General features: G+C 70.2%; 72 protein-coding genes and 2 pseudogenes. 17 read left to right on the top strand and 57 right to left on the bottom strand.

Annotated features, from left to right (window positions below; translation table 11 throughout):
* Positions 1 to 217: 217 nt before the first annotated feature.
* The 33 genes from HY68_RS01475 to HY68_RS39460 form a co-directional block, all read right to left on the bottom strand.
* On the bottom strand, positions 218 to 418 hold the full coding sequence (locus HY68_RS01475) for a hypothetical protein (RefSeq protein WP_041983607.1): 201 nt from the start codon (positions 416 to 418) through the stop codon (positions 218 to 220).
* A 119-nt stretch (positions 419 to 537) separates the two neighbouring features.
* Positions 538 to 897 carry a hypothetical protein gene (locus HY68_RS01470; RefSeq protein ID WP_041983604.1) on the bottom strand — a complete coding sequence of 120 codons (360 nt, stop codon included), beginning with the start codon at positions 895 to 897 and terminating at the stop codon, positions 538 to 540.
* A 4-nt stretch (positions 898 to 901) separates the two neighbouring features.
* Positions 902 to 1,891, bottom strand: a complete 990-nt coding sequence (locus HY68_RS01465) for a hypothetical protein (RefSeq protein WP_041983602.1) — start codon at positions 1,889 to 1,891, stop codon at positions 902 to 904.
* Positions 1,888 to 2,256: a hypothetical protein gene (locus tag HY68_RS01460; protein WP_157874263.1), complete on the bottom strand. Its 369-nt coding sequence runs from the start codon at positions 2,254 to 2,256 to the stop codon at positions 1,888 to 1,890. Before HY68_RS01460 ends, HY68_RS01465 begins: the two co-directional genes overlap by 4 nt.
* Positions 2,256 to 2,684 carry an SLOG family protein gene (locus HY68_RS01455; RefSeq protein WP_052456986.1) on the bottom strand — a complete coding sequence of 143 codons (429 nt, stop codon included), beginning with the start codon at positions 2,682 to 2,684 and terminating at the stop codon, positions 2,256 to 2,258. Before HY68_RS01455 ends, HY68_RS01460 begins: the two co-directional genes overlap by 1 nt.
* A 5-nt stretch (positions 2,685 to 2,689) precedes the next feature.
* Entirely contained in the window at positions 2,690 to 3,733 is a 1,044-nt protein-coding gene (locus HY68_RS01450) for a helix-turn-helix transcriptional regulator (RefSeq protein ID WP_041983596.1), read from the bottom strand.
* A 1-nt stretch (position 3,734) separates the two neighbouring features.
* Positions 3,735 to 4,163 (bottom strand): DUF4031 domain-containing protein, encoded by a 429-nt coding sequence (locus tag HY68_RS39985; protein WP_063779601.1) that lies wholly within the window; start codon positions 4,161 to 4,163, stop codon positions 3,735 to 3,737.
* Positions 4,160 to 6,607 carry a hypothetical protein gene (locus HY68_RS43380; protein ID WP_198533186.1) on the bottom strand — a complete coding sequence of 816 codons (2,448 nt, stop codon included), beginning with the start codon at positions 6,605 to 6,607 and terminating at the stop codon, positions 4,160 to 4,162. The genes HY68_RS39985 and HY68_RS43380 overlap by 4 nt, the downstream gene beginning before the upstream one ends.
* Positions 6,608 to 6,681: 74 nt before the next feature.
* A complete protein-coding gene (locus HY68_RS43375) occupies positions 6,682 to 6,909 on the bottom strand; it encodes a hypothetical protein (RefSeq protein WP_198533185.1) in 228 nt (75 codons plus the stop codon).
* Positions 6,910 to 6,986: 77 nt separating this feature from the next.
* Positions 6,987 to 7,319, bottom strand: a complete 333-nt coding sequence (locus tag HY68_RS01435) for a hypothetical protein (RefSeq protein WP_041983594.1) — start codon at positions 7,317 to 7,319, stop codon at positions 6,987 to 6,989.
* 38 nt (positions 7,320 to 7,357) lie between these two features.
* A complete protein-coding gene (locus HY68_RS40295; protein WP_041994959.1) occupies positions 7,358 to 7,738 on the bottom strand; it encodes a DUF4326 domain-containing protein in 381 nt (126 codons plus the stop codon).
* 2 nt (positions 7,739 to 7,740) lie between these two features.
* Positions 7,741 to 8,214 (bottom strand): hypothetical protein, encoded by a 474-nt coding sequence (locus HY68_RS01425; RefSeq protein WP_157874262.1) that lies wholly within the window; start codon positions 8,212 to 8,214, stop codon positions 7,741 to 7,743.
* The gene (locus tag HY68_RS01420) at positions 8,214 to 8,753 is read right to left on the bottom strand and encodes an HAD domain-containing protein (protein WP_041983591.1); all 540 of its coding nucleotides are present in this window, start codon (positions 8,751 to 8,753) and stop codon (positions 8,214 to 8,216) included. Before HY68_RS01420 ends, HY68_RS01425 begins: the two co-directional genes overlap by 1 nt.
* Positions 8,750 to 9,652, bottom strand: a complete 903-nt coding sequence (locus HY68_RS01415) for a hypothetical protein (protein ID WP_041983589.1) — start codon at positions 9,650 to 9,652, stop codon at positions 8,750 to 8,752. Before HY68_RS01415 ends, HY68_RS01420 begins: the two co-directional genes overlap by 4 nt.
* A 1-nt stretch (position 9,653) precedes the next feature.
* A complete protein-coding gene (locus HY68_RS01410) occupies positions 9,654 to 10,169 on the bottom strand; it encodes a hypothetical protein (protein ID WP_041983586.1) in 516 nt (171 codons plus the stop codon).
* Complete coding sequence (locus HY68_RS42525; protein ID WP_157874261.1) at positions 10,166 to 10,663, bottom strand: DUF6011 domain-containing protein; 498 nt, start codon at positions 10,661 to 10,663, stop codon at positions 10,166 to 10,168. The genes HY68_RS01410 and HY68_RS42525 overlap by 4 nt, the downstream gene beginning before the upstream one ends.
* A complete protein-coding gene (locus tag HY68_RS01400) occupies positions 10,660 to 11,469 on the bottom strand; it encodes a phosphoadenosine phosphosulfate reductase (protein WP_107070047.1) in 810 nt (269 codons plus the stop codon). The genes HY68_RS42525 and HY68_RS01400 overlap by 4 nt, the downstream gene beginning before the upstream one ends.
* Positions 11,466 to 11,639, bottom strand: coding sequence for a hypothetical protein (locus tag HY68_RS42520; protein WP_157874260.1), 174 nt, complete (start codon positions 11,637 to 11,639; stop codon positions 11,466 to 11,468). The genes HY68_RS01400 and HY68_RS42520 overlap by 4 nt, the downstream gene beginning before the upstream one ends.
* Positions 11,632 to 12,474, bottom strand: coding sequence for an N-6 DNA methylase (locus tag HY68_RS01395; protein WP_041983582.1), 843 nt, complete (start codon positions 12,472 to 12,474; stop codon positions 11,632 to 11,634). The genes HY68_RS42520 and HY68_RS01395 overlap by 8 nt, the downstream gene beginning before the upstream one ends.
* Positions 12,471 to 13,040 carry a hypothetical protein gene (locus HY68_RS01390; protein WP_041983580.1) on the bottom strand — a complete coding sequence of 190 codons (570 nt, stop codon included), beginning with the start codon at positions 13,038 to 13,040 and terminating at the stop codon, positions 12,471 to 12,473. The genes HY68_RS01395 and HY68_RS01390 overlap by 4 nt, the downstream gene beginning before the upstream one ends.
* Positions 13,037 to 13,687 carry a hypothetical protein gene (locus tag HY68_RS01385; RefSeq protein WP_041983578.1) on the bottom strand — a complete coding sequence of 217 codons (651 nt, stop codon included), beginning with the start codon at positions 13,685 to 13,687 and terminating at the stop codon, positions 13,037 to 13,039. Before HY68_RS01385 ends, HY68_RS01390 begins: the two co-directional genes overlap by 4 nt.
* 190 nt (positions 13,688 to 13,877) lie before the next feature.
* Entirely contained in the window at positions 13,878 to 14,555 is a 678-nt protein-coding gene (locus tag HY68_RS01380) for a VWA domain-containing protein (RefSeq protein WP_041983575.1), read from the bottom strand.
* A complete protein-coding gene (locus HY68_RS01375; RefSeq protein ID WP_041983573.1) occupies positions 14,552 to 14,743 on the bottom strand; it encodes a hypothetical protein in 192 nt (63 codons plus the stop codon). Before HY68_RS01375 ends, HY68_RS01380 begins: the two co-directional genes overlap by 4 nt.
* Complete coding sequence (locus HY68_RS01370; RefSeq protein ID WP_041983571.1) at positions 14,743 to 15,042, bottom strand: hypothetical protein; 300 nt, start codon at positions 15,040 to 15,042, stop codon at positions 14,743 to 14,745. Before HY68_RS01370 ends, HY68_RS01375 begins: the two co-directional genes overlap by 1 nt.
* Before the next feature lie 29 nt (positions 15,043 to 15,071).
* A complete protein-coding gene (locus HY68_RS01365) occupies positions 15,072 to 15,362 on the bottom strand; it encodes a hypothetical protein (RefSeq protein ID WP_041983568.1) in 291 nt (96 codons plus the stop codon).
* A gap of 19 nt (positions 15,363 to 15,381) precedes the next feature.
* On the bottom strand, positions 15,382 to 15,873 hold the full coding sequence (gene ssb, locus HY68_RS01360; RefSeq protein WP_041983566.1) for a single-stranded DNA-binding protein: 492 nt from the start codon (positions 15,871 to 15,873) through the stop codon (positions 15,382 to 15,384).
* Between the two features lie 191 nt (positions 15,874 to 16,064).
* Positions 16,065 to 16,232, bottom strand: coding sequence for a helix-turn-helix domain-containing protein (locus tag HY68_RS43370; RefSeq protein WP_198533375.1), 168 nt, complete (start codon positions 16,230 to 16,232; stop codon positions 16,065 to 16,067).
* A gap of 173 nt (positions 16,233 to 16,405) precedes the next feature.
* Positions 16,406 to 17,500 carry a hypothetical protein gene (locus HY68_RS01350; protein WP_041983562.1) on the bottom strand — a complete coding sequence of 365 codons (1,095 nt, stop codon included), beginning with the start codon at positions 17,498 to 17,500 and terminating at the stop codon, positions 16,406 to 16,408.
* Positions 17,497 to 17,799: a hypothetical protein gene (locus HY68_RS01345; RefSeq protein WP_041983561.1), complete on the bottom strand. Its 303-nt coding sequence runs from the start codon at positions 17,797 to 17,799 to the stop codon at positions 17,497 to 17,499. Before HY68_RS01345 ends, HY68_RS01350 begins: the two co-directional genes overlap by 4 nt.
* Positions 17,796 to 18,074, bottom strand: coding sequence for a hypothetical protein (locus HY68_RS01340; RefSeq protein WP_157874259.1), 279 nt, complete (start codon positions 18,072 to 18,074; stop codon positions 17,796 to 17,798). Before HY68_RS01340 ends, HY68_RS01345 begins: the two co-directional genes overlap by 4 nt.
* Positions 18,071 to 18,550, bottom strand: coding sequence for a hypothetical protein (locus HY68_RS01335; protein WP_041983556.1), 480 nt, complete (start codon positions 18,548 to 18,550; stop codon positions 18,071 to 18,073). The genes HY68_RS01340 and HY68_RS01335 overlap by 4 nt, the downstream gene beginning before the upstream one ends.
* Positions 18,550 to 19,242 carry a hypothetical protein gene (locus tag HY68_RS01330; RefSeq protein WP_157874258.1) on the bottom strand — a complete coding sequence of 231 codons (693 nt, stop codon included), beginning with the start codon at positions 19,240 to 19,242 and terminating at the stop codon, positions 18,550 to 18,552. Before HY68_RS01330 ends, HY68_RS01335 begins: the two co-directional genes overlap by 1 nt.
* Positions 19,239 to 20,228, bottom strand: coding sequence for a hypothetical protein (locus tag HY68_RS39460; protein ID WP_157874257.1), 990 nt, complete (start codon positions 20,226 to 20,228; stop codon positions 19,239 to 19,241). Before HY68_RS39460 ends, HY68_RS01330 begins: the two co-directional genes overlap by 4 nt.
* A 156-nt stretch (positions 20,229 to 20,384) precedes the next feature.
* On the opposite strand from HY68_RS39460, the gene HY68_RS40290 reads away from it, so the two are divergent.
* Positions 20,385 to 20,609: a type II toxin-antitoxin system prevent-host-death family antitoxin gene (locus HY68_RS40290; RefSeq protein ID WP_157874256.1), complete on the top strand. Its 225-nt coding sequence runs from the start codon at positions 20,385 to 20,387 to the stop codon at positions 20,607 to 20,609.
* Between the two features lie 8 nt (positions 20,610 to 20,617).
* On the opposite strand, the gene HY68_RS41765 is transcribed toward HY68_RS40290, so the two are convergent.
* The 15 genes from HY68_RS41765 to HY68_RS01240 form a co-directional block, all read right to left on the bottom strand.
* On the bottom strand, positions 20,618 to 21,271 hold the full coding sequence (locus tag HY68_RS41765; RefSeq protein ID WP_041983550.1) for a hypothetical protein: 654 nt from the start codon (positions 21,269 to 21,271) through the stop codon (positions 20,618 to 20,620).
* Positions 21,262 to 21,705 (bottom strand): VVA0879 family protein, encoded by a 444-nt coding sequence (locus HY68_RS01310; protein ID WP_041983548.1) that lies wholly within the window; start codon positions 21,703 to 21,705, stop codon positions 21,262 to 21,264. The genes HY68_RS41765 and HY68_RS01310 overlap by 10 nt, the downstream gene beginning before the upstream one ends.
* 37 nt (positions 21,706 to 21,742) lie before the next feature.
* Positions 21,743 to 22,033, bottom strand: coding sequence for a hypothetical protein (locus HY68_RS01305; protein WP_157874255.1), 291 nt, complete (start codon positions 22,031 to 22,033; stop codon positions 21,743 to 21,745).
* 374 nt (positions 22,034 to 22,407) lie between these two features.
* Complete coding sequence (locus tag HY68_RS01295) at positions 22,408 to 22,698, bottom strand: WhiB family transcriptional regulator (protein ID WP_052456984.1); 291 nt, start codon at positions 22,696 to 22,698, stop codon at positions 22,408 to 22,410.
* Positions 22,695 to 22,988, bottom strand: a complete 294-nt coding sequence (locus tag HY68_RS01290; protein ID WP_041983542.1) for a hypothetical protein — start codon at positions 22,986 to 22,988, stop codon at positions 22,695 to 22,697. Before HY68_RS01290 ends, HY68_RS01295 begins: the two co-directional genes overlap by 4 nt.
* A complete protein-coding gene (locus HY68_RS01285; RefSeq protein WP_041994951.1) occupies positions 22,985 to 24,457 on the bottom strand; it encodes a UvrD-helicase domain-containing protein in 1,473 nt (490 codons plus the stop codon). Before HY68_RS01285 ends, HY68_RS01290 begins: the two co-directional genes overlap by 4 nt.
* A 74-nt stretch (positions 24,458 to 24,531) precedes the next feature.
* Entirely contained in the window at positions 24,532 to 26,010 is a 1,479-nt protein-coding gene (locus tag HY68_RS39455; RefSeq protein WP_052456982.1) for an AAA family ATPase, read from the bottom strand.
* Positions 26,007 to 26,318, bottom strand: a complete 312-nt coding sequence (locus tag HY68_RS01275) for a hypothetical protein (protein ID WP_041983541.1) — start codon at positions 26,316 to 26,318, stop codon at positions 26,007 to 26,009. The genes HY68_RS39455 and HY68_RS01275 overlap by 4 nt, the downstream gene beginning before the upstream one ends.
* A complete protein-coding gene (locus tag HY68_RS01270; RefSeq protein WP_041983540.1) occupies positions 26,315 to 26,695 on the bottom strand; it encodes a DUF3846 domain-containing protein in 381 nt (126 codons plus the stop codon). The genes HY68_RS01275 and HY68_RS01270 overlap by 4 nt, the downstream gene beginning before the upstream one ends.
* Positions 26,688 to 27,920 carry a hypothetical protein gene (locus tag HY68_RS42515; protein WP_198533184.1) on the bottom strand — a complete coding sequence of 411 codons (1,233 nt, stop codon included), beginning with the start codon at positions 27,918 to 27,920 and terminating at the stop codon, positions 26,688 to 26,690. Before HY68_RS42515 ends, HY68_RS01270 begins: the two co-directional genes overlap by 8 nt.
* Positions 27,921 to 28,078: 158 nt before the next feature.
* Positions 28,079 to 28,927 carry a BN159_2729 family protein gene (locus HY68_RS01260; RefSeq protein WP_052456980.1) on the bottom strand — a complete coding sequence of 283 codons (849 nt, stop codon included), beginning with the start codon at positions 28,925 to 28,927 and terminating at the stop codon, positions 28,079 to 28,081.
* Positions 28,924 to 29,247, bottom strand: a complete 324-nt coding sequence (locus HY68_RS01255) for a hypothetical protein (RefSeq protein ID WP_041983539.1) — start codon at positions 29,245 to 29,247, stop codon at positions 28,924 to 28,926. Before HY68_RS01255 ends, HY68_RS01260 begins: the two co-directional genes overlap by 4 nt.
* Positions 29,244 to 29,846, bottom strand: a complete 603-nt coding sequence (locus tag HY68_RS01250) for a sigma-70 family RNA polymerase sigma factor (protein WP_041983538.1) — start codon at positions 29,844 to 29,846, stop codon at positions 29,244 to 29,246. Before HY68_RS01250 ends, HY68_RS01255 begins: the two co-directional genes overlap by 4 nt.
* A gap of 77 nt (positions 29,847 to 29,923) precedes the next feature.
* The gene (locus HY68_RS01245; protein WP_041983537.1) at positions 29,924 to 30,142 is read right to left on the bottom strand and encodes a hypothetical protein; all 219 of its coding nucleotides are present in this window, start codon (positions 30,140 to 30,142) and stop codon (positions 29,924 to 29,926) included.
* A gap of 16 nt (positions 30,143 to 30,158) precedes the next feature.
* Positions 30,159 to 30,419 carry a helix-turn-helix domain-containing protein gene (locus tag HY68_RS01240; protein WP_041983536.1) on the bottom strand — a complete coding sequence of 87 codons (261 nt, stop codon included), beginning with the start codon at positions 30,417 to 30,419 and terminating at the stop codon, positions 30,159 to 30,161.
* A gap of 221 nt (positions 30,420 to 30,640) precedes the next feature.
* Here HY68_RS01240 and HY68_RS01235 point away from each other — a divergent pair, with 221 nt between their 5' ends.
* The 3 genes from HY68_RS01235 to HY68_RS01225 all read left to right on the top strand — a co-directional run bounded on the left by HY68_RS01235 (position 30,641) and on the right by HY68_RS01225 (position 32,661).
* Positions 30,641 to 31,075, top strand: coding sequence for a hypothetical protein (locus HY68_RS01235; RefSeq protein WP_157874254.1), 435 nt, complete (start codon positions 30,641 to 30,643; stop codon positions 31,073 to 31,075).
* A 155-nt stretch (positions 31,076 to 31,230) separates the two neighbouring features.
* Positions 31,231 to 31,464 (top strand): hypothetical protein, encoded by a 234-nt coding sequence (locus tag HY68_RS01230; RefSeq protein WP_041983534.1) that lies wholly within the window; start codon positions 31,231 to 31,233, stop codon positions 31,462 to 31,464.
* A 3-nt stretch (positions 31,465 to 31,467) separates the two neighbouring features.
* Positions 31,468 to 32,661, top strand: coding sequence for a site-specific integrase (locus HY68_RS01225; RefSeq protein ID WP_157874253.1), 1,194 nt, complete (start codon positions 31,468 to 31,470; stop codon positions 32,659 to 32,661).
* Between the two features lie 138 nt (positions 32,662 to 32,799).
* Here HY68_RS01225 and HY68_RS39445 read toward each other — a convergent pair whose 3' ends face one another.
* On the bottom strand, positions 32,800 to 33,321 hold the full coding sequence (locus HY68_RS39445; RefSeq protein ID WP_157874252.1) for a hypothetical protein: 522 nt from the start codon (positions 33,319 to 33,321) through the stop codon (positions 32,800 to 32,802).
* Between the two features lie 215 nt (positions 33,322 to 33,536).
* On the opposite strand from HY68_RS39445, the gene HY68_RS01215 reads away from it, so the two are divergent.
* Positions 33,537 to 33,767: a hypothetical protein gene (locus HY68_RS01215; protein WP_041983532.1), complete on the top strand. Its 231-nt coding sequence runs from the start codon at positions 33,537 to 33,539 to the stop codon at positions 33,765 to 33,767.
* Positions 33,768 to 33,770: 3 nt separating this feature from the next.
* On the opposite strand, the gene HY68_RS01210 is transcribed toward HY68_RS01215, so the two are convergent.
* From HY68_RS01210 to HY68_RS01200, 3 genes are all read right to left on the bottom strand, one after another.
* Complete coding sequence (locus HY68_RS01210; protein WP_198533183.1) at positions 33,771 to 34,730, bottom strand: LLM class flavin-dependent oxidoreductase; 960 nt, start codon at positions 34,728 to 34,730, stop codon at positions 33,771 to 33,773.
* Between the two features lie 79 nt (positions 34,731 to 34,809).
* Positions 34,810 to 35,568 (bottom strand): DNA-formamidopyrimidine glycosylase family protein, encoded by a 759-nt coding sequence (locus HY68_RS01205; protein WP_041983530.1) that lies wholly within the window; start codon positions 35,566 to 35,568, stop codon positions 34,810 to 34,812.
* Positions 35,569 to 35,640: 72 nt separating this feature from the next.
* The gene (locus tag HY68_RS01200; protein ID WP_041983529.1) at positions 35,641 to 40,272 is read right to left on the bottom strand and encodes an ATP-dependent helicase; all 4,632 of its coding nucleotides are present in this window, start codon (positions 40,270 to 40,272) and stop codon (positions 35,641 to 35,643) included.
* Positions 40,273 to 40,410: 138 nt separating this feature from the next.
* On the opposite strand from HY68_RS01200, the gene HY68_RS01195 reads away from it, so the two are divergent.
* Positions 40,411 to 41,154, top strand: a complete 744-nt coding sequence (locus HY68_RS01195) for an AzlC family ABC transporter permease (RefSeq protein ID WP_041983528.1) — start codon at positions 40,411 to 40,413, stop codon at positions 41,152 to 41,154.
* A complete protein-coding gene (locus tag HY68_RS01190; protein WP_041983527.1) occupies positions 41,151 to 41,459 on the top strand; it encodes an AzlD domain-containing protein in 309 nt (102 codons plus the stop codon). The genes HY68_RS01195 and HY68_RS01190 overlap by 4 nt, the downstream gene beginning before the upstream one ends.
* Positions 41,460 to 41,527: 68 nt before the next feature.
* Here the strand turns inward: HY68_RS01190 and HY68_RS01185 are convergent, their stop codons facing one another.
* Positions 41,528 to 42,496 (bottom strand): hypothetical protein, encoded by a 969-nt coding sequence (locus HY68_RS01185; protein WP_041983526.1) that lies wholly within the window; start codon positions 42,494 to 42,496, stop codon positions 41,528 to 41,530.
* A 79-nt stretch (positions 42,497 to 42,575) separates the two neighbouring features.
* Here HY68_RS01185 and HY68_RS01180 point away from each other — a divergent pair, with 79 nt between their 5' ends.
* From HY68_RS01180 to HY68_RS40270, 10 genes and pseudogenes are all read left to right on the top strand, one after another.
* Positions 42,576 to 42,770, top strand: a complete 195-nt coding sequence (locus HY68_RS01180; protein WP_041983525.1) for a DUF3046 domain-containing protein — start codon at positions 42,576 to 42,578, stop codon at positions 42,768 to 42,770.
* A gap of 72 nt (positions 42,771 to 42,842) precedes the next feature.
* A complete protein-coding gene (locus HY68_RS01175; protein WP_052456978.1) occupies positions 42,843 to 44,087 on the top strand; it encodes an AI-2E family transporter in 1,245 nt (414 codons plus the stop codon).
* A gap of 101 nt (positions 44,088 to 44,188) precedes the next feature.
* Positions 44,189 to 45,049, top strand: a complete 861-nt coding sequence (locus tag HY68_RS01170; protein WP_052456977.1) for a class II fructose-bisphosphate aldolase — start codon at positions 44,189 to 44,191, stop codon at positions 45,047 to 45,049.
* 5 nt (positions 45,050 to 45,054) lie between these two features.
* Positions 45,055 to 45,885: an HAD-IA family hydrolase gene (locus HY68_RS01165; RefSeq protein WP_041983523.1), complete on the top strand. Its 831-nt coding sequence runs from the start codon at positions 45,055 to 45,057 to the stop codon at positions 45,883 to 45,885.
* A complete protein-coding gene (dhaL, locus tag HY68_RS01160) occupies positions 45,863 to 46,513 on the top strand; it encodes a dihydroxyacetone kinase subunit DhaL (RefSeq protein WP_041983522.1) in 651 nt (216 codons plus the stop codon). Before HY68_RS01165 ends, dhaL begins: the two co-directional genes overlap by 23 nt.
* A 10-nt stretch (positions 46,514 to 46,523) precedes the next feature.
* Positions 46,524 to 47,519 (top strand): dihydroxyacetone kinase subunit DhaK, encoded by a 996-nt coding sequence (gene dhaK, locus HY68_RS01155; RefSeq protein ID WP_041983521.1) that lies wholly within the window; start codon positions 46,524 to 46,526, stop codon positions 47,517 to 47,519.
* Positions 47,520 to 47,565: 46 nt separating this feature from the next.
* Positions 47,566 to 47,778 carry an EF-hand domain-containing protein gene (locus tag HY68_RS01150; protein WP_041983520.1) on the top strand — a complete coding sequence of 71 codons (213 nt, stop codon included), beginning with the start codon at positions 47,566 to 47,568 and terminating at the stop codon, positions 47,776 to 47,778.
* A gap of 193 nt (positions 47,779 to 47,971) precedes the next feature.
* Entirely contained in the window at positions 47,972 to 49,108 is a 1,137-nt protein-coding gene (recA, locus tag HY68_RS01145; RefSeq protein WP_041983519.1) for a recombinase RecA, read from the top strand.
* A pseudogene (gene recX / locus HY68_RS01140) lies at positions 48,991 to 49,704 on the top strand (recombination regulator RecX); the annotation flags it as partial. The gene recA and the pseudogene recX, both read left to right, overlap by 118 nt.
* Positions 49,705 to 49,846: 142 nt before the next feature.
* Positions 49,847 to 50,284: pseudogene (locus HY68_RS40270) on the top strand (FtsX-like permease family protein); the annotation flags it as partial.
* 28 nt (positions 50,285 to 50,312) lie between these two features.
* On the opposite strand, the gene HY68_RS01135 reads toward HY68_RS40270, so the two are convergent.
* The 4 genes from HY68_RS01135 to HY68_RS01125 form a co-directional block, all read right to left on the bottom strand.
* Positions 50,313 to 50,699, bottom strand: a complete 387-nt coding sequence (locus tag HY68_RS01135; RefSeq protein WP_078863373.1) for a rhodanese-like domain-containing protein — start codon at positions 50,697 to 50,699, stop codon at positions 50,313 to 50,315.
* A complete protein-coding gene (locus tag HY68_RS01130; RefSeq protein ID WP_078863870.1) occupies positions 50,696 to 51,271 on the bottom strand; it encodes a cysteine dioxygenase in 576 nt (191 codons plus the stop codon). The genes HY68_RS01135 and HY68_RS01130 overlap by 4 nt, the downstream gene beginning before the upstream one ends.
* A 75-nt stretch (positions 51,272 to 51,346) precedes the next feature.
* Positions 51,347 to 51,418: a putative leader peptide gene (locus HY68_RS46165; RefSeq protein ID WP_347560645.1), complete on the bottom strand. Its 72-nt coding sequence runs from the start codon at positions 51,416 to 51,418 to the stop codon at positions 51,347 to 51,349.
* 48 nt (positions 51,419 to 51,466) lie between these two features.
* The coding region (locus HY68_RS01125) for an FAD-dependent monooxygenase (RefSeq protein WP_041983513.1) at positions 51,467 to 52,465 on the bottom strand (999 nt) is incomplete at its 5' end.

Here is a 52,465-nt window from a genome sequence, read left to right as displayed (position 1 = left end):
TTCCCCTTCTTGTCGACGGTCTTCAGCTGGCGCAGTGACGTCGTGTGGCGCTTCGCTAGGTCGGCCAGTGCCCGGAACATGGCCTTCATCCTGGCAAGCGTGGACGCGACCAGTGCGCGGACGGCCGCCATGGTTTCCGCCAGGAGCGCCCCGGGGTTCCGGGTCGGCGAGCTGCATTCGGATTCGTGCATCGTTCGTTTTCTCCTGTCTGGGCTGGTCAGTTGAAGCCGACGGGGTTCTTGGCGTCAGCGGCGTTTTGGGCGTCGAGGAGCATCAGGGCGTGGGTGAGGAGGGCGCGGCAGACGGCGCGTTCGCGGACGTCGGTGACGGCTTCGGCGTCGATGACGGTGTAGTGGCCGGTGGTGGACCGGTAGGCGACGATCGGGCCGGTGCCGGGTGGGGGAGTTGGGCGGGGCATGTGGCGGGGTGCTCCGTGGGTTCAGGCGCGGCGGATGATGGAGAAGCCGGGGATGCCGAGGCCGAAGTCGGGGTCGGCGGAGGCGGGGCGGAGGGGTGCGCGGAGCTCGGTCTCGCCTGTCAGCTGTCCTTCGGGAGCGTGGCGCCGGCGGTGATCCCGTCGAGGGCAGTGTTCAGTTCGGCGATGCGCTTGTCGGCCCAGCGGTTGATGCTGATGCCGAGAGGGGGCGGCCCGGCAGCGGACCACTGTGCGGCGAGCGTCCGTACGCGGTCGAGCGTGGCGCGCAGGTCGCGCATCTCCATCCCGACCTGCATCACGTACACGGTCAGGTCGAGCGCGATCCGCATCTCGTCCGCGTCGGGGTCTGCGACTCCGGTGAGGTCGTCAAGGCGGGCGCGGGCTGTTTCGGCGCGGGTCAGGACTGAGCGGAGTTCGCTGAGTTCGGGGCTCGTGTCGCGGCCCCGGGTGTGCTGGACCATCTGGTCAGTGCTCCTTCGTCTGGTCGGGGACGGGTGGGGTGTCGAGGGCGGTGCGTAGGGTGTCGGCGCGGACGACCATCACGGCGTCCGGGCCGGCCATGAACGGGTGGGCGAGGGCGTCCCGCACCCGGTCAAGCGCGGCCTCCGCGGTCTCGGCCCGGAGGACGTTGCAGCGGTCGCACGTCGCGTGGCCGGGGCACGTCGCGGTCGGGCTCGGCTGGTCCTCGGCTTCGGTCGGCATCGGTCTGCAGGCTGGACAACCCCCGCCGCCGAAGCCGTTACCGGCGTACGTGCAGCAGGACTTCGCCGCCCCGTCGGCCGGCGGAAGAGCAGCTGCGGTTGGGCACGGCCACGGGTGCCGGCAGACCATGCATTCGAGGGCGCCGTACTCGTTGCTGACCTCGGACTGGTGAATGGTCCGCACACAGTTGATCACCGCTTCGCTGGCTTCAGCGCGAGCCCGTTGGGCATGGAGCGCAGCGCAGGCGCGCTCATACGCCCAGGTCGTCGGGCGGACCCGGTCGAGCGCTGTCATCTCCTCCGCGTGAGCTGTCCGCGCGGATCGGAGAAGGTCGCCGAGGCGGCCGGCACCGCGCACGGTGTCCACGAGTTCCGCGCCGAGGCGTTCGACCTCGGCGCGCAGCTGGTCGATGCGGTCGTCGCGCGCGCTGGCCACCGCGGCGGCCGCGTGCTGCTCGCGCAGCGTCTGCTGATCGCCTGCGGGGGCGTCGACGGTCGGTCGCCGCGGCGGTGTTGATAGAGCTCCGACGAGGTCAGCGACATCGTCGTCGGCGCTGGCCGCAGGGTTGTCCGGAGTTGTCCGGGGGTTGTCCGTGACGAGGGAGACGAACTGCGGGCGGACGTTGCCCATGCGGCCAGCGAAGCCGCCAGCGTCGACCAGGGCCTGCTCGTCGCTGCGATCGTCCAGGACCGTGTAGGTGACCTCGGTACCGGCGTCGGAGCGGATGCGGACGGTTCGTTGGGGCTGGCTCACGTGGGGGGCCCTTTCGCGGTGTTGGCGGTGCAGGTTCGTGGGTCGTGGCTTTTTCCGTGGTTGGCCCAGGCGGTGATGCAGCAGGCCGCCCAGGGGTCGTCCCAGTGCTCGGGGACCGGCTCGGGCGGTGGTGTCTCCGGTGGGTCGTCGGGCGGCTGCGCCCGGAGTCGCGCGGCGCGGGCCTGCGCCCGCCGGTCTCGGGCCATGTCGTTGGCGTGGTACGCCGCTTCGGCGCAGGAGCCGGCGCACGCCGCGAACAAGATCGTCCAAGGCAGGCTCTGGGCCTGGGCGGTAAAGAGCGAGACGCCCGCGAGTGCGACGGTGGCGGCACCGAGCCGGATGCTGCGCGCCCGCGGCGTCGTCATCACGTGGCCCACCGCCGCGTCGGGATCCCCGCCGCCTCGGCCAGGTCGGCACACCCGGTCGCACCGTGCGAGCCGTGCGGGCCAGCCACCTTGCATCGCGGCCTCGTGCAGGGGCCGATGAAGGCTGCGCAAGCATTCGCGCCGAGGCTGACCATGTACTTGTTGCGACGTGGCCCGGCGCCGGGCCACCGGCCGAACTCGGACGCGTGGCCCCCTGCCGGATGCTGCTCGACGTCGACGGGCAGGCCCTGGCCGCGCATCCACAGGGCGACGTGGTTCGCGTGCCAGTCGGCGCCGGACGCGCAGGCGCCGTGGACCACGACGAGCGGCCGCTCCCCGGCAGAATGCAGGGCCTGGTCGAGGGCCGCGCGGATCGTGCCCACGTCGTCCCAGTCACGCGAACCGGTGACGAGGAGCCGGAACGCCATGCCACTCACGCCGACACCTCGGCGGTCAGGGCCTTGACCCGGTGGGCGTTGTAGAGCGCGGCCGCGCACGCCGCGTGGAGGCTGACGACCAGGTCGCCGCCCTCCACGTTGCGCCGGCACGGACCGCAGGGCACTGCGATCAGGTCTCGGATGGCGAGCATCACGTCGGCGCGAACACTGCTGACGGCGGCGGCGTCCTGGAGATTGAGCGTGATCGCTTCGGTGATCGGCTCCAAGAACTCACCGAGAGTCGGCGCGGTCAGCCGGTCCATCGTGAGGATGCCTTCGACGGCTCGGGCTCGTGTCGCCCAGCGCCGTGCCTGGACCACGGCCGACGCCAAGGCGCGGCGCAGGCGCTGCGCCTCCAGCTGCGTCGGGCTCAGCGGTGCGACGGGGCGCTCGTAGCCGTAGATGCCGTCGACGGCGTCGAGGAGGCCGAGGGCGTCGTCCAGGCGCAGGTGCCGGGAGTACTGGTACGCGCGGCCGACGGCGGCCCGTTCGGTCTGGAGCGTGGTTTCAAGGCTGCGGATCGTCTCGTCACGGGCGTCCAGGTCGGCTTCGAGGGCCCGCGCTTGCGCGCCCAACGCTCTGGCCTGGTCGCGGGAGCGGTCGGTCGTGACGTGGACGTACAGGGCTCCGTCAGTGACGCCGCAGGTCAGGATGACCAGAATGATCGGCAGCAGCAGTTGGCCGGCGGCCGCGAGGTGGATGCACACGGTTGTGAGCGCGACGGCCACGGTCGTGAGGATGCCGACGCGGAGGCGTGCCCACTTCGTAGGCCGCTCCGCTGCCGCCTTGTCCAAGGCCTCGCGGGCCGCTCGCCGGCCGTCCGGGGTGAGCAGGTAGCAGCGGTGCGGCGGCGTGCCGATCCGGTCGCTGGTGGCCCACCCAGCTTGGATCAGGCGCTCGAGGTTCGGGTAGATCGAGCCGACGCCGAGGCCGGTCGCGCGGTGGATGTGCCCACCCCACGTGTCCTCAGGTGCGGCGGAGTAGAGGTACTCGACGAGGCGGCGGCCGCGGCGGGTGAGACGGATCGGCGGGCGCGTCATGTCAGTTCTCCAGGGTCTCGGGGTGGTGTTCGGCGATGTGGGTGGCCATCAGTGCGCGCGGGACGAGGGGGAAGGTGGGACAGCGAAAGCACATGTCGCGGACTTCGACAGCGGCGGCCGGGTTGGGGACGGCGCCGAAAGTCGGTCGGCCGATTGCTGCGCGGCGCTGGTCCATGAGCTGCGCGACGAAGTGCCGGTCGGCTTCCTGTGCGCCGAGCTGCAGCGCCAGGGCGCGCTTGTTCGGGGTGACGTCGTAGTGCCAGCGGATGTCGTGCGCCTGGAACCAGGAGCGGCGCAGTCCAAGGCGTGCTGCGAAGGCGTGCAGTTCGTTCTCGGTGTCGGCGAGGAGGTGGCACCAGTGCGTGTGGCGCAGGCCGCGCATCCGAGCGACGCGCGTGTAGTCCCTGATCTCGTCCACGTAGACGCTCATGACGTCGGCTCCTCGGCGGGTGCGGCAGGGGTCCAGGGGATGAGCAGGTCTCGTCCGCAGCGGGGGTGCACGCAGATCCCGCCGTCGTCCAGGTCGTCCGCTGTGACGTCGTGGAAGTCGGCGTATCGGCTGACAGGTGCGGGCTTGTGGGCCAGGCAGTGCAGTAGTCGGCCCTGGCTCTGCTGGTAGCCGACGATCCCCGTAGCGACCAGGGCGGCGATCGCCCGGTCGGACGCGAGTTCCGTCGCACCCGTCCACGCTGTCGCCTCGTCCGGTACGCCGGGACACTGGGAGTGGACTTCCATGCGTAGGTACTTGTGTGCCGGGTGGGGATTCCCGTAGCCGCAACTCCGCTCCTCGCCAACGGTTGCTGCGGTTTCGTTGGTGCGTGTGGCGTCAGGTGCAAGGCCCGTAGTGGTGGGCTGCTTCTCGTCGGCCAGGCGGCGCAGCTCGGTCTCGATGAGGCGCGCGCCTCGGAGCGCACCGTGGTAGTCGTCTGAGGTCTGGGGAGTTCGGCGCAGGAACCGGGCGGCTCCCAGCCAGCCAGCATCCTTCCGGGTGGTGGCCAGCTCCGCACGCAGACTTTTCGCCTCGGCTTCAGCGCTGGCCGCCCGCCCGTGCATCCGGTTGTAGACCGACCACAGCACGGGGCGCTTGTCCCCGGCCGCGTACTGTTCCAGCTCTGCGTTCATCTCGCGCAGCTGCTCGTCGGCCTGGCGCAGACCGGCCTTGAACTCCTCTTGGGCCTGGTCCAGCTTCTGCTGGGCCAGTTGCTGAACGCGCGTGATCTCCGCAGCGCCTACGGCTACGACGGCGTTGAGCATGTGCTGGCCGTCGTCGAGGACCCACCCGTCGGTTTGGCGGATCGCCTCGGCATACCGTTCGCGCCACTCGTGCGGGTCGTATCCGAGGATGGCCGGGTCCCCGTGGATCGGGCAGTTCTGCACGGGGCCGTCGTAGTCCTCTGGCGCCCGGTTGATGCACAGGCACCCCTCTGTGCTGGGCTCGGGGTGCACCACCCCGGCAGCGGCGCGTAGGCGGGCGATCTCCGCGTTATGGGTTTCCACCCGCTGGCGTCGGTCTTCGAGGACGCGACCAAGCCGGTGCTGGAGGTCCAGCTGCTCCCCGTTGGCCACAGCCAGCAGATCCGAGACGACGTACCACTCTGTGTCGTCAGGCGAGTTGACCTCGTCGAGGAGACCCCACTTGCGGATGACACCCCCGTACCGGGCGCGCCGCTCGGCGTCGGTGCCGGGCGCCTTGATCCGCAGAACCGTTTGAAGGTCGGGATCTTCGCGCAGGTCCGTCAGTGCTTCTTGGACGTTCTTCGTGCTCAGATCTCGCGGTGCGAGGACTCGGAGAAGGCTGATGAGACCATCGACCAGCCCGACCGTGATTCCTTCTTCCGATCGGCAGCTCTGTACGTCGTTGGTGACCACGCCAGGGGTGCCGTAGGTGACGGGGCGGTGCTCGGGCTGGTCCTGCCCAGCCACCAGCACCCGTCCACAGCGCGCGCCCTTCAGCCACTCCCGCACGTCACCGGTAGTCGGTCGGCGGCCATCCCGGTCGGCGATGTCGCAGCACTCGCCGACGAACGCAACCGCGTCCTGGGCGCGGTAGAGGTCGATACCAAGGTCGCTGACCGCGTCCCGGGCCTCGTCGGCGGTCAGTTCGGTGTCGGGCTCGGGCTGCTCCTCGGCGGCCACGGCGGGGTGGCGCAGTACGTCGCGGACCCACCCGGCGGTTTCGCTGATCGGCGCCGCGTACCGGACACGCCGTTCGGTGCCGGGGCATCCGGGGTGGTGCTTGAAGGCGCCCGTCGTGGGATCGCACTCCCCGGTGCAAGCGCGCCGCTCGGTACCGGGCTCGCGCCGCTCCTCGGACTCGCCACCGAGCAGTTGGGTGGGCGTGTATCCGCTGCCCTGGATAGCCGAGCCGTCGCCTTGAGGGCGGGGCCGGTTCGGGCAGGCGGCCGAGTGCTGCGGGGCGGTCAGTGTGCACTTCCCGCAGCGCGCGTCGGGCTCGGGCTGCACCGCCCCGGTGGCGGGCTTGGTCCTCAGCACGTTGGGGGTGATCACACCTTCCGCGCTGGACAGGCTGTGCCCGCGCTGGAGGTACCAGATGTCCGCGTACCCGAGCGTCCCGCCCTGGCAGGTCATCTGCGCCGGGCAGGCGCGATCCGCGTCAACAAGGTTGAGACAGAGGCACGAGTGGAAGTGCGCCGGTCCGTGGTCGACGCGGGTCTCGCATTCGGTGCCGGGTCGGTGCTGCTTGTGGCCGCAGCCGGCGCACAGGGCGGTGGTCTCGGTCGCGGGCTGCTTCACGTCGGTGCGGATCGAGGCGCAGAAAGCAGCGGGGAGGCTACCTGGTTCCAGGTCGTGGGGAAGCCCGCAACGCGGGCAGCGGGGGCGTTCTTCGGCGGCGGGGTGGGCGGGCTGGTCCATGGCCGGGGCTCCTTGCGTGTGTGGTGGGATGGCGGGTGGCCGCCCCTGGTATGGCAGGGGCGGCCCGTCAGATGTCACGGGGTGGGGATGGTCGCCAAGGACGACAACCAGGTCTCGCGGGTCTCTGGGTTGCTCGGGCCGGGCCGGCGGGAGAAGTCGACGGTCGTCAGCACGCGGTACTCGTAGGTGTCGTCCGAGTACGGGCCTTTCACCTCTTGCACGGTGGCGGTGCCCTGATGCGCCGCGGGCCACTGTTGGCCGTAGTGGCGAACGCGGGTGCCGACGGGAAGCGGCTGGGTCACAGTGAGTGTCCTTGTGTGGGCGTGGTGGTATTCGGGGGTGGCCGCGCCTCGTAGCAGGAGGCGCGGCCCGCCGGGCGTCACCGGCCGGGCGATGTGTCCTCGATGGGCAGCCAGCGGGTGACGGTGACCTCGCGCTGCTCCACCTCGACGGCTTCGACGCTGTCGCCGTACCAGCCGTGGTCATCGGGCACGTACTCGCCGGCCTCGAAGTCGCCGGTGTCGAGGCGGCCCTCGTACTCGACGGCGTACGTACGGCCGTCGGCGAGGAAGACGCAGCGCCGCTGGGCCCTGTACTTCAGCGTGGTCAGGGGCTCGTCGGCGAGGACGGTGTCGCTGTACTCGATGTCCTCGGGGCTGTCGGGCGGTACGCCGATGGCGGCGAGCTGCTGACGGGTGAACTGGCGGGCCACTGAGGGCTCCTCGCGTGGGTTGGGGTGAAACAGGTCGGTCAAGTGGTGGCGGCTGGCTTGTTGGCCAGGTCCAGGAGGACTGCTGCATGGCAGTGGTCCGGCTGGCCGGGCTCAGGCAGGGGGCAGTAACAGGCAAGGTCCTTGCCACGCAGCTCGGGAAGAGCGTCAAGGAGACGCTTGCGGGTGGCTGCCGCGTCCGGTCCCATCCACCACTGGTCGGAGCCGCGGACCCAAGAACGGAAGGCCATGTGGCAGGCCGCGCGCGCCTGTTCCGGTGTCTCGGCTCCGAGCCATTCGATGGCCCCGGCAAGGGTGAACGGGTTCCCGAAGCGGGACGGCCGGCTAACGATCACGCAGCCGACCGGTTTGGTCCAGCCCTTGGTGCGGCGGCGCTGGATACGCGTGGGCGTGCTCGACACGGTCACGCCCCCTTCGAGGTGGCGCGGACGGTGTAGTCGCCGAAGCCGTCGCGGATGATCGTGTCGCCGAACCGGGCCGGCGCAGGACCACCCGCGACCCACACGGTCAGGCCCTCCAACTCCAGAAGCCGACCGTCGACCGTCCGGCCGCCGGGGCGGCACCGGTAGCGGAGCCTGCTCGCCTCGCACCACGCGAACAGTTCGCGCACGTTGTCCGGGGTGACGAGGCGTTCCTCCGGGGCGTAGTCCAGGTGCGGCATGCCGGCGACGCACATGGCGTTGCAGTAGCCGCACCGGTACTGGCCCAGCGGGGCGTCGACGAGCTGCTGGGGCTCCCAGGGCCACCGGCACCGCTCGCCGAGCTCGTTGAGCGGGGCGGTGATCGTCAGGTCGGTGGTCAGGTTGAGCTGGACGGCGTCGATCGGGGCGATGTCGTGCCACGCCCGGGGCTGCGTGACGAGCGTGGTCTCGGTCATCAGACGGCCGCCGATCCGAGCGCCACGGCCCACGCGGTCAGCGCGGTGAAGTCGTCCTCGAGGAGGCCGAGCCGGGGGTCGATCGTGCGGATGAGCGCCGGGCCCTGGTGGTGCGCGGCCACGTACTCCTCGTCGGCAGGGGTCGTCTCGTCGTCGATCCAGGCGAAGGGGCGGCCGGCGGCGTACTCGACGACGTGATGCGTCTTCCAGTACGTCCCGTCGGTGGTGCCAAGGCGGTTGGCGATCGTCGGCGGCGGCCACTCGATGACGGGCAGGTCGGTGGGCAGCCCGATGATCGGGGCGATCATGGTGTTGGCGTCGTGCTCCCAGGTGGTGCACCAAACCAGCTCGAACGGCAACGCGCTCAACGCGGCGCCGTGGGACGGGTTGAGCCACACCCGCAGCGCCTTGCGCCGGTCGCTCTCCCAGCCGGCCGGGCGCATCCGGTGCGTCGTGTACCCCTCCGGTCGGCGGTGGGGCTTGGCCGCATACGGGTTCAGCGGGCCGTCGACATCGATGAGCAGCAGTGGCGTGGTCACGAGAGTTCCTCGGGGGTGTTGGCGGGGGTGTGGTGGGCGGCGATGTGCTGCAGGAGCAGCAGCATTCGGTCGGCGCGGCCCGGGGCGATGACTGGGCGGGGGCTGTAGGTGCGGGGGTTGATGTCGCAGCGCCAGCCGAGCACCAGGCGCTCCAACGACGTCCGTACGCCGTACCCGACCGGGATGGCAGGCGTCATGCCCTGCTGATGCAGCGCACCGGCCAGAACGCCGATGGCCTCGGTTCCCCAGACGACCAGGGCGCGGCCGGTGAGCGCGGCCCGGATCTGGTCGACGGCGTCCTCGGGGGCGATGGCGCCGGCCGGGATGCCGGCCGACCGTGGACCGACCAGCCGCACCGTGACGTCGACGAGGGTGCCGCCCTTGTTGTCCAGGGCGACCAGGTGTGCCGCCGACGGCGACCGCTTGACCCCGCTTGGGGTCGTCCCGCGCTCGGTCAGGGTGACGTGGACAACGGCCAGGCGCTCATTGCCGAGGAGTTCCCACGCCTGGACGGCGACTGCTCGCCGATCCTCCCGGGCCGCCTTCTGTGCGGCGCGAAGCCGGTGGATGTGGGCGCAGGTCGCGCACAGGAACCGGTCGCCGTCGTACGGGGTGGTGCAGGGGAGCTCGGGGCGGCCGTAGCAGTCCGCGCAGTACCGCTGCGCCTCGCCGCCGCGGGCCCGGGCGGCCTGGAGCTGCTTGGCGCTGGCCTTAGTCGGGACGGATTCGGAGACTGCGTACAGGTCGTGGACGGTGTTGCGACCGACGCCGTCGTAGCCGTCGACGTACGCCGTGACCTTGCCGGGGGTCCGGGGGAGGTCGAGGCTGCGCAGCTGCGTCTTGGTCATGAGGTTCGGCGGCACGTCGCGCCAGGAGTTGTAGTGCGGGAGTTCGGGCATGTCATGCCTCCGGGGAGCGGTGGGCGAGTTCGAGGACGATCGCGGACGTGCACGGCCACCGGACCGGAGTCCGGCTGGTCCAGCGCTGGGGGTTGCCCCACTGGTCGATCCAGGTGTGCACCGTGCGGGTCTCGCAGCGGCGGCAGGTCCGCCCGAGACCACGTCCGTCCGTCAGGCCGATGACCGGCCGGTGGTCGAAGTCGTCTGGGACGACCATTACTTGGGCGGGTCGGCAGGAGCGGCAGGGCGTCTTCCCGTCCCCATGGGCCTGCTGCGCCGTGGTCTGCTCGAGGGGGTGGCCGCTGGTGAGCAAGACCTGGGGCATGCCGGGCACCCAGCTGTTCGGATCGAAGGTCCACTTGGCCTGTCCGAATCGCTGGGCGTCGCAGTCGCGGGTGGCGTGGTAGCGGTCGCCGCCCTTCGAGGCGAAGACCGGAACCGCGGCCACCTCGTCGAGGATCACGAGCAGGTTGTTCTGATGCACGCCCTGGAACCCCCGCGGGCTGCTGGCGCTCATCGCTCTGCCCCCGGGGCTGCGACACGGTCATAGCCAGCAGCCATCGTCTCGGCGCTGAAAAGGTGGAACCCTCCGTCGACCTTCCCCACCCAGTCGCCCACGAGGAGGCCAACCCAGCTGCTGTGGGTGCTCTCCAGCAGCTGCGCGGTCTCGTCTGGGTCATCGCCCCGGTCCTCGGCGGGCACTTCGGCGAAGCAGGTGCCGGCGAACGCGGTCATCTCGGCGGTGTTATCGCCGGTCCACTGGACGGCTTCCATCTCGATGGGGCGTCTGCGGTAGAGGGCGGGGCCAGGCATGCGGGTCTCCGTGGTGGTGATGGCCAGTTGGCCGGGGCCGGCTGGGCGGCGGCGTCCGCCGCGGGGTGGGTGGTTCTTGGCTCCGCAGACGGGGCCGCGCCCGGCTGCTCGGGACTCGCGGTCCGTGAGCAGCCGGCCGCAGTCCTCGCATGTGACGGGGATGGTCGGGTCGATGACCGCGGCGATGGTTCCGCTCACGTCATGCACCAGCCCGAGTCGCAGGCGCCGTCCGCCTCATCGAACATCGGCAGCAGGTCCACCCCGTCGGGGATCGCTTCACGCAGGGGCTTGCCGAACCGGGTCAGGTAGACGTGGTCCTTGTCGAGCGCGTCTCGCCGCTCGTTGAGGAGGTCTTCGAGCTGGCACGACTTCTCGAACAGCTCCGGCTCGCTACGGCGCATGTCGTGCCACGTTTCCGGCCTGTGGAACGGGCAGAAGTAGCAACTGCTCTTGGGCGGCACGGGCAGGCCCGCCTCGCGGATGATGCGTGCGCAGTCCGTGCGCCGGAGACCGAGGTCGAGGAGCGGGTAGACGATCTCCTCGTGCGGCTCGCAGTGCCGGCTGTTCGCGCGGTGGATCTCGTCGACGCTGATGCCGATACCGATGGTCGCCGGGTTGTTCTTCGTGGCGCCCCTGCGCTTCAGCTCCCGACCGATGACCTTGATCTTGAAATCAGCGGTGCAGGAGCGGGTGCCGGGCGCCCCGTTGGACATGCGCACGGGGATCGCCAGCGACCTGCTCCCCTCCTTGGTGAGCTGGCCGTGCAGCGTGCGGACCTCACCCGTGCGGACCATGACCCGGTCCAGCAGCACGAGTTCAATCTCATGCTCAGCCGCATACGGCCGGGCGTGCTCTTCCAGGTACCGCAGGGTGCCTGGGTTCTCCGAGTCGCCCCCGACGTTGGCCATCAGGAACGTGCGGAAGTCGATACGGCCCTGAGCGGCGAGAACGAGGAGGGCAGTGGACTGCACCCCGCCGCCGTAGCTGATGGTTCGGATGCTCATCGCAGCGTCCCTGTCCAGTCGGCGAGTTCGGTGGCGGCCTCTGTGTTGGCCTCCACCAGGTGTTCGCGGTCGCGTAGGAGGTCGCGGAGCGCGAACCAGAGGTCCTCGGGCGGCGAGCTGGACCTCAGTGCCTTGACCTCGGCCAGACGCTCGCGGCTCATCTCAGGCATCGGCCGGCTCCCTTCGTTCGAAAGCAGCGCGGCGTTCTGCGGCAGTGGGCGGCTCGCCGTGGCGTTCGGCATAGGCCGGCGGGAGATCGAGGTCCAGCGCGTTGCCCACGACGACGTTGCGGTCCATGAAGGTGAACGGCGCCTGGCCGTCGATCTCCAGCCACAGCGCGGCCTTGGCGAGGTCGACGGCAACCGGGTCGATGTCGACGCCGTAGATGCACGTCTCCATCACCTCGGGCATCACTTTGGCGACGAGGGTGTCGGGCGCGTGACTCCGGCCGACGTGCTGGATCGCGAGACGGTCGGCGAAGCGGCGGGCGATGAGTCGTGCGGCCTCGATCAGGAACACGCCGGCCCCCGCGGCCGGATCGATCGCGCTGATCTCCAGTACGTTCCACGGATCCGGGTGCTGGTCCAGGCGGTCAAGCTGCGGGCCGATGGACAGGCGGCACATGGCTTCAGCGATCTCTGGTGGTGTGTACCAGGCGCCTTGATCGCCGCGTGCCGCCATGCCGCGCTTGCCGGCCGCATGCCGTTTGGCGACGGCCCGGCCGTCCTTGCCGACCACGACGGTCAGGGCCAGGAGCTGCTGGTGGACTTCCCCGACGTCGAGGATGTGCCAGCCGTCGAGTGGCCCGAGCTCGTCGAGGATCGCCTCTGCCACTGGCACGTGTGGGCGGGTGAGGCCGGGTGCAGGTAGGCCCTTGGCAACTGCCACGCGGTCGATGAGGGACCGGACCATGTGATGCACGGCGTTGGACCAGTCTGTTCCAGCCGTGGCGTGCTCTTCGGCGGCTCGGGTGGTGACGGCGACGGCGTCCATCGGGCTGATCATGAGCCCACCTCGGCGTCTGCCTGCCGCCCGGCCGTCTTCCGCTCCCGTTTGCACTGCTGGCAGTACGCGCGGCCGTCCGCCTCGAACCGGCCGTGCTCCGCCTGGTCGTGGTCACGGATGCACAGGGCTGGTCGGGGCGGTAGACCGTTAACGTGGCGCACTGCCTCGCGGAGTTGCCCGCGAGTGATGGTGTCGTCGACGTGGTTGGGCGCGACGCACTGGTGGTGACCGCAGTCGGCGTACGCCTGGCCGACCGGGGGCCGACCGTGGTGGATCCGGAATGCGACGGCGGCCGCGCCGTAAATCGCCTGCTTGTAGCGGAGGAGCGGTGTGCCGCTTCCCTTCTGCCGGCTGCCGGTCCATTCGACGTGGCCGCCGGGCAGCGGCTTGGTGAAGGTGGCCCACTTCTCCTTGAGGGTGAGGGGCTGGAGGGGGGCGTGGGGGATGTTGTGGAGGCGGCGGAGCTCGCGGACGCGCTTCTTGTCGCAGTGGAGTTCCCGCGAGATGGCGGTGTTGGAGCGGCCTTGGCGGAGGAGTGCGGTGATTTCCGCGCGGGTGGCGTTCATCGGCGGTCGTCCTGGCCGGTGGTGAGGGCGGCCGGGGCGGTGGTCACGGTGGCTGCGGGGGTCTCGGTGGTGTCGGCGAGGTGCCAGCGCCCGGTCGCGGAGTCGCGGTGGATGCGCGTGTTGCCGTCCGGTCCGAGGACACCGTCGAGGTCCAGGGAGAAGTGCACCCCGGCCTCGGTGAGGGCGTTGAGGCCGTCGACGGCGCGCTCCCACGGGGTGCCTGGCGTGAGGCCGAGCGCCTGGCGCGCGGCGGGGTTCCGGCCGCTGGTCGCGTCGAGGAGCTGCTCGGCGAGGAGGCGGATGGTTCCGTTCAGGTGCCGGGCTTGGGTGCGCCGGTGCGCGCAGACCGCGAGGAGGTGTGTGATGCGCAGGCGGTAGTGCAGTTGGGTCCGTCTGGCTTGCCGGCGTTCCAGCAGGATCTCGGTGCAGACCTCTTCGAGCGCGTGGTTCGCGGCGGTCAGGTCGACGTCGGCCTGCCAGCGGGCGATCGCTTCGAGTTCGAGGGTCTGCTGGGTGGCGATCAGCTTCCGGCGGGTGGCTGTCAGGCTGCCGTTCGCGATGCCCTGGGTGAAGCCGAGGGCGGCCATGTTCCCGGCCGCGCGGAACTGGGTGGCGCGGAGCTTGCGGGTGGTGGTGAGTCCGAACATGTGCGGTGCTCCCTGCGAGGGTGGCACCGGGGTGGGCCCACAGGTATTGGGCCCCAAGACCGGTCGTACGTGATTGAACGGGTTGGTCAGCTGCCCGTTTACCGGCGAATCCCGAGGAACCTATCGAAGGCTCGACGTACTCGTCGCGGTAGACGGAAGTAGAAGCGGACGATTCGCGGTTCGTCGTCCATCAGCTGCGGATGATGCCAGCGGCGCGGGCGGCGGAGAGCCACGCCCCGTACTGCGCAGTGATGCCGTCGAAGAGGTCGGCGTCCGCCGTGGTCAACGGGTCGGACGCGTGGAAGAACGCCGCGTTGTCGACCGCGCGGCCGGGGAGATTGTCGAGGCGCTGAAGAAACGTGATGTCGTTGCCGAAGCCGACGAATGCGAAGAAAACCGGGGACTGGCTCGCCCAACGGAGCGCGGCCTCGGCTGCGAGGACGTCATCCGGGTCGCCGTCGGTCTGGAAGATGACGAGGCCCACAGCGGCACCAGATTCGAGGTGCTCGTTCACGGCGTACGTGATGGCCCTCGCGTAGTCGGTCCTGCCCCAGTGAACGCTGGCGTGGGTGCGGTCGACGATCCCGGCATAGTTGCTGAGCAGCACGTCCTCGGCCACCTCGACGCGGGAGCCGAAGTAGATCAACGGGACGGTGGCGTCGTCGTCGAGGTTGGCGGAGAGGCCGAGGGCCTGCTCGGCGAGGTGCTGGACGGCGCCGGAGTTGTAGTGGCGGCGCATGCTGCCGGAGTGGTCGAGGACGAGGTAGACGGCTGCGCGCTCGTGGACCAGGCCGTGCTTGTCGAGCGACACGGCCGCGGCCTTGGTGAGGTTGACGAGGCCGGACGAGGCCTTCGTGGTGTCGATCATGTGCGCTCCTGAGAGACGACTTTGGGCGTGGGCAGTTGATCGAGCGCGTCGCCGATGTCGTGGGCGATGCGGCGCCAGCGTTCGGCGAGGTGGGGGGCCAGGCTTTCGCGGGTGGCGGCGGCCAAGAGGAGCGCCTCGACGATCTCGGATGCCTCGTGGGTGCTGGCGAGCTTGAGGATGGCGGCCATCAGTCGTCGCAGAGGTCGAAGTCGTGCCCGTGCCCGTGCGTGTGCGTGTGCGTGTGCTTCGACTTGGACTTCTTGGTCTTGGTCTTCTTGCTGGTGGTCTTGGTGGGCTTCGGGGCGGAGGCCGGCGGGTTGGGTGCTGCGTGCGGGGCGCGGGGTCGGACGTGGGCGCCTCCGGTCCTGGGCGGCCTCGGCTTCGCGATGGCGGCGATGGGGGTGAGCGAGTCGCAGTCGCTGCTGCTGTGGTTGGTGCAGGCGGTGAGCAGTGCGGCGGTCATCAGACTGGCGGCCAGGAGTGCCATGGATCGGTGCGGGCGGTGAGGTGTGTGGTTCACGTGGTGCCTTCGTTGAGGTGGCCGATGTAGCGGGCGTAGATGCGGAATTCGCCGTCGATCGCGCGGGACACGGCTTCGAACGAGCCGGGCGGGGCGTAGGACAGGAGGGCGCCCCGCTTGATGAGTCGCGCCGTCGAACCAGCGGAACCCTGGGTGCCGGCCCGTCTGATGAGGGCCCACTCGCCGGGGCGTTCGCGCAGGGTGGCGGCGACGGCTCGGTGGTCGGTGGCGGGCTGGTGACCGCCGTTGCGTCCGGGTGGCGGGGCTTCGAAGTGGATCTCGCTCATGGGGGTGTGATCTCTGTTTCTAGAACGGGGGTTCGGTGGTGCCGGTGGCCCAGGGGTCGTCCTGGGGCGGCTGCTGCGGACGGGACGTCTGAGGTGCACGCTGCTGCGCCCGTCCCGCCCCCTGGCCGCCCCCCTGACCGCCGCTCTGCGACTGCGCGTCCTTGGTCACCTTCGCCACGCTGAAAGCCAGCGACGGGGCGATGGAGCGGATCAAGAGCGCCGGACGCGAGCTCTTGACCCCGTCCTTCTCCCAGGACTCCGTCCGCAGCTCACCCGTGACCAAGACCTCCATGCCCTTGGCGAGGGTCTCGACGACGTTCTCCGCGTGGCGCTCCCAGAGGCTGCCGCGGACGTAGAAGACGTCAGCGTCCTCCCACTGCTGGGTCTGCTGGTTCAGCCGGCGCGAGTTGAAGGCCAGCGAGATGTCCGCGACCGCCTTCCCGTTCGCGGTGAACCTCAGCTCGGGGTCGGCGGTCAGCCGGCCGACCCCCGTCATCGTGGGCAGTGGCATACGAATCTCCTATCGATGTGTGTTGCGTGGCCCGTAGATGCCGAGGAGCTCGGCCTCACGGAGGAGCGTGTACACGAAGGTGATGCTGCGCCCGGAGCAGTACGCGAGACGGGCGAGCGTGGCGCCAGCCTGGCGTCGCTCAACAACAGCCGCACGAAGGCGTGGCCGGACCTCCGGGTCAGTCGGCAGCGTCACGACCACCGCCTCCGCGACCGGAACTTGACCCCGGCCTCCTTCAGCAGCTGATGCACCGACCCGTACGACCGGCCCACCCGCTCGGCCAGCTCGCGCACACTCTCGCCAGCCCGATACCGCTCAGCCAGCAGATCCCGAAGATCCACGCGTGCCTCGCCAGTCACCGTCTCAGCACGCGTCGACGGCTCCTGATGCCGCTCACCACGACGCGTGGCCTGAGCCGCCGGGCCCACGTCCTCCACGGGGCGGATTGTGAGGTCCTTCATCTGATCCTCCGGTTCGTGCGGTCCTGGTCGGGCGGGTGTGTGGGGTGGGGGTTCGGTTCGAACGGGGGTTCTTATCGGGGCCTGTTGTTGATGAGGCGGGCGATGTCCTGCGCGAGCTCTGTGGTGCTGGTCTCGACGCGGCCATTGGTGGCGTCGACGTTCTCGGCTGCGTCGCGGAGGAGCTGGACGATGAGACCTCCGAGGTTCGGGCCCACGGCGGCGATGTAATTGGCGTCCTCTTCGGAGATGTCGTCGTCTTGGAAGATCACTTCCAGGTCGTCGTCGCTCGTGCCGTCTTGATCGACGGGGTGGATTCCGACCGCGTACTCGGCCCCGTCGCCTTCGGGGTGGTCGTCCCGTGTGCGGGCGACGGCCCAGCTCGTGCCATGGGCGGCGGTTACGAGGGCTTCGAGGTCGTCGGCGGCTTGGCGGAGTTCGGCGGCGGGGGTGGGCTTGCATGTGGGGCAGAAGTCGCCGGCGGGGGTGCAGGACCAGCGGGCGGTGTTGCGGAGGTGGTTGCGGGCGAGCTCGAGGCGCTCGGGCTTGGTGATGCGGTCGCTGACGACGAAGTCGTTCGTGACGGTGGTGCCGCAGGTGTCGCAGAAGACGCTGATCGCCGCCGGGTACGGCGCGTCAGGGCCGGTGTCGGTCGAGCGGAGCATCGCTGAAACGAACTCCGGGGTGACCTTGGTGTCGTCGTCGGCCCGGCGGAGTTCTTCGGTGGGGTCGATTGCGGCGGGCTTCACGTGCTCGATGGGTTTGCACGTCTGGCATCCCCACATGTCGTGCAGGGCCTTCGCCTGGCCGGGGGCTCCGGGGCACGGGGCGGTCTCAGCCTCGACGGGCTGCCAGGCGGTGACGGTGGTCTCGCGCTGTCCCATGAGCGTCGCGGTGATCTGCTTCTCGTCGTTCCAAGGGTCGGTGTCGGCCTGTGTCTCGGTGAGACCGCGTTGGTACTGGACGGACCAGGTCTGGCCGTCGTCGGGGGCGCGGAAGATGAGCTGGTGCTGGGAGGCCCAGCGGGTGCTGCCGAGTTGTGTGCGGTCCAGTTCGATGGCGACGGTCGGCGTGGCCTCGGGCTGTTCCTGTGCGTAGGCCTCGTCCACGGTGTTGTAGGGCAGGCCGAGCGCGGTGAGCTGGTCGCGGGTGAAGGTGCGGGTGGTCATCGGGTGCCTCGGTTCCTTCGGGTTTTGCGGTGGTCGGAGAGTCGGGTGACTCCGGCGGGGAGCGGGATGACGGTCTGGCGGCTGGGGCAGGTGGCGATGTGGGGTTTGTGGAGGCGTTCGTAGCCGCAGAGGGGGAGTTCGTCGTTGGGGCGGCGGGAGAGCCAGGCGCCGGTGCCGTCGCGGCGGACCGCGGCGTTGCCCTCGGGGTGGGGTACGGGGTCGACGGCGAGCGCTTTGCCGGCTTCGGTACGGGTCCAGAGGATCGGCTGTCGGCAGTCGGCGCAGACGGCTTGTCTCATGGCGGGTCCTGGGTGTCGTGGGCGAGGGTGGTGCGGGCGGTGTGCGGGGCTTTGGCGGGGAGTCGGTCGGCGCCGATGCAGGGCTTCCCGGGGGTGGCTGTGCAGGTGGGGCACGTGGATTTGCTGATGACCCAGGTGTGGATTCGGGCTTCGTGGACGCCGTCGCGGCGTTGTTTGTCGCCGCGCTGGTTGGTGCAGAGTTCGCCGGCGGCGGCTCGGCACCAGGTGCAGCGGACGGTCATCTGCCGGTAGCGCAGAACGCGGGTGCGCGTCATGCGGGGGTGCTGGTGAGGAGGGTGGGGCCGACGCCGAGCCAGCGGGCGGCGGGGTGCATGGGGCGCTGGCCGTTGCGGTCGGCGGCGAGTTGGACCAGGCGGAGGACGCGTGTGCGGAATTCGTCGCTGGCTCGGTCGCCGGCGCTGATGTCGGCCAGGATCGGGCGCAACGGGTGGGCCTGGATTTCGATGCGGCCGCGGGCGGAGTCCTGGCGGTGTCGTCCGGTGATCGCGGTCCAGTCGGCGCCGTCGAGGGGGACGGCGAGGGCGAGGGTGTCGATTTGGTCGCCGAGGGGGCGGCCGCCGGCGGTCCAGGCGTAGCGGAGTGTCGTGCCGCCGTCGGGGCGGCGGAACAGGATCCAGAGGAACGTCTCGGGCTGCTCGTTGGCGACGATGCCGTCGATGATGGCTTGCTCGATCGGGGCGATGTCGGTGGTCGGGGCCAGGGTGGGCTGCTCGGTGGCGGTGATGGTCATCAGGTGGCGTCCTTGCAGTCGGGTGTGTGGGTGGTGTCGGCGGCGGCGCGGGCGGCGGAGGCGGCGATGCGGCGTGCGATCTCGCGCTCCTCGACCGCCGGGTCGACTGGGGGGAGGCCGGCTGCGGCGCGCTTGGCGTCTTCGAGGCGGATGGGGTGGGCGTCGGCCATGCGGCGATCGCCGCTGGTGCAACTCGCGCCGGGCCGCGCTCCGCAGCGCTGGCAGCTGGTGCCGCGGACGTTGACCACGCCCTCGCGCGTCCTGGGCGGTTCCTTGGCGGCGGCGCTCAGGATGGCCTTGACGCGGCCGGAGGGAAGCGCGGGCGGCGCGTCGGGCCCCTTGCCGAGTCCGGCGGTGATCGAGCGCTGCTCAATACGGCCATCAGCAGCCGCACGGAACAGTGCGCGTACTGCCTGGGCGGACTCGACGCCCGTTTCGTCGGGGTTCCCGTCGTACACGGCGTGAGCGAGCGCGATGCGTTCCTCGCGCCGTGCCTTGATCTCCGTGATGATCTCGGCGGGGCTGATGAAGGGCTGGCGGGCAGCCACGGTGACGACGGCGGTACGGGCCTCGTTCACGTCGTACGGGCTGAGGACGTCGCCCCAGACGTCCGGGGTGTGCTCGTTGAACCGCTGCTGGGGGCAGAGGCTCGCGACGTATTTCGCGATCATTACTGCTTCCGTGGGCGTCACTGCTCCTGCTCCTTTTCCTGCGCGCGGGCCAGGGCCCGGTCGAAGAGGTCCTCGCTGGGTTGGCCGGGCGTCGTGCTGGCCGCGCGTTGTTCCTGCTCGCGCAGGGCGGCGAGGCGCAGCTGGTCGTACTTCTCGCGCAGCTTCGGCATCGAGAGGACGTTGCCGCGCCAGAACGTGTCGGCCTGCGACCAGGCGATGGCGGCGAGCACCTGCTCCTGCGTACGGCGGTCTTTGTCGATGAGCAGGCGAGCCTCGCGGCGCCACGTGGTGGTGATCTTGGGGCGTTTGCTGCCGTTGGCCTGGATGGCGTCGGCGAGTGCGAGGCAGACCTCCTCGACGTCGTCCCGGTCGGAGGGCTCGTCGGGGATCTCGGATCCCGGACTATCTCCCTCCTTCTCTTTAGAGAAGGAGGTATTGGGGTTGGGGTTGGGAGCGTCCGTTACCGGGCTGTGAGTGTCGTCGTCAGTAACGGCGTTACCTGGGGGGTTACTTGGTGGGTCGGTAACGCCGTTACTGGGTCCGTTACTTGATCCGTTGCCGGGGGACGCCGCCTGCTTCTTGCGGTCCTTAAAGGCCCTCTGACGTGCAGCGTTCTTGTCTCGTTCGGCGTGGATCTGGTCTGCTGATTTCTGGTATTCGAGGTAGTGGTGGATGAGGTAGCCGCCGGGGGTGGCGACCCACAGTTCGGCGGTGATCAGTCCGACAATCGTGTTCTGCCTGAGGGTTGAGGCAGCGACCGCGTAATTCTCAGGATCAGCACCGGAATTAGTGACGTCGTGAGTAACGGCGTTACTGGCCGCGTCGCCGAAGGAGCCGAGGACGGTCTCGATGACCTCTTCGAAGTCGATCAGCCGGCGGGCGACGTTCCGGGGGATGCGCCCGTCCGTGAGGTTGCGGTTGGACCAGGCCAGCCCCTCAGCCCACAAAGCGACCCCTAGCGCACCAACCCGCTCGAACTTCGGGTGGTCGTAGAAGTCGTCGGACAAGCGGACCCAGGCCATCAGTCTTCTCTCGGTTCGTGCGTTCTGGCAGCTCAAGCCATGCGGAGTGGACCGTCGCGGGTTGTCACGCGCATCACTCTAATAGCTAAGACGGCTAACTTAGTCATGACGTGCAAGATGTGCAGCCGATATCGTGTGCCCATGAGCAGTGGCCCCCCCATGACCGAGCACCCGATGCAGATCGCCCAAGCGCGCAATGTCTTCGGCGAGGTGATCGCACGCGCCCGCCTCGCCGGGGAGCCCACCGTGCTGATCAACCGCAAGCGGGAAGTCGCCGTCGTCGTGTCCGTCGACTTCTACGAGCGCGCCCTCGAGGCCTTGGGCATCGAGCGCCTGCGAGCCGAGCCACCCGCTCCGCAGGACTGACCAGCCCCTCATGCAGGCCCTCCCGCGGGTTCCGCCGGCAGGAGCGGCATGGCGGCCGCCAGGTGCCGCTCGATGTCGAGGAGCGACGCGGCCGGATCTTCGTCGTCGGCCGCCGATTCCCGGAGGAGCGTCAGGCCGGATTCGATGGACGCCCAGACCTCCGCACGGGTCGCCCGGCGGCCCTCCGCGTACCACTGGTGCTCGATCGGCTGGCCGATGTCGAAGAGCCCCTCGCCGTACCGGAACTGCGGGCGGCGAGTGACCCAGACCAGAGTCACGCCCGGGTTGCGGCGGATCATGACGCCGCCCGGCTGGACCAGGTCCTCGGGAAGCCCGCTGGTGCGCCGCGTCATGTCCGGGCGGGTGAGGAACGGGCAGGCGCACGCAGCGTAGGTGGCGCAGTCGCGGTGCGACGGCGGCTCCGGTGCGACCCGGTTGACCGCGCACATCGGGCCGAGGACGAACGCCCGGAAGCTGCCGAGGGGGCGGCCGCACATCCAGCACAGACCGAACTGAAGCGCCTCCTCGTATCGGTCGGTGTCCGCGACACGGAAGTCGGGTACGCCGTCGACCACGGCGACGAACCAGGGGATCGGGTACCCAGCTGGGTTCAGCGGGAGCCGAGCGATCCGCGGCGGTGCGGGCGGCAGGTTCACGGGCACGGGCTGACCGCCTCGGTGTCGCCAGCAGGGGCGGCAGCCTCGGTAGCATCCTCAGGCGCGGCCTCCGAAGCAGTCTCCGAGACCGGCGCGGGAGCAAGCTCGAAGGTCCAGGAGGACTGGCCGTCGGGCATCACCACCTCGCAGGGACCCGGAAGCAGCCCGTACGCCGCCCAGTTGCAGCCGCGCTCGCTGTCCACGCCCAAGGTCCGGCCGATGCACTCCTGGCCCATGACATCCGATGCGACGACAGCCTGGCCCTTGCGCTCGCGGGGATGCGCAGAGAGGGCCTTGCGGAAGTCGCGCCCCGTGGCGACGTCCCCGCAGTTGGGGCACTTGAAGGCCCAGTCGGCCGGGTTGTCCCCGAACCTGTCGCGTGCGTCGGCCAGGAACTCCGCGTGGGTCAACTTCGGATGGACCCTGATGGTGGTGGTCATGTGTTCCGTTCTCCGGTGGGTTGGGTGGCTGAGGTGTTCAGGCGTCTTCGGGTTCGGCCGGGGGACGGTGCGGCGTGTCGATGCCTTCGCCGAAGGCCGGCCTCGCATAGCTGGCCAGGACGCCCTGCCACTTCTTCTGGAATCGGGCGGCTTGCACGAGGGCCCAGAGGGTGGTGACCATCTGGCCAGTTATGAGTGCGGTCTGGAGCGACGGCAGTCCGCCGGTCACGAGCAGCCATGCGGCATTGACGACCAGAGCTGACAGGGCTCCGGCGGTGAGGCTTTGGATTGCTGTCTTCAGGTACCTCATGTAGATCTCCATCTCCATCTCCATCTCCATCTGCGTCAGCGGTGGTTGGCGACGGCGGCCTGGGCCGCTCGGTAGGTGCGCGTTGGGGCGCGGCGCTTGCCGGACGCGATCGCGCGGTTGTCGAATACGGCCGACGCTGACTGAGGCGACGGTGTGGACCAGGCGGCCGCCGGCCATCCCGGACCGGTCGGCGGCTCGGGACGGCCCAGCAGGGCCGATGGCGTGTGGAGCGGACACCGGAGCCCGATCAGGTACGGACGGACGGCGGCGGACGACAGGCAGTACCGGCGTTCGACGCCGATCCAGTGCTGGCAGGCCATGCGGTCCTCCGGTTGTCGGGGTGGGTGGGGGAGTGGTGCGCGGCCGCGGGGACACCGGGGCCGCGCACCAGGTCAGGGGGCCGCTTCGGTGCTGGCCTTCTCGCGGCGTGGGCGGACGAGACTGTGCCGCTGGGTGCCGGTCAGGCCGCCCCGGATGCCGTGGCGCCTGTCCGGGCTCGTCACGCCCTCGACGCGCTGCGCCTCTGCGAGACAGTCGTCGCGGACCAGGCACGCCCCGCAGATCGCCTTCGCGATCCGGGTGGTGGCCTTCGCGACGGCGCTCTTCTTGCGCTCCTGGAACCACATCTCGGGGTCGTGGCCGGTGCATCCGGAGAGTCGTTGCCAGCTGGTGGTGTCGCTCACGACGTGCCGTCCTCTCCGGCCTCGGGCCAGATCCAGAAGCAGTCGATGAGGTCAGCGGAGGCCAGGCCGGGGGCGGTCTGCCGGTCGGCTGTTTCGATGGCCGCCCGCATCCGCTCGAAGGTCGCCAGGTGCTCCTCGGTGAACAGGGCCGGACGGTCGGTGTCCTCGTCGTCTGCCGGCTCGTCACAGCGAGCGGCAGCGGCGAAGCAGGCGACGATGACCACGACCGTGCCGACCCAGACCACGACGCCGCCGTACAGGAAGCACTCCAGCTGTGTGAGGAGGTTCATGAGGCAACCGCCGTCACGGTGTGCACCCACGCCAGCGCCTCGCAGTCGAGGGACTGCCGGGCGCGGGTGACCGCGACGTACGCCAGGCGGCCCTCCTCGCGGGAGAGGACGACGTTGCCGGTCTTGGGGTCGGGCGTCGGCGGTCGGAAGTCGCTGTGGATCCGTACGCGATTCCACTCGCGACCCTTCGCGCGGTGAGCCGTCGATACCACCAGGTCGGCGCGGGCCTCCGTCGCGAGCGCGTCGGCAGCTGCCAGGATCGCGTCCGTGCCGTGCTCGTCGATCAGCTTGACCAGCACTTCGAGGGAGCCGTCTTCTTCGGCCGCGTACTCGCGCACGGCTTCCCAGCTTGGGAATCCGAGGAGTTCGGGGTGGTCGGTGGGCTGCCCGGCCTGGAGGGCTTCGGCCGCCCACGCGATGCGCCTGACGTCTCCACCGCCGCCGACCAGCGCCACCTCTCGGCCGGCGGCCAGACCTTCCATGACGATGCCCATCGCGCCTGAGTTGGTTCGGCAGAGGATCGCGTCCGGCTCGTAGACGGCACCGACAGTCGACTCGCAGCGGTCGTAGCCGGTCAGCCGGAGCGGTGCGCCAATCTTGCCCAGCCAGAGGTTGGCGACGTCGGCGATGGCCGGCCCGAATCTGAACGACTGGGACAGCGTGAGCTCAGGAGCGCCGAGCTCGCGGACGAACCGGTCGAGCGCGTCTTTCGCACCACGCCAGCCGTAGATGGCCTGTGCCGAGTCTCCGACTGCAATCCGCTGTGCGTTGACCTGGTCAAGGAGAACAGCGCTGAGAACGTCGTTGGTGTCCTGGGCCTCATCGAGGAGCACGACGTCCGTAGCGAGCTTCGGCCCCGCGAGCGCCCAGAGCTTCAGGTAGTGGTCGTGCGACATCTTGAGGACGCCGTCCTCGTCGGACAGGTCCGCCCACGCGGCCAGGGCGACGGGCAGGGCTAGGCCGAGGAGCGCGTTGCGCGGTTCCTCGCTGGTGAGGCCGTCGTATTGCGGGACGTGCCAGGCGCGGATCTCGGGGTCGCTGCTGTGGCACCAGCGCTCGATGGTGTCGAGCGCGACGCGCATGATCAGCTTGCCGGTCATCGCCTTCGGCTGACCGAGGTCGGTCGGGATGGCCGGGGTCTGCCCGATGATGCTGAGGATCTTCCGGACATCGATCGCTTCCGCGGCTTGGTGTGCGGTCTGCCTCGGCCGGTGGAGCCGCGGCAAGTACTCGGGGGCGAAGGCGAGCCCGTGGCCGGTGGAGGCACGGACGTTGCGCGGGAAGGACTTCTTCGCGTCGGACGCGATCGACTTGTTGTAGGCGACGTACGTCATCCGTCGGCGCCGGTCGCTCGCCGCGATCATTTTCAGCGTCGACGACTTGCCGCATCCGGCGCCGGCCTGGATAACGCAGTCGATGCCGTCGCCGTACGTCGCGATCGCGTCGCGTTGCTCAGGTGTTGGGTCCACCACTGGGGTGCTCCTCCTCTCTGGGTGGTGGGGGGACCAGCCGGCGTGCGGCCGGTCCCCGCGGTGGTGGACGGTCAGACGGTGGCGGGCTCTCGTGCCTGGGTCTTCGCCAACAGGTCGTTGAGGAACGCCTTGAAGCACTCGGGGCCGTCGTCCTGGCCCTCGAACTCGAGGACGGCCTCGACGACCAAGGACGCCTCGCCGAAGGTGAGCTCGTTCTGGCTGCCGATCTGGCGGCCGATGATCAGGCCGATCGCCTTGAGGCGCCGCTCGCGGTCGTCGGCGATCCCGAGCTCCTTGAAGGAGGCGAAGATCTTCCGCATCTGCGGCGCGCTCGCATGGTCGCCAGCGGCCGGGGTCGGATCCTGGCCCGAGCCCGCTTCCTGGGGGGTGGCGTCCAGGGCCCCAGCGGCGGCGGCGGCGTCGGACATCGAGTACGGAGCGGGGCCAGCCTGCTCGGGCGTCGAGGGCTTGGGAGCCGTGGCAGCGGGCTTGAGCGCGACACCCCGGGCCTTGATGAGCTCGCCGAGGGTCGTGGGAGCTGACTCCGGCATATCCGGACCGGTCTCGGGGACATAGGGAACGGCCAGCCACCGGCCCCACTCGGCCCGCTTGTACAGGTCCAGCGCACCTTCGTACGTCAGGAAGTCGTCGGACAGGAGCCGGGAGACGATCTCGCCCAGCCGCTCCTGGAGGAGAGCCGCGATCGTCGTCGGTGTGCCAGTGCCCGGGTGAAGCAGCCCGTTCTGCATGAGCTGCCGGCGGGCCGCGTCGCTCTGAAGCTGAAGGATGCCGTCGAGATCCAGGTCCGCGTCGGCGATACCGTCGATGATGAGCGCCGCCGGGTCAACACCCTGGCCAAGCTGCTCCAGGATCGTCTCTGCGAAGACCGGGCCCGGGTGATGGACTGAGAGGTCATCGAGAGCGTCGTATCGGGTCTTGGTGACGGTGCCGGTGCCCTTGACCATGTCGACGATGACGTCGAACTCGTACTCGGCGCCCTCTCGCTGGATCGTCTTCACACCGACCTTGGTGACGGTCTTGCCCGCCATCTCGTAGTCGTTCTTGGTGCGCATCGTCACGATGACGTGACCGGGGAACTCGAGGAGCGCGTCGAGCATGTCCTGTTCGAGGTCGTTGACCGGCGCCCAGGCCGTGTAGGAACCGCCATAGTGACCGGGCTTCTTGGACTCCTGGTCCACACGGGCGAGCAGGCCGCCCTTGCCAGCCCAGTAGTGCGACCAGCTGTCGACGACAAGTACGACGATCTGTGCTTTCACAGCGGCCGCGACCGCGGCGAGGAAGTTCTCCGGGCTGCACACGCTCATCGGCATGTGCTGGAAGACATGACCTCCGAGGTCGGGTCGGCCAGGGACCGGTGCGTACTTGAGGGCGCTCCTGCGCTCGGTGTCGATGACCCCGATGAGGCCGCCGTCGGCGAGCCTTTCGGCCACGCGCAGGGCGCTCTTCGTCTTGCCCGATCCGCCAGGGCCCTGGAATCCGACACGCGCCTTGGCCGTTTCCCGGGTTGCTGGGGTGAAGGTGAACGTCATGCGGTGCTCCCGTTGTCGCGCTGGCCGGGGATGTTGTGGCGGCCGGTGGGGATGGCGGTGAGGTTCGTGATCTTGGTGGCGGCCAGGCGCCAGGCGCCGAGCCTGGTCTTCTGCCGGCGGTCGTTGCCGGTGAAGCCCCTGACCCGCTCGTCCTCGACGACGCCGTACTCCCTCTCGGCGTGCTCGCAGAGGCTGGTGCTGAGCTCCGCGCCGGTCTCCTGCCGCAGCTCGGCGAGCTCCAGCGCGGCGACAACAGGAGCCATGCCGCCCTGGACCAGAGCCGCGTAGATCCGCTCGTAGGCGTTCACAAGGCCTCACCGACCTTCGCGAGGGCGGCGGGCAGGTTGAGCAGGAAGGTGCGCTGGGATTCCGTCAGATCGGTCAGATCCAGGGTGCGTTGGGCAGCGCCGAGCACGACGATGGGACCGTGCAGCGGGTACCGCAGGGGACCCCCGCGGAGCATGGCCGCAGCCACGGTGACCAGGCGGTTGATGGGCAGGCCGTCGGTAAGACCGGTCTCGTGGACGATGACAGTGATCGCTGACTCGGCGGTGCCGTAGTGCGCGAACTCGATGGGGCCGCCGACCATGGCGGGCAGCTCGTCGAGGTACCGGGCCCGGCTGATCTGGACGCCGGTGCAGACGCCAGCGGTGTCGACCCGAAGGCCGGCGAAGGTGTCAGCCACGGTCCTCACCCGGCTTCGGGAGGGAGGGCACGCCGTCGGCGCGGACTGCGATGTCCACGCCGTTCCAGGTGCCATGGGAGGTGACGAGCCCGTGGCCGTGATAGGTCGCCAGGCCTTGGTCGCAGCCGAGTCGCTCCATCCACGTCGTCAGCTCTGCGCGTGTGGCGACGAGGAGGTGGAGACGGACGTCGTTGCCGGTCAGCTCGGTGTCGACGGTCTCCGGCGTTCCGAGGGCGCGCAGCTCGGCGGCAGCGCGCTCGGCGGCGGCAACCAGGAGTTCGTCAACGGCGGCGGCACTGGCAGCGTTCTGCGGGCACAGCCAACCCATAGACGTCTGCACCCAGCCGCGCTCGATGGCCTTCTCCGACCACTCGCCCTGCGAGCAGCGTTGGCAGGTGATGAACTCGCCCAGGTTCGGCCGGGTGGACTCGCCCTTGGGGGTGTCCTTCCCTTCAGCCGCGTCGAGTTCGTCGAGCTCCAGTTGTGCTTCCAGCAAGTCGACGGACATCGGTAGTTTTTCCTGCCGCATGACCGCGATGGCTGCCAGGAAGCCGGCATGTCGCTGTGACTCGGCAGTTGTCTCAAGGTCGGCGACCCGTGTCAGCAGCCACTCGACGGCCGGAGCCACCTGCTCATGGATCTCGACATGCGCGGGGATCCGACGGTCCTCACCGTTCGGGGACAGCAGACCGCGGACCTCCTGGAGGTCGGCCTCAGCCTCGACCAGCCGGACCCGGCGCCGCTCGCGCTGCGCCTCCAGCTCCCCGATTTTCGCCTCGCCATCGAGGAGACGCCGCAGCACAGGCGCCATCCGCTCACCCATGTACGAGGACAAGTTCATGCAGAACAGGTCCTCCCACTTGGGGTGGTCGTGCTCGCGGCGGTTGCGGACGGCTTCGCCGAACGAGACGATCAGCCCGTCCTCGGCCGGCTGGACGTCGCCGATCATGTCGCCAACTGCGACATGCAGCTCGCGCGAAAGACCGACCGGAGTGCTGTCGGTCAAGGCGCGAAGCCGATCGACCTGGGCCTGAAGGTTGCGGGCAACCGGGTGGCGTCGGATCCAGTCGTGCTTCCACGCCTCAGCCAGCTGGTCACGGTGCTCGTCGCCCCCCAACCACTCACGCACCTTGGCGTGCGCAGATGCATCCGGGTCGCCGAAGACCGTGGCGTAGTAGTCGTGGGCGTTGTCGAGCACGTCGCCCCACTCGGCCTCGCGCATCACCGCGGCGAAGCGTGAGGGCAGCAGGTAGGACGTGCGGACGACGTTGGGAATCTCGACGACGACCTGCGTCTGCTTCTTCGACGGCGCCAGGAGGTCGTACGAGTCGAAGAGGACCCGGACACGGATCTCGGATTGTGTGTCGTGTGAGAGCTCGTTGCTCATGCCGACACCTCGCTGTGTGCGGTGATGTCGGTGCCGGCACGGGCTGCGACGCGGTCGCGCTCCAGCTGCTTGGGATCCTGCGCAGCCATGTGCGTGACAAACTCGCTGACGGTCGCCTCGCGGATGCCGGGCACGGCCTGCGGTTCACGCACGGTCTCCACCGGGCCCAGCTGCCACACCAGGTTCGCCAGCGAGCAGCGCTCACCGGTCCCGCCGCGCCTAGTCAGGAGCGGCATCCCCGTCACGCTCGTTTGCGCGTAGTCCCAGACGTCGCCCTCGCGGTCCCGCAGCGGCAGGGCCAGGTCATACACGGCGCCGTCGTGGCGGTACGGCATCGTGGCGGCCGCGACTTCGCGGACCTCGGTCTGCGGCGCGTCGTACGCGATCAGGGAGACCGCAACGCCGTTCCGGTGACCGTCCCCGGCGAACGCGTGCGGCAGCGGCAGCGGATTCGGCTGTTCCCGGGTGATCCCCAAGTACCTTCGCCACGCCGCCCACTGCTCCGTGTGCGTGATCTGCACGGTGACCAGCAGTCGGTCCCCGTCGACCTGGACTCGCATCAGGCCGCGGCCTTCGCCGGCCTCGAACTGGATCAGGTCGGCGAGGGCCTGGGCGCGCTTGCACGACGCGTCCCACGCGATGGCCTGCTGCTCCAGCTCGCTGAGCGGCTGACGCGACCAGGTGCCGGCGGCCGCGTTCCTGCGCAGGACGATGCCCTGCGTACGGAACGGATCCGCGATCAGCCCCTGCTTGTTGAGCGCGTGCGCGGCGGCGTTCGCAGCCTCCGGCGTACACCCAGTGATCTCCGCGATCAGCTTGATCGTCTGGGGGAGGTTCGTGTTCACGCCTCGACCCCTTCCAGCTCGGGAACGGGCAGGGCGACAGAGAACTCAAGGCCCAGACCGTTGAACTGACTCCTGAACCGCAAGTAGCGGCTTGGGTCAGCGGGCCTCGCCTCGGACAGGACGACGTCGTCACTCGGGATGCCGAGCGCCGTCCGCCACCTCTCGAAGTCGGCGGCGGACCTGACCATGAAGTCGAGGTGGTCAGTGATGTGGGTGTAGCAACCCAGGTGAACGCGCGGCATGGTCGGGAACGCTTCAGCCATCTGGGCGAGGACCCGGAACTGCGGGCCCTGGTCGGCGAAGGTCGGTGACTTGCTCATGCGGCACCTCGCAGGTCAGCGAGGGAGTGCTCGACCGAACGCATCGCCCGGTACGTCATCGTCTTGACCGCCCCCGGGGTGAGGGACATCGAGTCTGCGGCCTCCTGGATCGACTGCTCCTCCAGGAAGCGCCGGCGCAGGACCGTGCGCTGTCCCGGCGTCAGCCGCTCCAGAGCACTGCGGAGGCTGGTCGCCAGGTCGGCGTGCACCAGCTCGACGAGCGCGACCTCCTCGGCACTGCCGACCGTCCGGTCCACGACGCGCATGTCAGCGGTCGGCATCTCGTACCGGTTCCGGGCCAGGCTGTTGTGGTCGGACACGATGTTCCGGGCGATGGTGACGAGCCAGGCGCCGATGTCCTGACCGCGCCATGCGAAGCGGTCGATGCGGCGGAGGGCGCGGAGGAACGTCTCGGACGTAAGGTCCTCGGCTGTGTACGGGTCCCTGACGCGGCTGACCACGTAGCGGTAGATGGGGCCGTGGTGTTCGGTGTAGAGCTGGGCGAAGGCTGTGCGGTCGCCGTTACGGGCGCGGACCAGGAGCTCCGGCTCCTCGGTCTTCCCCGGCGGCGCGATCTTGGGGCTAGCCTGTGGTTTCAAGGCCCGCCTCCGTTCCCTGTGCTGGTTGGTGGGTTGCTTTGGTGGGGTCCGTTCCGGGTGCATCCGGGACGGCCCTGCTACGTCTGAGGGCTCGCGAGGTCGCGGAGCCGCTCCCATGCAGCCGTGCTGATCCGCACGCCGCTCCCGATGTCAGTCGCCGACTGGGCCGCGGTGTCGACCGCCTCCTGCAGCCGCCGGGTGTGCTCCTGTTCAGCGAGCACCGCCGTACGGGTCTGCTTGAGCAGGTCGATCAGGTCCTGTCGGGCCTGACCACTCTGAGTGGTCACGGAAGGCATGCGGATTCCTTGCTTTCTAGGCGGTGGCGCTCTGCTGCTGGCGGGCCAACCACTCTCGGTAACCGGAGAGCGGGTACCGCACAATCGAGCCTTCGAACTTCGTCCACTTCGGGCCGATACCGGCGTGCCGCCACTGCCCCAGAGTCCCCACGGGGATCTTGGTGCGCATGCACACGTCCTTCGGTGTGAGCCACTCCTCGGTCGTCAGATCCGAGGTGGCCTGGTCCGTACTGGGCGGCTCCGGCGCACGACCACTTTCAGTGGTCACGTCAGGCATGGATGACCCCTTCACTCGCTAGATGGCCTGATGACCTCTTGCTCCCTATAGCTAAGCACTGCGACGCTTCACTGACAACTAGAAGTGGTCAGTGATTTACGAATCTTTCAGGGCCTTCGTCGCGTTCGGGGCTCGCAAGAGTCTTGGGGAGCTTCAGAATGTTCAGACGATGGCGGGGCGCTACGATCTCCACATCCGAGTTAGGTCTGGAGGGAGTCGGCGTGGGCAACCTGTCCCAGCTGCTCGTCGACCACCTCCGCCAGCGTGACCTCAGTGCACGCCAAGGTGCCGAGCGGTCCGGCATGCACTTCGAGTCGTTCCGGAAGATCCTGGCCGGCCTGACCGAGAGGCCGCGGGATGCCACCCTCCTGAAGATCAGCAACGGCCTCAGTATCCCCATGGCCCGCCTCATCGAGGCGCGCGCAAAGGATGCCAACGAGCCTTACGAGGGCTCGGGACCGTACGAGGTCCAGGACATCACCACCACGGGCGCCCTCGAGATCGCTATCGCGCGTGTCGCCGAAGTCTCCGACGAGGACCTGCCTGAGGTTCGCCGGCATCTCGAAGAGCTGATGAGGGCTGTGCAGGACGCCGAGGCGGGTCGGGTGCAGACCGCAAAAGCGGCAGAAAAGGACCGTCAGGGCAAACGCGAGTGACTGCGCGAACCTCCTGAACCTCCTGAAGTCCCCGTAACGTTGAATCATCACATTTATCGATTCAGCCTACCCATACACCCACATGGGCGTAATACTGCACTTCCTTGCACATGCCGCACCGGACTCGTGGGGGGTCGGTGCAGTAAGGCGCTGCCATGTCTGTTCGCTGGATCGTCCTCCAGCACGAGCTCCTCCCGGCGGCCGTGCGTGCAGCAGTTGTCCGTGACCCACAAACGGGGGACTGGCTGCTCGTCGCGCCGTCCGACATCAGCGACCCGAACCTGCGGTACGCGATCGTCCGCCAGCTCCTCGCCCAAATTCGCCACTGGGAAGGACACGGCGTTCAAGTGACGGAAGTCTGTGGCGAACTCCTTAGAGCAATGGGGTAGTTGATGGCGCACGTTCGTGACCTCTGGCACAAGAAGGGGCCCGACGGGAAGTTAATCGAGAGCAGGTACTACGGCGTCGGCAAGCGCTGGCAAGCTCGTTGGTGGACCCCGGACGGCGCCCCGAAGACGAAGCTGTTCGCGAAGAAGGTCGACGCGGAGAAGCACATCACCAAGATGAGCCACTCGCTGCTGGCCGGCGACTATCTCGACCCGGAGGCCGGGAAGGTGACGGTCCGGAAATACGCCTACGACTTCTGGCTGCCGGCCCAAGGGATCATCGACCGGAGCTGGAAGGAGTACGAGGGGGCTCTGCGGCGGTACCTCATGCCCGAGTGGGGCGGGCGCGAGATGCGGACCATCAAGCCCTCGCAGGCCGGCGCATGGCAGGCCTTGCTGACCAGCAAGTACGAGCTGTCAGGTGGGTATCCGAACCGCGTCGCCCGCTACGTTCGCTCGGTGTTCAGACTGGCCGTGATCGACAAGGTGATCCATGCCAGTCCCTTCGACGGCATCAAGGCCCCGACGCTCGTCGAGTCCACCGTCGATCCGCCGGACGTTGCGGAAGTCCAACTGCTCATGTCCCACGCGTACGCGGACTTGTGGGAAGAGCTGATCGAGGTTGACGCCCTCACCGGACTCCGATCAGGCGAGCTTCGCGGCATGCGTGTCGACAAGATCGATTTCCTCCGTAAGAACTACCGCGTCGAAGAGCAGTTGGTGTACGAGGCGGGGAGGGGCCTGCATTTCGACGACCTCAAGACCGGTGCGGGTAAGAGGGTGATCCCTCTCAACAACAGGGCGCTCAACGTTCTGGCGGCGCGCATCGCGAAGCACCCCCCACCGACGGAGGGGCCCTGGAAGGGGCTGATCTTCACAATGCCGGGCGGCAAGCCGGTCGGCGAGAGCACGATTGACTGGGCGCTCAAGAACATCTGCCGTAAGGCGGGGGTTCGCCCCAGGCACATGCATGAGCTCCGCCACCACTACGCCTCGGTGCTGATCGCGGGGAAGGAAAATCCGAAGGTCGTCCAGAAGCGTCTCGGGCACAAGGACGTCCTGACGACCCTTCGGATCTATGCGCACCTGTTCAACGAGGCGGAGGAACAGACGAGGGATGTCCTGGATGACGCCTGGGCGCCGGAGGTAGAGAAGTCGGCGCCGCGGGAGCGGCTTGCGACGGTCTCCAAGATCACGTAACTCTCGCGTAATGCGAAGATCAACAACCGCCAAGATGCCAGGTAGGGCCATGATCGCGAGAAGCACGCGTGGATGTTCCAGGCGGAAAGCGCCTGAGCGGGTCCTTGGTGACCCGCAAGGGGGCGCTTGTCGGCCCGCTTACTTGCGGGGCCTCAGTGGCTCACAGCCCGATACCGAGACGACGCCATCGCTCTTCGTAAGAGTGATGATGATTCGTTCGTCGGCGTTCGCCGCCTTGGCTTGCGGCACGGTGGCGGGGTCGGCGGGCTTGGTCGTGATGCCGCAGAACTCTACGAGCCCCTTCTTGGCGCCCTCCGAGGTGTACATGCCTGCGGGAATGTCCTCGCCCACGACATAGTCGCCGTCCGGATACTCTTCCGCCGTCTTCTTGGCGGGCTTCTCGCCCTTGGCGGACCCTGCGGGTTTGTCGTCGTTGCCGGCCTTGTTGCTCGTGGCAGCAGGCTTGTCGGCGGGTGTGGGGCCGGATGCCTTGTTGTTGTCTCCGCCGCTCGCGGCGATGCCAATGATCACGAGGAGTGCGACGACCCCGAGGCAGCCGAACCCGGCGATCTTCCCCGCCTTCTTTTTCTTGGGCGGCGGTGGCCCGGCCGGCATCTGATGGCCCGGCTGCTGCGGCTGATTAGGGTACTGATGGCTCACTTGAGAGGAACCCCTCAACTCGATCGGGTTATAGGTGTGTTGGTGGGGGGCTGCGCAATCTATCGAGAACCGGATCATTCGGGGGGTTTCGCTGGAGCCTGTCAGCCTTTCGGGTGACGTCGCCGGTAGTGGCCGTATCGGCTCTGGATGCGGGGTGGGGTCCGGCGGGGGAGACTGCGGGGGACGGCGGTCTGCGTCGGTCCTAGGAGGTGGCCATGGCGAAGCGAATAGTGCTGCTTCCCGCGCTCGCTCTTGGCGGCCTGTGGTGGTGGGCCGCGTTGCGGCTGGCGCTGATACCCGGGCAGGCCGGGGCCTTCGAGGGGGCCGTGGTGGTCGGTGGGTGGGGGTTGAGTCTGCTGCCGGTGCATGTGGCTTCGCGGGCCGCGATGCAGGCGGAGGCGGCCGAGAAGGCGGCCCGAATACCCGGCGGCGTCGAACATTCGTAGTTCTCAGGGGGAGAGCGTCAGGCCGGGGATCAGCTCGGCGATGTGCCCCAGTTGGTCGATGCGCTTGCCGGGGTCGGTGGTGCCTATGCGGCAGACGATGTGCCGCGCACCCGCCGCTAGGTAGTCCCGGAGTCCCGATGTCACGTCCTCGGGTGTACCGGTGAGCAGCAGTTGGATCTTCGACAGTTCTTCGAGCGAGAGCCCGTAGGTGCCCTTGATGTACGGGGCCAGTTCCGCGCGGCCCCGCTCCGCGTCCTCGGCGATGAGTACCGTCACGTACAGCGCGGGAGTCACCGCGCCCGGGGCGCGTCCTGCGGCTGACGAGGCGCTTCGTATCTGGACGAGACCGTTTTCGTACTCCGCCGGCTCCGGCGGGTAGGGCAGCCAGCCGTCGTAGTCGCGGCCCGTGCGGGCGAGCGCCGTGGGTGAGGCGCCGCCCAGCCAGAGTGGCGGGCCGCCGGGCCGGTAGGTCCTGGTGGGCTCGGGCAGGGCGTCGAAGTGCAGGAATTCCCCGTGGAACGAGCCGGACGGCTCGCCGCTCCAGAGGTGGCGCCACAGGGCGACCGTCTCGTCCAGGCGGGCGAACCGTCGCTCCCAGGGCACCTCGGACAGGTCGTACAGCGGCCGGCCGAACCGGCCGGGGAAACCCGCGCCCAGGCCCGCGATCAGCCGTCCGCCGGAGAGCAGGTCGACCGATGCCAGGGCGCGCGCTGCCGTCAGGGGCCTGCGTAGTACCGGCATCAGGACCGCGGTACCGAGGGTGACCCGCTCGGTCGCCGGTGCCAGCGCGGCCAGCAGCGTCAGCGGTTCGATCTGGGGCGACAGGAGCGTGTCGTTGACCCATACCGAGTCGAAGCCGAGACGTTCGGCGCGTACGGCGAACGCGATCAGCTCCCGGGGGTCGTCGTCGCTGCCCCGGACGGTGGTGTCGAGCAGGACGCCGATGCGGATGTCGTCAGTCATGTGACGCATCGTGCGACCGGGGCGGAGCCGGAACAATTCCCTGCCGGGTATGGCGGCTTCGGCGCGGAGCGGGACGCGGTCAGGGTGTCGGGCCCGTCTGGCAGTTCGGGCACCAGTACGTCGGGCGGTCGGCCTGGTCGGCCTTGCGGATGGTCGCGCCGCAGCGCGCGCAGGGGCGGCCGGCCCTGCCGTAGAGGTAGATCCGCCGGTCGCCGCCGGGGCGTTCCCTGTTCGCCTCCAGGAGCTTCTTCGCCGCCGTCACCAGGCGCTCGGGCGAGGGGACCTGTCCGACGGGGAGCCAGGGCGTGACCCGGGCGAGGAAACAGGTCTCGGACTTGAAGATGTTGCCGACCCCCGCGAGATTGCGCTGGTCCAGCAGGGCCTCGCCGACGGGGCGCGCCGGATCGGACAGCAGATTGCGCAGGGCGGTGTCCGGGTCCCAGTCCGGGCCGAGGAGATCGGGACCGAGATGGCCCACCACCCGCTCCTCGTCGGCGGTACGCAGCAGCTCCAGGACCTGGAGGCGGTAGCCGACCGCCGTGCGCTCGGCCGTGCCGAGGACCGCCCTGATCTGGTGCCCCGCGCCACCGCGCCAACGCTCGCCCGGTGCGTACACCTTCCAGGCGCCCTCCATCCGCAGATGCGAGTGCAGGGTCAGACCGCCCTCGACCCGGGTGAGCAGGTGCTTTCCGCGCGGGGTGACGTCGAGGACCGCGCGGCCGGTGAGGTCGGCCGTGGCGAACCGGGGCACGCGCAGGTCGGAGCGGGTGAGCAGCTGCCCGGCGAGGGCGGTGTGCAGACGGCGCGCGGTCTGCCAGACGGTGTCTCCTTCGGGCATGTCATCCATCATGCGTGAGGTGGGACGCGGACGCGGACAGGTGGGAGCGGGGCGCGGGCGGCGCCTCGCCGGTCAGGGGCGCAGTCGCAGGCCTCTCGGGGTGGCGTTGAAGCCCGCCTTCTCCAGCGCGCCGCCCAGCGGCGAGGTCAGGGCCGGGGTGCCGTTGGCCCGCTCCACCGTGAGGCTGCCGAGCGCACCGGCCCGCGCCGCGTTCGCCAGCGCCTCGGCCGCCGCCTGGAGCGCCGGGTCCTGCGGGTCGGTCGGCCAGGCCAGCAGCGTTTTGCCGCCGCGCTCCAGGTACAGCGTCAGCTCGCCGTCGACGAGGACGACCAGCGAGCCCGCCTTACGGCCGGGTTTGTGTCCCGCGCCCGCCGGGGGCTCCGGCCAGGACAGCGCCGCTCCGTACGCGTTGGCCGGGTCGGCCGCGGCCAGGACCACGGCGCGCGGCGACGGATGGGCCTCGGCGCGGTCCCGGGCGGTGGAGGCGGCGCGCAGCCGGTCGACCGCGCCGTCCATGGCGAACTGGGCGGCGCCCAGCCCCTCCACGACATAGCCGCGCCGCGCCTGGCCGCTGTCCTCGAAGGCGGAGAGCACGCGGTAGACGGCGGAGAAGCCGCCGCTCACCCCCTCGGCCGCGACCGCGCCCCTGGTCACGACGCCGTGCCGGTCCAGGAGGGTACGGGCCAGGGCGTGGGCGCGATGCGTGGCGTCCTGCTCGCGGCCGGGGACCAGCGACCAGCGGCCGCTGACCGTCGGCGGTCCCGTACGGGACGCGGGCCTGGCCGCCGCCGTGAGCGTGCCGTACCGGCCGCGCGGCACCGGACGGCGGGCGCGGTGCGCCGTGGACCCGGCGGTTCTGCCCGAGCCGAGCAGCGACCGGAGCGGGGCGAGGGTGTCGTTGGTGAGCCGGCCCGACCAGGCCAGGTCCCAGACGGCGTCGGCCAGTTGGGAGTCGGTCGCGTCGGGATGGGTGGTCGCCCGGACCTGATCGGCGATCTGCCGGAAGAACAGCCCGTAGCCACCGGCGAGCGCGGTCAGCACCGACTCGTGCACCGCCGTCAGCTCCAGCGGATGCGGCTCGGGCAGCAACAGCGGCGCGTTGTCGGCGAGGTAGAGCGAGACCCAGCCGTCCTTGCCGGGCAGCGCCCCGGCGCCGGCCCACACCACCTCGCCCGTGGTGGTCAGTTCGTCCAGCATGGCGGGGGAGTAGCCGGAGACCCGCGACGGCAGGACCAGCCGCTCCAGCGCCGACGCCGGTACCGAGGCGCCCTGCAACTGCTCGACGGCGCGGGCGAGTCCGTCGATCCCGCGCAGACTGCTGGCGCCCAGATGCTGCCACTGGGGGAGGAACGAGGCGAGCGCGGCCGGCGCGACCGGCTCCAGCTCCTGGCGCAGCGCGGCGAGGGAGCGGCGGCGCAGTCTGCGCAGCACCGTGGCGTCGCACCACTCCTGGCCGATGCCGGACGGATGGAACTCGCCCTGGACGACGCGGCCCGTGGTGGCGAGCCGTTGCAGCGCGCCGTCCGTGACGGCGGCGCCGAGCCCGAACCGCTCGGCCGCCGCCGACGAGGTGAACGGGCCGTGCGTACGGGCGTAGCGGGCGAGCAGGTCGCCGAGCGGGTCCTTGACGGGTTCCATGAACGCCTCGGGGATCCCGACCGGCAGCGCCGTGCCCAGCGCGTCCCGCAGCCTGCCCGCGTCCTCGATCGCCGCCCAGTGGTCGGCGCCGCCGACGCGCACCTTGATGGCGCGCCGGGCGGCGGCCAGCTCCTCGGCCCAGGGCGGTTGCGCGCCGCGCTCCGCCAGCTCGGCGTCGGTGAGCGGGCCGAGGACGCGCAGCAGGTCGGCGACGCCTTCGATGTCCTTGATCCGCCGGTCCTCCACGAGCCACTGGAGCTCCTGCTCCAGTTCGGTGAGGACTTCGGGGTCGAGCAGCTCGCGCAGCTCGGCCTGGCCGAGCAGCTCGGCGAGCAGCCGCGAGTCCAGCGAGAGCGCGGCGGCGCGCCGCTCGGCCAGCGGCGAGTCCCCCTCGTACAGGAACTGCGCGACGTAACCGAACAGCAGGGAGCGGGCGAACGGGGAGGGCTCGGTCGTGGTGACCTCCACCAGCCGGACGCGGCGGGACTCGATGTCACCCATCAGCTCCGTGAGCCCCGGCACGTCGAACACGTCCTGGAGGCATTCCCTGACGGCTTCCAGCACGATCGGGAACGAACCGAACTCGCTGGCCACCTGGAGCAGTTGGGCGGCGCGCTGGCGCTGCTGCCACAGCGGGGTGCGCTTGCCGGGGCTGCGGCGCGGCAGCAGCAGGGCGCGCGCGGCGCACTCGCGGAACCGGGCGGCGAACAGGGCAGAGCCGCCGACCTGGTCGGTGACGATCCCGGCGATCTCGCCCCGGTCGAAGGCGACGTCACCCGCCCCGACGGGCGCCTGTTCGCTGTCGAAGGTCGTGTCGAGCGTGGTGTCGAGACGGGACGGCTCCTCGTCGAGGAGGTCGAGACCCATCAGATCGGCGTCGGGCAGCCGCAGCACGATGCCGTCGTCCGCGTGCATGACCTGCGCGTCCATCCCGTACCGCTCGGCGAGCCGGGCGCCGAGGGCCAGCGCCCACGGGGCGTGCACCTGGGCCCCGAACGGGGAGTGGATGACGACACGCCAGTCGCCCAGCTCGTCGCGGAAGCGCTCGACCAGGATCGTGCGGTCGTCGGGGACATGACCGCAGGCTTTGCGCTGCTCGTCCAGGTACGAGATCACGTTCTCGGCGGCCCACGCGTCGAGTCCTGCGGTCAGCAGCCGCAGCCGGGCGTCCTCGGCGGAGAGGGCGCCCACCTCACGGAGGAACGCGCCCACCGCGCGGCCCAGCTCCAGCGGGCGGCCCAGCTGGTCGCCCTTCCAGAACGGCAGCCGCCCCGGGGTGCCGGGGGCGGGGGTGACCAGAACCTGGTCACGGGTGATGTCCTCGATCCGCCAGGACGTCGTACCGAGGGTGAAGACATCGCCGACCCGGGACTCGTAGACCATCTCCTCGTCCAGCTCACCGACCCGGCCGCCGCCCTTCTTGGGGTCGGAGCCGGCCAGGAACACACCGAACAGGCCGCGGTCGGGGATGGTCCCGCCGGACGTGACGGCCAGCCGCTGCGCGCCGGGCCGGCCGGTGACCGTGCCCGCGACGCGGTCCCACACCACCCGGGGGCGCAGCTCGGCGAACGCGTCCGACGGATACCGCCCGGCGAGCATGTCCAGCACACCGTTGAAGGCCGAGTCGGGCAGCGAGGCGAACGGCGCCGCGCGGCGGGCCAGCGCCAGCAGGTCGTCGGCCTGTCTGCTGTCCAGGGCGACCATCGCGACCAGCTGCTGGGCCAGCACGTCCAGCGGGTTGGCGGGGACACGCAGCGCCTCGATGGAGCCGGTGCGCATCCGCTCGGTGACGACGGCCGCCTGCACCAGATCGCCGCGGTACTTGGGGAACACGACACCTGTGGAGACCGCCCCGACCTGGTGTCCCGCGCGGCCGACCCGCTGCAGACCGGAGGCGACCGACGGCGGCGACTCGACCTGGATGACCAGATCGACCGCCCCCATGTCGATGCCCAGCTCCAGACTGGACGTCGCCACGACGGCCGGCAGCCGGCCGGCCTTCAGATCCTCCTCGACCTGCGCGCGCTGCTCCTTGGAGACCGAGCCGTGGTGGGCACGGGCGAGCAGCGGCGGCGCACCCGCGGCGGCGCCGGACTGGGCCATCACCTCGGCGGGTGAGTGCTCCTGCGGCATCGGCTCGCCCGTCGCCCGTTCGTACGCGATCTCGTTGAGCCGGTTGCACAGCCGCTCGGCGAGTCTGCGGGAGTTGGCGAAGACGATCGTGGAGCGGTGCGCCTGGACGAGATCGGCGATGCGCTCCTCCACATGCGGCCAGATCGACGGCTTCTCGCCGCTGTCCGTCTCGGAGGCGGGCGAGCCGCCCAGCTCACCCAGATCCTCGACGGGGACGACGACGGAGAGATCGAACTCCTTGCCCGACGGCGGCTGGACAATCTCCACCCGGCGCTGCGGCGACAGGTAGCGCGCCACTTCCTCCACCGGGCGGACCGTCGCCGAAAGGCCGATGCGGCGGGCGGGGCGCGGCAGCAGCTCGTCAAGACGCTCCAGTGAGACGGCGAGATGCGCGCCGCGCTTCGTCCCCGCGACGGCATGCACCTCGTCGAGGATCACCGTCTCGATCCCCGCGAGCGCGTCACGCGTGGCGGACGTCAGCATCAGGAACAGCGACTCGGGGGTGGTGATCAGGATGTCGGGCGGTTTCGTCGCCAGCGAGCGCCGCTCGGCCGCCGGGGTGTCACCGGAGCGGATGCCGACCCGCACCTCGGGCTCGGGGCGGCCGAGGCGGACCGACTCCTGTCTGATGCCGGTGAGCGGGCTGCGCAGATTGCGCTCCACGTCGACGGCGAGGGCCTTCAGCGGCGACACGTACAGCACCCGGCAGCGCTTCTTCGCGTCGGCGGGCGGCGGCGTCGAGGCGAGCTGGTCCAGCGCGGCGAGGAAGGCGGCGAGCGTCTTGCCCGAGCCGGTCGGCGCCACGACCAGCACGTCGGACCCCTGCTCGATGGCCCGCCAGGCACCCTCCTGCGCCGCGGTGGGCGCGGAGAAAGCTCCCGTGAACCAGCCGCGGGTCGCGGGAGAGAACGAGTCGAGCGCAGTCCGTGCCATGCCTCCCATCGTGCACCCGACCACTGACAAACGCCTGGACCTGGGGAAACAGGCGTCCGCCCGCGCGAAGCCCGAGCCGAGGGCGGCGGCGCGAAACGGACGCGACATCGCCGGGCGCCGCCGCGTAACGTCCCCGACGTGACAGAGACAGCATCAGCCGGCTCCGACAAGGACATACCGCCCGACTCCGCACGGCCCGACTCGGCCGTCGTACGTGACGCGCTCGGCGTCGGCATCGCGGTCGGCCTGTCCGGGTTCGCCTTCGGCGTCACCTCGTCCGGCGCCGGACTCACCGTCCTGCAGACCTGCGCGCTCAGCCTGCTGGTCTTCACCGGTGCCTCGCAGTTCGCCCTGGTCGGCGCGCTGGCCGGGGGAGGCAACCCGCTCACCGCGGCGGCCGGCGCGTTCTTCCTCGGCGTCCGCAACACCTTCTACGGGCTGCGGCTGTCCCAGCTGCTGCGCGTGCCGGGGCCCGTACGTCCCTTCGCGGCCCATTGGATCATCGACGAGACCACCGCCGTCGCCCTGGCCCAGCGCGACCGGCGCGGCGCCAGGCTCGGCTTCACGGTCACCGGGCTCACCCTCTACGTGCTGTGGAACCTCACCACCCTCGGCGGGGCGCTCGGGGCCGAGGCCCTCGGCGACACCGACCGCTGGGGTCTCGACGCCGCAGGGCCCGCCGTGTTCCTCGCGCTGCTCGCGCCCATGCTCCGTACGACGACCGAGCGCACCGTGGCAGGTGTCGCCGTAGTCCTCGGGCTGGGCCTCCTGCCGGTGCTCCCCGCCGGTGTTCCGGTCCTGGTCGCCGGACTCGCGGCGCCCGCCGTGCTCTTCCTCCAGGGCCGCAGGGCCGCCGAGCGCCGGAAAGGAACGGACCGTTGAACATCTGGATCGCGATCGGCGCCACCGCCGTCGGCTGCTACCTCGTCAAACTGCTGGGGCTGCTCGTGCCGGCCGGGGTGCTGGAGCGTCCCCTCGTGCAACGGCTGTCCGCGCTGCTCCCGGTCGCCCTGCTCGCCGCGCTGACCGCGCAGCAGACCTTCAGCACCGGTGGTTCCCTCGTCGTGGACGCCCGCGCCGCCGGGGTCGCGGCGGCGGCGGTCGCGCTGATCCTGCGCGCGCCCTTCCTGGTGGTCGTGGCGGCTGCCGTCGTCGTCACGGCGGGGGTACGGGCACTCGGCGGCTGACCTGCGAGCGGCGATCGGGGAGGCCGACCGGAGACGGCGGGACAGGGGACGGCGGGGACAGAGGGCCGTCAGTCGATGGCGCGGCCGTGCGCCCGTAGCGTCCGCAGCGCCTCGATGGTGACGATCGGCCGCCACTCCAGCGCCGTACCGGGCGCCCACGCACGCCAGCTGATCGGCCAGCCGCCGTCCTCGTCCTGTTCGGCGGCGAGGAAGTCGAGGGACCGCGCCATCTCCGCTTCGGTGAACCAGTGGCGGGCCAGCGAACCGGGCACGCGCGCGTAGTCGTGCGGGAAGTGGTGCTCGTCCGGTGCGTAGCCGGGCGGCACCGGGTAGTCGGCGCGGCGCCGCGGATCCAGCACCGCCATGCGGTTGTCGCGCACCAGCCGGCCGAGCCGGTCGGCGGCGGCCTCGGCTCTCGCCCGGTCGGGGACGCCGTCCAGGAAGGCGACGGCGGCGACGACCTCGTAAGGATGCGACTGCCTGGTCTCGCCCAGCGCGTCCACGGCAGCCCAGCAGAAGTCCGTCGCCCGGAACAGCCACGCGTGCCAGACGCCGTTGCGGTGCAGCAGCCCGGCCACCGGCCCCGTCGCCAGCAGCTCGCCCGCCGGCTCGTCGACGACCGGCAGGAACGGCGCGTACGGATAGCCGCGCAGCGAGGGATGGAGCGCGGGCAGCGCCCCCTCCGGCGTCGAGACCGACGTCAGATAGCGGCAGACCCGCTCGATCCGTGGTCCCTCGCAGCGGTGGACGGAGTCCAGCACCCGCAGCGCGTGCGCCGTGTGCAGCGGCTGGCTGACCGGGCCGCGCAGATCGGGCTCCAGGGCATGGCCGTATCCGCCGTCCTCATTGCGGTAGGCGGCGAGCGCGGTCTCGACGGCGGCGCCCCGGCTCTCGGAACCGCCGGAACCGCCACCCGCCTCGGCGCTCTCCAGGAAGTGGTAGGCGAACCGCCGCTGTTCCAGCACGCGGGCCGTCAGCCACACGAAGTGCTCGGCGCGGGCGAGAGGGGACGCGGTGGACGCTCCGGTTCCGGACATGCACCGACCGTAGGCCGCGACCTCCGTGGACGGGGGCGGACCGGCGCTGCTGCACTCTCAGGAGCGGGATACTGATGTCATGCGGTTGACGATTTTCTGGGAACGGATGAACGACCACTTCGGCGCCGCGTACGCCGACTCGTTCGCCCGCGACCACGTGATGACCGAACTGGGCGGCCGTACGGTCAACGAGGCGCTGGACGCGGGCTGGGAGGCCAAGGACGTCTGGCGCGCGGTGTGCGCGGTCATGGACGTCCCGGCCGACAAACGGTGACGGACCGTACGCAGCGGGGCGCTCACGGCAGCCGCGGGACCGGATGTCCTACCGGTAGGCGAGACTGACCCTGTGGCACCGACTGACGAGACCGTGACCGGCACAGCCCCGGACTCACCACCAGCGACCGCGCCCCCGGTCACCCCGCCTCCCGAGGCGGCCGAGGGCGACGGCAAGGCACGCATGCCCCGCTGGCTGCCGCGCGCCCTGGTGCTCGCCCTGCTGCTCTTCGCCGGGTTCCAGCTGGGCAATTGGGCGTTCCATCAGCTGATCGGGCTGCTCACGAACGTGCTGATCGCGTTCTTCCTGGCGCTCGCCGTCGAACCGGCCGTGAGCCGGATGGCAGCCAGAGGGGTACGGCGAGGACTCGCCACCTTTTTGGTCTTCTTCGCCGTGCTGGTCGCGGCCGCCGGGTTCGTCGTGCTGCTGGGTTCCATGCTCGCCGGGCAGATCGTCCATCTCGTCGAGGACTTCCCGCAGTACCTGGACTCGCTGATCAACTGGATCAACACCACCTTCCACACGAAGCTCTCCCGGTTCGACGTCCAGGACAGCCTGCTGCACTCGGACTGGCTGCAGAAGTACGTCCAGAACAGCGCGAGCGGTGTGCTGGACGTGTCCACCACGGTGCTCGGCGGTCTCTTCCGGCTGTTGACGATCTTCCTGTTCTCGTTCTACTTCGCCGCCGACGGCCCCCGGCTGCGGCGCGCGCTGTGCTCGGTGCTGCCCCCGGCCAAACAAGCCGAGGTGCTGCGCGCTTGGGAGATCGCGGTCGACAAGACCGGTGGCTACATCTACTCGCGCGGCCTGATGGCGCTGATCTCCGGCGTCGCGCACTACATCCTGCTGGAGATCCTGGGCGTGCCGTACGCCCCGGTGCTCGGCGTGTGGGTGGGGCTCGTCTCCCAGTTCATCCCGACCATCGGCACGTATCTCGCGGGCGCGCTGCCCATGCTGATCGCCTTCACCGTCGACCCCTGGTACGCGGTGTGGGTGCTCGGGTTCGTCGTGGTCTACCAGCAGTTCGAGAACTACGTCCTGCAGCCCAAGCTCACGTCGAAGACCGTCGACATCCACCCCGCCATGGCCTTCGGCTCCGTCATCGCCGGTACGGCGCTGCTCGGCGCCGTGGGCGCGCTGATCGCCATCCCGGCCATCGCGACGCTCCAGGCCTTCCTCGGCGCGTACGTGAAGCGCTACGCGGTGATGGACGACCCGCGCGTGCACGGCCGCAGGCGGGGCGGCGGGCCACCGCTGCCGAGCCGGATACGCGGTGTGCTGCGCAGGCGCGAGGACGGGGTGCCGCCGCAGCGGTAACCCCCGGGCGGCCCCCTGAGGGCGGGCGGATCCCTGTCGAGTGGCGGAGCCGGACCGGCTGGCGTCGAATGGATGGGGCGAGTCCGAACTCTGGAGGCAACGTGCCTGTCGTGCCGCTGACCGACATCCTCTCCGACGCTTTCCAAGAGCGGTACGGCGTGCCGGCCATCAACATCTTCAACGATCTGACGCTGGAAGCCGTGCTGGCCGCCGCCGTGGAGCACGCCTCGCCGCTGATCGTGCAGACGTCGGTGAAGACGGTGAAGTCGATCGGCAGCGACGTGCTGTACCAGATGTGGACGGCGATGACGGCCGGCATCGAGGTGCCCGTCACGCTCCACCTGGACCACTGCCCCGAGCGCGACGTGATCAGCGAGTGTCTGCGGCAGGGCTGGAACTCCGTGCTCTTCGACGCGTCGCGGCTGCCGGTCGAGGAGAACATGCGGCAGACCGTCGAGGTCGTCGCCGAGGCGCGTAGCTTCGGCGCGCAGGTCGAGGGCGAGATCGAGTCGATCACCGGCGTCGAGGACGGGGTCGGCAGCGACACCGAGGCCGAGCGCCAGGACCTCGACGTCGCGCTGCGCTTCCTCCGTACGACGCAGGTCGACGTGTTCGCACCGGCGATCGGCAACGCCCACGGATCGTACAAACAGGCACCGGTACTGGACGCCCAGCGGGTCAGCGACATTGTCGCCGCCCATCCGCTGCCGATCGCCCTGCACGGCGGCAGCGGACTCTCCGACGAGCAGTTCCACGACCTGATCTCCCGGGGGTGCGCGAAGGTCAACATCTCGACCGCGCTCAAGGAGAAGTTCATGAAGTCGAGCCTCACCTTCCTCGAAACGGCGGCCGAGCGGCAGAAGTGGGATCCGCCGTCGCTGTTCCGCTCCGTACGGGGCGACGTGATGGAGATGACCGGCTCGCTGATGACGCTGTTCGGCAGCGCGGGCCGGGCGAGGTGACTGCCGTGCCGGCCGCACGTTCCACCGCCTATGCGCTCGTCTTCGACTGCGACGGCGTGCTCGCCGACACCGAGCGCTACGGGCATCTGCCCGCCTTCAACCGGACCTTCGAGGAGTTCGGCCTCCCCGTGCGCTGGAGCGACGCCGAGTACGCGCGGAAGGTCACGGTCGGTGGCGGCAAGGAGCGGATGAAGACGCTCCTCACCCCCGAGTTCCTCGCCGAGACGGGACTGCCCAGCGACCCCGACGCGCTCGACGCGCAGGTCGCGCGCTGGCACCGGCGCAAGACCGAGATCTACCAGGGGATCATCGCGAGCGGGGCCATTCCGCCCCGGCCCGGCGTGCGGCGGATCGCCGAGGAGGCGGCAGCGGCGGGCTGGACCCTGGCGGTCGCCTCCACCTCGGCCGAACCGTCCGTGCGCAGTGTGCTCGAACTCGCCGTCGGCGCCGGGCTGGCCGCCCGCTTCGGCGTCTTCGCCGGGGACATCGTGCCGCACAAGAAGCCGGCTCCCGACATCTACGACTACGCCGTGGCCGGGCTCGGGCTCGACCCGGCGCGGGTCGTGGTGATCGAGGACAGCCACAACGGACTGCGCGCCGCACTCGGCGCGGGTCTCGTCTGCGCCGTCACCACCAGCGCCTACACCGGCCAGGAGGATTTCACCGGAGCCGCGCTCGTGGTGACGTCCCTTGGCGACCCGGCGCCGGACGAGACCGTCACGCGCGTGCTGGACGATCCGCTCGGCGCCCACCCTGAGCCCTGTGTGCGGCTCGCGGACCTCCAGTTCCTGCTCGCAGCCAGTCAGGAGAGCCATGTCAACGACAACAGCCGATGATCTGGAGTTCGTCGTCAGGACGATCGCGCGTACCGCCGTCGACAACGAGCGCGCGTTCTCGGACCTCGACGCCGTGGCGGGCGACGGTGACTTCGGCTACTCGCTCGCCCGGGGCTTCGAGATCGTCCTCGCCGACTGGGACACCTTCGACCGCGAAACGCCCGCCACCTTCCTGAAGAAGGTGGCGATGGTGATCTCCAAGCGGGTGGGCGGGACATCGGGCCCGCTGTGGGGCACCGCGTTCCTCCGCGCGGCCACGGCGCTGGGTGAGCGCACCGATGTGAGCGGGGAGGACGCGGTCGCGATGCTGCGGGCGGCGACCGAGGGCATCAAGGCGCGCGGCAGGTCCGACGTCGGGGACAAGACGCTGCTGGACGCGCTGGTGCCGATGACCGACGCGCTGGAGCAGGCGCTCTCCGGTGCCGGCGGACCGGCCGAACTGGCCGGGATCGCCGCGTCCACCGCCCGTAAGGCAGCCGACGCGACCACCCCGATGCAGGCCATGCGGGGCCGCCAGAGCTACACGGGGGAGCGCAGCATCGGCTCGCCCGACCCGGGCGCCGTCGCGGTCGCCGTCATGGCGGAGCGCGTCGCGGCCGAATGGAACTCCCGCACGGACGAGAGCTAGGAGCGAGCGCATGAAGAAATTCGTGAACGATCCGAAGAACTTCGTCCCGGAGATGCTGGAAGGGCTGGCCCTGGCCAACCCCGGCACCCTCCGGTACGTCCCCGAGTACAACCTGATCATGCGTGCCGACGCTCCGCAGGCCGGCAAGGTCTCCATCGTCCAGGGGTCGGGGTCGGGCCACGAGCCGTCCCATGTCATGACCGTCGGCAAGGGAATGCTCGACGCCGCCTGTCCGGGTGACATCTTCTCGGCGCCGCCCACCGACTACGTGTACGAGACGGTCAAACTCGTCGCCTCGCCCAAGGGCGTCCTGTTGCTGGTCAACAACTACACCGGCGACCGGATGGCCTTCGAGATGGCGGAGGAGCTGTCGGCGGCCGACGGCGTCACCGTCCGCACGCTGTTCATCGACGACGACGTCTCCGTACAGGACTCGACGTACACCGTCGGCAGGCGCGGTGTGGCCGGAAACTTCTTCGTGATGAAGGCAGTCGGCGCGGCGGCCGAGCGGGGCGCCGACCTCGACGAGCTGTACCGGATCGGCGAGAAGGTCAACTCCGTCACCCGCACGATGGGCATGGCGCTCACCGCCTGCACCCCGCCCGCCAAGGGCTCCCCGCTCTTCGACCTGCCCGACGACGAGATCGAGATGGGCGTGGGCATCCACGGCGAGCCCGGCCGGCGGCGGGAGAAGCTGCGCCCGGCCAACGAGATGGTGGCGGAACTCGTCACCACCGTCGTGGACGATCTGCCGTTCGCCTCCGGCGACAAGGTGGCGCTGATGCTCAACGGCCTCGGCGGCACGCCGATCGGCGAGCTGTACCTGGCGTACGGGCTCGCGCACCGGCAGGTCACCGAGCGCGGGATCGAGATCAGCCGCAGTTACGTGGGGGAGTACTGCACCTCGCTCGACATGGCCGGCGCCTCCGTCACGCTGGTCAGGCTGGACGACGAGATCGCCGAACTCCTCGCCGACCCGGCCGAGATCGCGATCCGCGTCTTCTGACAGAGTGGTCCGCCGTCATCGGTCACACACCCGGGAGGGACCCCTCATGGCGGACACAGCGGCACTCAGGGCGGCATTCGACCAGTTCGACGTGGACAAGGACGGCGCGATCACCGCGGCCGAACTGCGCGGCGTGCTGGCGGAGCTGGGCGCGGGCGTCATCTCCGAGGAGCAGGCGGCGTCGCTCCTCGGCGCCGCCGACGCCGACAGCGACGGCCGGGTGACCTGGGACGAGTTCCTCGCGGCGCGCGCCCGCTGACGCCACGGCCGGCCAGGGAAGTCCCTGGCCGGCGTGGTGCGCTTGACAGGAAAATCGAACATCCATTCTGATTGGGCACCGGTCGCCGGGCGCCGCCGGAGGGCGCCGGGCGGGACGTCAGGACGCATTGTCAGTGGCAGGGGATAGCGTCAGTGACGTGAAGCGATCGACTCAAGCAAATCGGGTGGAACCCATGGCAGGAACCGACCGCGAGAAGGCGTTGGACGCCGCTCTCGCCCAAATTGAACGGCAATTCGGCAAGGGCGCGGTAATGCGCCTCGGCGAGCGGCCGAACGAGCCCATCGAGGTCATCCCCACCGGGTCGACCGCGCTCGACGTCGCGCTCGGCGTCGGCGGCCTGCCGCGCGGCCGTGTGGTGGAGGTGTACGGACCGGAATCCTCCGGTAAGACGACCCTGACCCTGCACGCGGTGGCGAACGCGCAGCGACTCGGCGGCACGGTGGCCTTCGTCGACGCGGAGCACGCACTCGACCCCGAGTACGCGCAGAAGCTCGGCGTCGACATCGACAACCTGCTGCTGTCCCAGCCGGACAACGGCGAGCAGGCGCTCGAAATCGTGGACATGCTGGTCCGCTCGGGCGCGCTCGACCTCATCGTCATCGACTCCGTCGCGGCCCTGGTGCCGCGCGCGGAGATCGAGGGCGAGATGGGCGACTCGCACGTCGGCCTGCAGGCGAGGCTGATGAGCCAGGCACTCCGGAAGATCACCAGCGCGCTCAACCAGTCCAAGACCACCGCGATCTTCATCAACCAGCTCCGCGAGAAGATCGGTGTGATGTTCGGCTCGCCGGAGACCACCACCGGTGGCCGGGCGCTCAAGTTCTACGCCTCGGTGCGGCTCGACATCCGCCGGATCGAGACCCTGAAGGACGGGACGGACGCCGTCGGCAACCGCACCCGGGTCAAGGTCGTCAAGAACAAGGTCGCACCGCCCTTCAAGCAGGCCGAGTTCGACATCCTCTACGGCCACGGCATCAGCCGCGAGGGCGGCCTGATCGACATGGGCGTGGACGAGGGCTTCGTGCGCAAGGCCGGCGCCTGGTACACGTACGAGGGCGACCAGCTCGGCCAGGGCAAGGAGAACGCCCGTAACTTCCTCAAGGACAACCCCGATCTCGCCAACGAGATCGAGAAGAAGATCCTGGAGAAGCTGGGCATCGGGGTGAGGCCCGAGACGCCGGCCGAGCCCGGCGCCGACGCGGCGAGCGGTCCGGCCCCGGCCGGTTCCCCGGTCGACGACGCGGCGAAGTCGGTGCCGGCCCCTGCAGCCAAGGCCAAGTCGGCCAAGGCGGCAGCGGCCAAGAGCTAGTCCGCACCGTGCCTTATCCGAAGAGGCGGCGCGCGGAAGAGCAGGGCGGCAGTTCGGGCTCGTCGAGGGCCGAGCGGGAACTGCCGCCCCAGGACCCGGCCGAGCGGGCGCGGGCAATCTGCCTGCGCCTGCTCACCGGCATGCCGCGCACCCGTAAACAGCTGGCGGAGGCCCTGGCCAAACGCGACGTCCCCGAGGATGTCGCCGAGGAGGTGCTGTCCCGTTTCGTGGACGTGGGGCTGATCGACGACGCGGCGTTCGCCGGCGCCTGGGTGGAGTCCCGGCACCACGGCCGGGGCCTGGCCCGCCGCGCCCTCGCCCGTGAACTGCGCACCAAGGGCGTGGACTCGACCCTGGTCGACGAGGCGGTCGGCCGGCTCGACCCGGAGCAGGAGGAGACGACCGCCCGCGACCTGGTCGCCCGCAAGCTCCGCACCACGCGCGGTATGGAGCGCGACAAACGGCTGCGCAGGCTCGTCGGCATGCTGGCCCGCAAGGGCTACTCCCAGGGCATGGCCCTGCGGGTGGTCAAACAGGCGCTGGAGGAGGAGGGCGAGGACACCGAAGGACTCGACGAGGGGCTGCACTTCGACTGACGTGCCCTGCTGCCACGGGGGACGACCGGGGACGACCGGGGGGGGGAGCCCCACCCCGGAAACACAGGTCCACTCCAATGCACAGACGGTTGTGCACAAGCGACTGTGTAGTCATGGACGTCGTCAGAGGATCGATCGAGGGCTTCGGCGAGGACTCGGCGACGGCACACCGGCCACCGTCACCGTGCGCGCCGTCTACGCGCGGGGTCTCGGATTCGGCGATCTGACGCTTAGCCACGACCTGTTGGCACGGCACATGGACAATCCGCTCGCCGCTGCCGTCCCGGGAGTTCGCGATGATGCGGCTCACCGGCGGGACCCGCCGGCAGGCGCTGCGGATGCTGCGGACCGAGGCGCTGGTGCTCGCCCTGCTGGCCGCCGTCATCGGCACGGGCATCGCCCTCGCCGTCCTGACCGCTTTCAGCGTCGGCATGACGGGCGGCGCGGCGCCGGCCGTGCGGCCGTTGGAGTACGCGGGTGTGGTCGGAGCGGCCGGGCTGCTCGCGCTCTCGCCACCGCCCTGCCGGGCAGGGCGGCGCTCGGGACCCGCCCGGTGGAGGTCGCGGCCGCCCGTCAGTGAGCGGTACGGCGGGCACGTACGGCAGCGGTCACCGCGCGACCGGCAGCCCTTCGGCCTGCCAGGCCTGGAAGCCACCGATCAGGTCGGTCGCGCGGTGCAGCCCGAGCTGGCGCAGGGACACGGCGGCGAGACTCGACGCGTAGCCCTCGTTGCAGACCACCACCACCCGCAGGTCGTGGCTGGTGGCTTCGGCGGCGCGGTGGCTGCCCCGCGGGTCGAGCCGCCACTCCAGCTCGTTGCGCTCCACGACCAGCGCGCCGGGGATCAGTCCGTCGCGCTCGCGCAGCTCCTGATAGCGGATGTCGACCAGCAGGGCCCCGTGCGCGGCCTCGTCGAAGGCCTCCTTGGCACTGACCCGGTCCAGGTCCTCGCGGACCCGCTCCAGCAGTTCGTCGATGCCGACCGGCTCGGTCACTGCCACTCCTCGGGAACCTCGACCTGCTCAAGGCGGAGTACGGAGCCGGTGCGGCTGTAGCGCCGCATCAGCGGCAGCGGGGGGAAGTACGCGTGCACGGAGACCGCGTGCTCGCCCGCCGACTCGTTGCGCACCTCGTGGACATGGTGCTCACCGAACGCCTTGCCGTCACCCGCCGTCAACTCCCGGTGCCGGTCGACCCCTTCGGCCAGCTCCAGGGTCTTCCACCCCTCGGTGGGCAGCCGGGCGGCGAGGGAGTCCTCCTGGAGCACGCCCGCCGCCGTGGCGAAGGCGCCGTGCGAGCCGCCGTGGTCGTGCCAGCCGGTGCCCGTGCCGGGCGGCCAGCCGATCAGCCAGGCCTCACTGCCGGACGGGCCTTCGAGCCGGATCCACGTACGGCCCTCGGGGTCGAGGGGGAGCGAGTCGATCAAGGTTTTGTCGGCCGCTGTCCTGCGGACGAAGTCGAGAAGCTCGGTCGCGGTCGGGCCCGCCCCGACGGCCGGCGCGGGCACCGGGGGAGCGGGCGTGGCGACGGCAGCGGCGGAGGCAGGGAGCGATACGGGAGTAGACATCATGACCGTCCTGAGAAGTTCGCGAAAATGCGCTGCCGTGGTGTCACACGGCACGCGCGCGGAAACGAAGGCGAATCAGCAGGACGGGCGACACACGCAGCCCGCGTAACGGAGCAGGTCCACATGAACCCTCCGCCACAGGCGCACATCGGTGTCAGTCACGCTCTGTACTACACCATGAGGGGTCGAGCGCGGTCAATTGATGTTCACAATGCGGTCGCCCCGTTCCGCATCCGTGTCGGCCGCCGAAGGAGAGCCGCCGCGCGCCGCGTCGGCCGCCGCGTAGAGGTCGGCCGGACGCACCCCGCCGAAGGCGTCGACAAGATGCCCGTCGGGCCGTACGAGCAGCACGTTGTGCGCCGATGCCCCCGGGTACGCCTCGGTGACCAGCAGCTCGGCCCGCACGGGTAGCGCGGTCACGGCGGCGGCGAGCCGCGGCATCACCCCGGCGGTCAGCCAGTGCCGCCGGTCCCACACCCCGGTCCCCGGCGCGACCAGCACGACCAGCAGCTGCCCGCGGCCGAGCCGGTCCCTGAGCCGCGCGGACGTACCGTCCGGCGTCGTCACCCGTACGTCGGCGACAGGACCGCCGAGGGCGGTGCCGACCGCCGTGCTCCCCTGGGCGTGCGGAGGCGCGAGGGGGGAGTGCGGGTACGAGGGGGGCGCGCCCAGCGGTCCGTACCCCAGATGCCCGTCGGCGAGCAGGGTGTCGTGACCGCTCGCCGCACCCGGCAGATACGTCCGCAGCCCGCCACCGCCGCGCAGTATCGGCAGGGACTGGTCGGCGGCGCGCAGCCGCCCGGCGACGGCGGTGCGCCGCTCCGCCTGGTAGCTGTCCAGCAGCGCGGGCGACGCGCCGTGGTGCCAGGCCTGTGCCAGCTTCCAGGCCAGGTTGTCGGCGTCCCGCAGCCCCTCGTCGAGCCCCTGGGTGCCCACGGCGCCCAGCAGATGGGCGGCGTCCCCCGCGAGGAAGGCACGGCCCACCCGCCACCGCCTGGCCAGCCGGTGGTGCAGCGTGTAGACGCCGGTGTCGAGCAGTTCGTACGGGGGTGTCTCGCCGCACCAGCCGGCCAGGGTGTCCCGCAGCCGCGCCACCAGCGCGTCGGGTGTGACCAGCTCACCCCGGGCGGGCAGCAGCCAGTCCAGCCGCCACACGTCGTCCGGCAGCGGCCTCGCCGACACCTCGTCGCCGCC

The sequence above is a fragment of the Streptomyces sp. AcH 505 genome (assembly GCF_000818175.1).
Taxonomy (GTDB): Bacteria; Actinomycetota; Actinomycetes; order Streptomycetales; family Streptomycetaceae; genus Streptomyces.
Note: the sequence above shows the minus strand (reverse complement) of the source record. Positions and strands in the feature narration are given on the sequence as shown.

Coding starts and splice junctions, on each gene's coding strand:
- HY68_RS01150 (WP_041983520.1), top strand. CDS start 47,566: ATGGCGGACACAGCGGCACTCAGGGCGGCATTCGACCAGTTCGACGTG.
- HY68_RS01345 (WP_041983561.1), bottom strand. CDS start 17,799: ATGAGACAAGCCGTCTGCGCCGACTGCCGACAGCCGATCCTCTGGACC.
- HY68_RS01215 (WP_041983532.1), top strand. CDS start 33,537: ATGGCGAAGCGAATAGTGCTGCTTCCCGCGCTCGCTCTTGGCGGCCTG.
- HY68_RS01365 (WP_041983568.1), bottom strand. CDS start 15,362: ATGAGCGAGATCCACTTCGAAGCCCCGCCACCCGGACGCAACGGCGGT.
- HY68_RS01385 (WP_041983578.1), bottom strand. CDS start 13,687: ATGTTCGGACTCACCACCACCCGCAAGCTCCGCGCCACCCAGTTCCGC.
- HY68_RS01460 (WP_157874263.1), bottom strand. CDS start 2,256: ATGACGACGCCGCGGGCGCGCAGCATCCGGCTCGGTGCCGCCACCGTC.
- HY68_RS01380 (WP_041983575.1), bottom strand. CDS start 14,555: ATGATCGACACCACGAAGGCCTCGTCCGGCCTCGTCAACCTCACCAAG.
- HY68_RS39455 (WP_052456982.1), bottom strand. CDS start 26,010: ATGACGTTCACCTTCACCCCAGCAACCCGGGAAACGGCCAAGGCGCGT.
- HY68_RS01225 (WP_157874253.1), top strand. CDS start 31,468: ATGGCGCACGTTCGTGACCTCTGGCACAAGAAGGGGCCCGACGGGAAG.
- HY68_RS01245 (WP_041983537.1), bottom strand. CDS start 30,142: ATGCCTTCCGTGACCACTCAGAGTGGTCAGGCCCGACAGGACCTGATC.
- HY68_RS01450 (WP_041983596.1), bottom strand. CDS start 3,733: ATGACGCGCCCGCCGATCCGTCTCACCCGCCGCGGCCGCCGCCTCGTC.
- HY68_RS01425 (WP_157874262.1), bottom strand. CDS start 8,214: ATGACCGAGACCACGCTCGTCACGCAGCCCCGGGCGTGGCACGACATC.
- HY68_RS01130 (WP_078863870.1), bottom strand. CDS start 51,271: ATGTCTACTCCCGTATCGCTCCCTGCCTCCGCCGCTGCCGTCGCCACG.
- HY68_RS39985 (WP_063779601.1), bottom strand. CDS start 4,163: ATGAGCGTCTACGTGGACGAGATCAGGGACTACACGCGCGTCGCTCGG.
- HY68_RS01475 (WP_041983607.1), bottom strand. CDS start 418: ATGCCCCGCCCAACTCCCCCACCCGGCACCGGCCCGATCGTCGCCTAC.
- HY68_RS01395 (WP_041983582.1), bottom strand. CDS start 12,474: ATGATCAGCCCGATGGACGCCGTCGCCGTCACCACCCGAGCCGCCGAA.
- HY68_RS01205 (WP_041983530.1), bottom strand. CDS start 35,568: ATGCCCGAAGGAGACACCGTCTGGCAGACCGCGCGCCGTCTGCACACC.
- HY68_RS01240 (WP_041983536.1), bottom strand. CDS start 30,419: ATGCCTGACGTGACCACTGAAAGTGGTCGTGCGCCGGAGCCGCCCAGT.
- HY68_RS01180 (WP_041983525.1), top strand. CDS start 42,576: ATGCGGTTGACGATTTTCTGGGAACGGATGAACGACCACTTCGGCGCC.
- HY68_RS01255 (WP_041983539.1), bottom strand. CDS start 29,247: ATGAGCAAGTCACCGACCTTCGCCGACCAGGGCCCGCAGTTCCGGGTC.
- dhaK (WP_041983521.1), top strand. CDS start 46,524: ATGAAGAAATTCGTGAACGATCCGAAGAACTTCGTCCCGGAGATGCTG.
- HY68_RS01200 (WP_041983529.1), bottom strand. CDS start 40,272: ATGGCACGGACTGCGCTCGACTCGTTCTCTCCCGCGACCCGCGGCTGG.
- HY68_RS01375 (WP_041983573.1), bottom strand. CDS start 14,743: ATGGCCGCCATCCTCAAGCTCGCCAGCACCCACGAGGCATCCGAGATC.
- HY68_RS01310 (WP_041983548.1), bottom strand. CDS start 21,705: ATGACCACCACCATCAGGGTCCATCCGAAGTTGACCCACGCGGAGTTC.
- HY68_RS01400 (WP_107070047.1), bottom strand. CDS start 11,469: ATGAGCATCCGAACCATCAGCTACGGCGGCGGGGTGCAGTCCACTGCC.
- HY68_RS01340 (WP_157874259.1), bottom strand. CDS start 18,074: ATGACGCGCACCCGCGTTCTGCGCTACCGGCAGATGACCGTCCGCTGC.
- HY68_RS01370 (WP_041983571.1), bottom strand. CDS start 15,042: ATGGCACTCCTGGCCGCCAGTCTGATGACCGCCGCACTGCTCACCGCC.
- HY68_RS40290 (WP_157874256.1), top strand. CDS start 20,385: ATGAGCAGTGGCCCCCCCATGACCGAGCACCCGATGCAGATCGCCCAA.
- HY68_RS01305 (WP_157874255.1), bottom strand. CDS start 22,033: ATGGAGATGGAGATCTACATGAGGTACCTGAAGACAGCAATCCAAAGC.
- HY68_RS01415 (WP_041983589.1), bottom strand. CDS start 9,652: ATGCCCGAACTCCCGCACTACAACTCCTGGCGCGACGTGCCGCCGAAC.
- HY68_RS01470 (WP_041983604.1), bottom strand. CDS start 897: ATGGTCCAGCACACCCGGGGCCGCGACACGAGCCCCGAACTCAGCGAA.
- ssb (WP_041983566.1), bottom strand. CDS start 15,873: ATGCCACTGCCCACGATGACGGGGGTCGGCCGGCTGACCGCCGACCCC.
- HY68_RS01230 (WP_041983534.1), top strand. CDS start 31,231: ATGTCTGTTCGCTGGATCGTCCTCCAGCACGAGCTCCTCCCGGCGGCC.
- HY68_RS43380 (WP_198533186.1), bottom strand. CDS start 6,607: ATGGACCAGCCCGCCCACCCCGCCGCCGAAGAACGCCCCCGCTGCCCG.
- HY68_RS42520 (WP_157874260.1), bottom strand. CDS start 11,639: ATGCCTGAGATGAGCCGCGAGCGTCTGGCCGAGGTCAAGGCACTGAGG.
- HY68_RS01290 (WP_041983542.1), bottom strand. CDS start 22,988: ATGAACCTCCTCACACAGCTGGAGTGCTTCCTGTACGGCGGCGTCGTG.
- HY68_RS01350 (WP_041983562.1), bottom strand. CDS start 17,500: ATGACCACCCGCACCTTCACCCGCGACCAGCTCACCGCGCTCGGCCTG.
- HY68_RS01455 (WP_052456986.1), bottom strand. CDS start 2,684: ATGGCGTTCCGGCTCCTCGTCACCGGTTCGCGTGACTGGGACGACGTG.
- dhaL (WP_041983522.1), top strand. CDS start 45,863: ATGTCAACGACAACAGCCGATGATCTGGAGTTCGTCGTCAGGACGATC.
- HY68_RS01410 (WP_041983586.1), bottom strand. CDS start 10,169: ATGAGCGCCAGCAGCCCGCGGGGGTTCCAGGGCGTGCATCAGAACAAC.
- HY68_RS01185 (WP_041983526.1), bottom strand. CDS start 42,496: ATGTCCGGAACCGGAGCGTCCACCGCGTCCCCTCTCGCCCGCGCCGAG.
- HY68_RS01210 (WP_198533183.1), bottom strand. CDS start 34,730: ATGACTGACGACATCCGCATCGGCGTCCTGCTCGACACCACCGTCCGG.
- recA (WP_041983519.1), top strand. CDS start 47,972: ATGGCAGGAACCGACCGCGAGAAGGCGTTGGACGCCGCTCTCGCCCAA.
- HY68_RS01390 (WP_041983580.1), bottom strand. CDS start 13,040: ATGAACGCCACCCGCGCGGAAATCACCGCACTCCTCCGCCAAGGCCGC.
- HY68_RS01335 (WP_041983556.1), bottom strand. CDS start 18,550: ATGACCATCACCGCCACCGAGCAGCCCACCCTGGCCCCGACCACCGAC.